This window comes from Streptosporangium sp. NPDC002544, from assembly GCF_040295965.1.
Lineage (GTDB): Bacteria > Actinomycetota > Actinomycetes > Streptosporangiales > Streptosporangiaceae > Streptosporangium.
On record NZ_JBEOWJ010000029.1, the window covers coordinates 57672 to 115342 of the forward strand.

A 57671-nucleotide genomic window follows, 5' to 3' on the forward strand; every position below is an offset into this window, starting at 1 on the left:
ATCCGGGGGAGGACGTCGAGGATCTCGCGCACGCCGGGCTCTGGGGACTGGTCCGCACGGCACAGACCGAGTTCCCCGGCCGCGTCGTCCTGCTCGACCTCGACTCGCACCCCGGGTCACGAGCGGCCATCGCGGCGGCACTGGCCACGGGTGAGAGCCAGCTCGCGGTGCGCCGCGGCGAGATCCTCGTCCCCCGGCTCGCCCGGCCGGCGGCGGACGACGCCCTCGATCTTCCCGACGAGGCCTGGCGGCTGGACGCCACCGGCTCGGGCACGCTGGCCGACCTCGCGCCGCTGCCCGCTCCCGAGGCGGAGCGCCCGCTGGCAGCGGGAGAGGTCAGGGTCGCGCTCAGGGCTGCCGGGCTCAACTTCCGCGACGTGCTCATCACTCTCGGCATGTATCCCGGCGACGCCAGGATCGGCGCCGAGGGCGCGGGCGTCGTCGTGGAGACCGGGCCCGGTGTGACCGGTCTGGTGCCCGGCGACCGCGTCATGGGCCTGGTCCAGGGGACCGTCGGCCCCCTCGCGGTCACCGACCGGCGCTACCTGACGCGGATCCCCGCCGGATGGTCGTTCGCGCAGGCCGCCACCGTGCCGGTGGCCTTCCTCACCGCCTACCACGGTCTCGCCGACCTGGCGGGCATCCGCCCCGGCGAGCGGCTGCTCGTCCACGCGGCCACCGGCGGCGTCGGCATGGCCGCCGTCCAGCTCGCCCGGTACTGGAAGGTCGACGTGTACGGCACCGCCGCGCCTGCCAAGTGGGACACCCTGCGCGAACAGGGACTTGACGACGGCCACATCGCCTCCACCCGCACCCTCGACTTCGAGGCCGCGTTCCCCGCCGTCGACGTCGTTCTCAACTCCCTCGCCCACGAGTTCACCGACGCGTCCCTGCGACTGCTGGCGGACGGCGGCCGGTTCGTCGAGCTGGGCAAGACCGACCAGCGCGACCCCGTCCAGGTCGCGACGGCCCACCCGGGCGTCACCTACGAGGCGTTCGACCTGTTCGAGGTGGACCCCGGCCGGATCGCCGAGATCCTCGACGTGCTCGCCGACCTGTTCGACAGCGGCGCCATCTCGCCCCTGCCGGTCACCGCCTGGGACGTCCGGCACGCCCACCACGCCCTGCGCCATCTCAGCCAGGCACGGCACACCGGCAAGCTGGCCGTGACCCTGCCCGCTCGCCTCGACCCGGCGGGCACCGTCCTCGTCACCGGCGGCACCGGAACGCTGGGCGCCCGCACCGCGCGCCATCTGGTCACCAGGCACGGGGTCCGCCACCTGCTGCTCGCCGGACGCGGCGGCCCGGACGCGCCGGGCGCCGCGCGACTGCACGCGGAACTCACCGCGCTGGGCGCAGAGGTGCGGATCGCCGCGGTCGACGTCGCCGATCGCACCGGCCTGGCCGCGCTGATCGACTCCGTACCGGCGGGACACCCGCTGACAGCCGTCGTGCACGCCGCCGGCACACTCGACGACGGGGTCCTCGGCTCGCTCACCGCCGACCAGGTAGGCGGGGTGCTCCGGCCCAAGGCCGACGCCGCCTGGTACCTGCACGAGCTGACCCGCGATCTCGACCTGTCCGCCTTCGTGTTGTTCTCCTCCACGGCGGGCATCCTGGGCAACGCGGGCCAGGCCGGCTACGCCGCCGCGAACGCCTTCCTCGACGCCCTCGCCCACCACCGCCGCGCGCACGGCCTGCCGGCCACGTCACTCGCCTGGGGGCACTGGGCGGAGAGCAGCGGCATGACCCGCGACCTCAGCCGGGCGGACCTGGCCCGGCTGGCCCGCGCGGGCCTGCCCGCCATGCCGACCGGGTACGCGCTCGCCCTGCTCGACGCCGCGCTGGCCATGCCGGACCCGGTCGTGGTGACGGCCAGGCTGGCCCCCGAGGCGACCGGTTCCCCGCTGCTGCGAGGACTGGCCCGGAAACGGCCCCGGCGGATCGCCGTACCGGCGGCGGGGACGGCCTCCCTCGCCGAGGAACTGGCCGGCCGGCCGGAGACCGACCGACTGCGCAGGCTCCTGGCACTCGTACGGTCCACCGCGGCCGCCGTGCTCGGCCACCCGGACCCCGAGGCCATCGCCCCCGACCGGGGGTTCCTCGACGCCGAGTTCGACTCGCTCAGCAGCATCGAGCTCCGCAACCAGCTCGACAAGGTCACCGGGCTGAGACTGCCCACCACCCTCGTCTTCGACCATCCCACGCCGGTCGCGCTCGCCGCGTACCTGCGGACCCGGCTTGTCCCGGCTGAGACGCCCGAGACGCCCGGCCCGGAGTCCGAGCTGGACCGAATCGAGGCGGCCCTCGCCGGCGGGGCCATCGACTCCGGCACGCGAGAGCGGGTCCTGGTCCGGCTGAACGACCTGCTGACCAGGTGGGGTGGGCCGAGACCCGCTCCGGAAGACGATCTCGGGCGCATCGACGCGGCCACGAACGACGAGATCTTCGAGCTCATCGACAACGAACTTCGCCTCTCGTGAAGGGCACCCCTCCCATGGCTGATGAAGAGAAGCTCCGTACCTATCTCAACCGGGTGACCCTGCAGCTCCAGCAGACCCGGCGGCGCCTGCACGAGGTCGAGTCCGCCGGCAGGGAGCCGGTCGCGATCGTGGGAATGGCCTGCCGCTTCCCCGGCGGGGTCACCTCGCCGGAGGACCTGTGGCGGCTGGTGACCGCGGAGCAGGACGTGATCGGGCCCTTCCCCACCGACCGCGGCTGGGATCTCGACGGCCTCTACCACCCCGACCCGGACCGCAGCGGCACGTCCTACGTACGCGAGGGTGGATTCCTGTACGACGCCGCCGAGTTCGACGCGGAGTTCTTCGGGATCTCGCCGCGCGAGGCGCTGGCGACCGATCCGCAGCAGCGGCTGCTCCTGGAGACCGCCTGGGAGGCGCTGGAGGACGTCGCCGTCGACCCACTCGCCCTGCGTGGCAGCGACACCGGCGTGTTCGTCGGCGCCATCGCCCAGGAGTACGGCCCCAGCCTTCACCACCGGCCGGTGTACAACACCGACGGCTACCTCCTCACCGGTAACACCACCAGCGTGGCGTCGGGCCGGATCGCCTACACGTTCGGGTTCGAGGGGCCCGCGGTCACGGTCGACACGGCCTGCTCGTCCTCACTCGTCGCCCTGCATCTCGCCGCTCAGGCGCTCCGGCTCGGCGAGTGCTCCTTCGCGCTCGCCGGAGGTGCCACGGTCCTCGCCGCACCCGGGATGTTCATCGAGTTCTCCCGCCAGCGCGGGCTGTCACCCGACGCCAGGATCAAGGCGTTCGCCCGGGCGGCGGACGGCACCGCCTGGGCCGAAGGCGTCGGGCTGCTGGCGCTCGAACGCCTCTCGGACGCCCGCCGCAACGGTCACCGGATCCTGGCCGTGTTACGTGGCAGCGCGGTCAACCAGGACGGTCGCAGCAGCCAGCTCACCGCTCCGAATGGTCCGTCGCAGCAGCGGGTGATCCGGCAGGCGCTGGCGGGTGCGGGGTTGTCGGTCTCCGAGGTGGATGTGGTGGAGGCGCATGGGACGGGGACCAGGTTGGGTGATCCGATCGAGGCGCATGCGTTGCTGGCGACGTATGGGCAGGGGCGGTCTGCGGGTCGGCCGTTGTGGTTGGGGTCGGTGAAGTCGAATATCGGGCATTCGCAGGCGGCGGCGGGGGTGGCCGGGGTCATCAAGGTGGTTCAGGCGATTCGTCATGGGGTGTTGCCGAAGACGTTGCATGTGGATGAGCCGTCGCCGCATGTGGACTGGTCGGCTGGAGCGGTCGAGTTGCTCACCGAGGCGCGGGCCTGGCCGCGGACGGAGGGACCGCGTCGGGCGGGGGTGTCGGCGTTCGGGGTGAGTGGCACCAATGCTCACGTGATCATCGAGCAGGCTCCGGATGATCCCGCCTCGGCCGTCCCCGTCCTGGCCGGCTCGTGGGAGGGCGAGGCCACTTCGAATGAGGCGTCTGTCGATGGTCCCGCCTTGGCTGCCTCTGTCCCGGCCGGCTTGCGGGAAGGTGAGGCCGCCCTTGGCCGGGGGGCTCAGGACGCGGTGTTGGCTGGGGCCGGTGGGGTGGTGCCGTGGGTGGTGTCGGGGCGGTCGGTGGCCGGGTTGCGGGGGCAGGCGGCGCGGTTGGCCGGGTTCGTGGGGGCCGATGCTCGGCTGAGTGCCGGGGATGTGGGCTATTCGCTTGCTCGTGGCCGGGCGGTGTTGGAGGAGCGGGCGGTGGTGGTGGCCGCCGGGCGGGAGGAGTTGCTTTCGGGGTTGGGGTCGTTGGTGGCGGGGGAGTCGTCGGCGTGTGTGGTTCAGGGCCGGGCTGGGGGTGGGCTGGCGTATTTGTTCACTGGTCAGGGCAGTCAGCGTGCGGGGATGGGCCGGGAGTTGTATGGGCGGTTCCCGGTGTTCGCGGCGGCTTTTGATGAGGTGGTCGCGGAGTTGGATCGTCATCTGGGCGGGGTGTCGGTGCGGGAGGCGGTGTTCGGTGCGGAGGGGTTGCTGGATCGGACGGTGTTCACCCAGTCGGGGTTGTTCGCGTTGCAGGTGGCGTTGTTTCGGTTGTTGGAGTCGTGGGGGGTGGCTCCCGACTTTGTGGTGGGGCATTCGGTTGGGGAGTTGTCGGCTGCTCATGTGGCGGGGGTGTGGTCGCTGGCCGATGCGGCCAAGGTGGTGGCGGCGCGGGGCAGGTTGATGCAGGCGTTGCCCTCTGGTGGGGCGATGGCCGCGATCGAGGCCACTGAGCGGGAGGTGCTCGACGCTCTGGCAGGGGTGAGCGGGGCAGCTGTTTCGGGAACGGCCGGTGGGGCGGCGGTCGAGGTGCTGGGCGCCCTGGGTGGTTTCGATCAGACGGGGCCGGACGAGACGCGGAGGAACACTCCGGGCGGCTTCGATCGGGCCGGTGCGCGCGGGGTGGGGATCGCGGCGGTGAACGGTCCTTCGTCGGTGGTGGTCTCCGGGGATGAGGATCTGGTGTCGGCGGTGGTGGCCGACTTCGCCGGGCGGGGGCGGCGGAGCAGGCGGCTGACGGTCAGTCATGCGTTCCACTCCTCCCGGATGGAGCCGATGCTGGCGGAGTTTCGGCGGGTGCTGGAGGAGGTGAGGTTCGCCGAGCCGCGGATCGCGGTGGTGTCGACGTTGACCGGGCGGGCGGTGACCGGTGGTGAGCTGGGTGATCCGGGCTACTGGGTGCGGCAGGTAAGAGAGCCGGTCCGGTTCGCCGACGCGGTGGGTGTGCTGGACGCGGCGGGGGTGACGACGTTCCTGGAGCTGGGTCCTGACGGGGTGTTGTCGGCGATGGTGCGGCAGGTGTTGTCGCTGGAGCGGGTGGTGGTTCCGGTGTTGCGGCGGGAGCGGTCGGAGGAGGTCTCGGTGGTGACCGCGTTGGGTCACGCGTTCGTGCATGGCAGTCCGATTGATTGGGAGGTGGTCTTTCCCGGTGCGGGCAAGGTGGACCTGCCCACCTACGCCTTCCAGCGACAGCGCTACTGGCTCGACGCCACCCGGCCGGACGGTGGTGAACAGTCAACGGACGCCCGGTTCTGGGAGCTGGTGGAGAGCGCGGATGCCGAGCGACTCGCGGACGCCCTCGGTCTCGGCGACGGGGACGCGCGCGGTTCCCTGAACACCGTGCTGCCCGCGATCACGTCGTGGTGGGACCGGAGGCGCGCCCGCTCTTCCACGGACTCCTGGCGCTACCGGGTGGTCTGGAGACAGGTCAGGTGGACTTCGGTGGATCGCCTGTCGGGAACGTGGCTCGTGCTCGTCCCCGAAGGGGAGGCGGCGGCGTGGGCGGAACCCGCCGAGCGCGCCCTGACCGGCAGCGGAGCGGACGTCGTCCGGATCGTCGTGACCGATGCGGATCGGGCGAAGCTCGCCGCCCAGCTGGGGTCGGTGGACCGGGTCGCGGGACTGCTTTCGCTCCTCTCCGCTGCCGAGAGCCCCGCTGTTGAGAGCCCTGCTGTTGAGAACGCGACAGAGGAAGCGGCGGATGCGCAGGTCACCGTCCCCTGGGCGTACGCGGCGAACATGGCGCTTCTCCAGGCGATGGACGACGCGGGCCTCGCCGCGCCGCTCTGGTGCGTGACCCGCAACGCGGTCTCCACCGGGCCCACGGACGAGGCGACGGATCCCGCACAGGCGCTCACCTGGGGACTGGGCGCGATCGCGGCGGTCGAGAGTCCCGCGCAGTGGGGCGGTCTGGCCGACCTTCCCACGACGGTGGACGACCTCCTCTGGGAACGTCTCGCGGGTGTGCTGAGCGCGGAGCCGGCCGGACGGGAGATCGAGGTGGCCGTGCGCAAGTCCGGCCTGTACGCGCGACGCCTGATCCACGCGCCCCTGACCGAGGGGGCCGGACCGTCGGCCAGGGGCGGGTGGAACCCGGAGGGCACCGTCCTCGTCACCGGTGGGACAGGCGCGCTCGGTGCGCACGTGGCGGCCTGGTTCGCCGGGCGAGGAGCCAGACACCTGCTTCTGGTCAGCAGGCGGGGGGAGGCGGCACCCGGCGCCGCCGAACTCGGGGCACGGCTCGCCGACCTGGGGACCCAGGTCACCTTCGCCGCGGCGGACGTCGGTGACCGGGACGACCTCGCCCGCGTACTCGCCTCGGTGCCGCCGGAGCATCCGCTGACCGCCGTGGTGCACACGGCCGCCACGCTGGACGACGGTCTGATCGCGGCGCTCACCCCCGACCGGCTGGACCACGCCCTGCGGGTCAAGGCCGTCGGCGCCCGGCATCTGCACGAGCTGACCCGCGATCTCGACCTGTCCGCCTTCGTGCTGTTCTCCTCGGTCGCCGGCATCTGCGGTGTCGCGGGTCAGGGCAACTACGCGCCGGGAAACGCCTACCTCGACGCGCTCGCCGCGCACCGCCGGGCAGCCGGTCTGCCGGCCACCTCGATCGCCTGGGGACAGTGGGCGGGCGGCGGCATCGTCACCTCCGAGGCGGCCCTGACCCTGGCCAGGAACGGCCTCCGCGGCCTCCCTCCCGAACTCGCCGTCACCGCGCTGGGCCAGGCGCTCGATCACGACGAACCCCACGTCGTCATCGCCGACATCGACTGGAAGATCATGTTCGAGCACCGGCCACATCCCCTGGTGAGCGAGCTTCCGAAGATCGTCCAGGCCCGCCTCCAGGCACCCGGGGCCGCTGCCGAGCCGACCGGGACGGACGTTTCCGAACTGGTACGGCAGCTCGCCGATCTGGCGGAGGCGGAGCAGCGCCGGACCCTGCTACGGCTGGTCCGCCTCCAGGTCGCGGCGGTGCAGAGCCACTCGTCCCCCGAGGCGGTCGAGGCCGACAGGAGGTTCCGGGACCAGGGATTCGACTCGCTGGCCGCGGTGGAGCTGCGCAACCGGCTCGGCGCAGCGACCGGGCTGCGGCTGCCTCCCTCGATCGTCTTCGACCATCCCACCCCGACGGCTCTGGCCGGCTACCTGCACGCGGAGCTCGTACCGCGCGCCGACGCGACGGCCACGACGATCACATCGATCCTGGCGGGGATCGAGGCGCTGGAAGCGACCCTCTCGAAGGCCTCGGTGAGCGATGCCGAGCGGGAGGTCGCCGCAGCCCGGCTGCGGAGGCTCACCGCGACATGGGGCGACGTGACGCCGCCTGCGGACGCCGTCACGGACGAGTTGTCGTCGGCGAGCGACGACGAACTCGTCGAGTTCATCAGCAGAACGCTTGGAATCTCCTGAACCGCGTGCTTGAGAGGGACAGACGTAAACCATGAGTGAGGACCAGATCAGGCATCTCCTCAAGCGGGTCACCGCCGAGTTGCACGAGACACGGCAGCGCCTCCAGCGTGTACGGGACGATCAGACCGAACCGATGGCGATTGTCGGGATGGCGTGCCGGTTCCCCGGCGGGGTGAGCTCGCCGGAGGACCTGTGGCGGCTGGTCGCCGAAGGAGTGGACGCGGTCGGGGAGTTCCCCGACGACCGGGGCTGGGATGTGGAGGGCCTGTACGACCCCGATCCCGACCGGCCCGGCAAGTCCTACACCCGCCACGGAGGGTTCCTGGACGGCGTCGCCGAGTTCGACGCGGAGTTCTTCGGGATCTCGCCGCGCGAGGCGCTGGCGGCCGATCCGCAGCAGCGGCTGCTCCTGGAGACCGCCTGGGAGGCGTTCGAGCGGGCCGGAATCGACGTGTCCACCCTGCGGGGCAGCAGGACCGGGGTCTTCGCCGGCATGAACGGTCAGGACTATGCCGCCCGGCTTCCCCAGGTGCCGGAGGCCGTCGACGGCTACCTCAGCATCGGCAACGCGGCGAGCGTGGCGTCGGGCCGGATCGCCTACACGTTCGGGTTCGAGGGGCCCGCGGTCACGGTCGACACGGCGTGCTCGTCCTCGCTGGTCGCCCTGCACCTGGCGGTGCAGTCGCTGCGCTCGGGCGAGTCCGACCTGGCCCTCGCGGGCGGGGTGACGGTGATGACGTCGCCGGTCGGCTTCGTGGAGTTCTCCCGGCAGCGCGGGCTGGCCCCCGACGGCCGGGTCAAGGCGTTCGCCCGGGGAGCGGATGGCACCGGCTGGGCCGAGGGGGTCGGGTTCCTGCTGGTGGAGCGGCTCTCGGACGCACGACGGCTGGGACACGAGGTCCTCGCGATCGTCCGGGGTTCGGCGGTGAACCAGGACGGCGCCTCGAACGGCTTGACGGCGCCGAATGGTCCGTCGCAGCAGCGGGTGATCCGGCAGGCGCTGGCGGGTGCGGGGTTGTCGGTCTCTGAGGTGGATGTGGTGGAGGCGCATGGGACGGGGACCAGGTTGGGTGATCCGATCGAGGCGCATGCGTTGCTGGCGACGTATGGGCAGGGGCGGTCTGCGGGTCGGCCGTTGTGGTTGGGGTCGGTGAAGTCGAATATCGGGCATTCGCAGGCGGCGGCGGGGGTGGCCGGGGTCATCAAGGTGGTTCAGGCGATTCGTCATGGGGTGTTGCCGAAGACGTTGCATGTGGATGAGCCGTCGCCGCATGTGGACTGGTCGGCTGGGGCGGTTGAGTTGCTGAGTGAGGCGCGGGTTTGGCCGGAGACGGGTGGGCCGCGTCGGGCGGGGGTGTCGGCGTTCGGGGTGAGTGGCACGAATGCTCACGTGATCATCGAGCAGGCTCCGGGTGATCCTGTCCTGGCTGGTTCCGGTGTGGTTGACCGGCTGGGAGGCGAGGTGGCCACGGATATCGGATCGGTCGAGGAGGTGGTTCCGGCCGGCTCGGGGGAGTTCGTGCCCGTGCTGAACGGTTCGGCTGCTGGAGAGGTGGTCGCGGCCGGTGGGGTGGTGCCGTGGGTGGTGTCGGGGCGGTCGGTGGCCGGGTTGCGGGGGCAGGCGGCGCGGTTGATCGGGCTGGTGGAGGCGGAGGGGGATCTCGATTCGGGGGATGTGGGCTATTCGCTTGCTCGTGGCCGGGCGGTGTTGGAGGAGCGGGCGGTGGTGGTGGCCGCTGGGCGGGAGGAGTTGCTTTCGGGGTTGGGGTCGTTGGTGGCGGGGGAGTCGTCGGCGGGGGTGGTTCAGGGCCGGGCAGGGGGTGGGCTGGCGTATTTGTTCACTGGTCAGGGCAGTCAGCGTGCGGGGATGGGCCGGGAGTTGTATGGGCGGTTCCCGGTGTTCGCGGCGGCTTTTGATGAGGTGGTCGCGGAGTTGGATCGTCATCTGGGCGGGGTGTCGGTGCGGGAGGCGGTGTTCGGTGCGGCGGGGTTGCTGGATCGGACGGTGTTCACCCAGTCGGGGTTGTTCGCGTTGCAGGTGGCGTTGTTTCGGTTGTTGGAGTCGTGGGGGGTGGCTCCCGACTTTGTGGTGGGGCATTCGGTTGGGGAGTTGTCGGCTGCTCATGTGGCGGGGGTGTGGTCGCTGGCCGATGCGGCCAAGGTGGTGGCGGCGCGGGGCAGGTTGATGCAGGCGTTGCCCTCTGGTGGGGCGATGGCCGCGATCGAGGCCACTGAGCAGGAGGTGCTCGACGCTCTGGCGGGGTTGGACGAGGCGGTTTCGGAGGCGGCCGGTGGGGTGGTGGCCGCGATCGAGGGGCTGGACACCCTGGCGGGGCCGGACGAGGTGGGGACGGAGGCTCCGAGCGGCTTCGGGGTGGGGGGCAGGGCCGCTGGCGGCTCGTTGGTGGTTTTGGGAGATGAGGGCCTTCCAGGCGGCTCTTCTCGGATCTGGTCGGGCAGGGTGGGGGTCGCGGCCGTGAACGGTCCCTCCTCGGTGGTGGTCTCCGGGGACGAGGATCTGGTGTCGGCGGTGGTGGCCGACTTCGCCGGGCGGGGGCGGCGAACCCGCCGTCTGACGGTCAGCCACGCGTTCCACTCCTCCCGGATGGAGCCGATGCTGGCGGAGTTTCGGCGGGTGCTGGAGGAGGTGACGTTCGCCGAGCCGAGGTTCGCGGTGGTGTCGACGTTGACCGGGCAGGTGGCGACCGGCCGGGAGTTGGGTGATCCGGGCTATTGGACGCGGCAGGTAAGAGAGCCGGTCCGGTTCGCCGACGCGGTGACCGCCCTCGATGCGGCGGGGGTGACGACGTTCCTGGAGCTGGGCCCCGATGGGGTGTTGTCGGCGATGGCACGGCAGTCGCTGCCGGAGCGCACCGACGCCGAGCCACATGTGCTGGCCCCCCTGCTGCGCAAGGACCGGCCCGAGGAGGTGAGCGCGCTGCTGGCACTCGGGCAGGCCCACATCCATGGCCGCCCGATCGACTGGGAGGCGATCTTCCCCGGCGCGAGCAAGGTCGACCTGCCCACCTACGCCTTCCAGCGACAGCGCTACTGGCTCGACGCCTCGCCGGTGGGCGCGGCGGACGCCTCGGGGCTGGGATTCGGTGCGGCCGACCATCCGCTGCTCGGCGGCGCGATCGGGCTTGCGGATGCCGACGCCGTACTCCTGACCGGTCGTCTGTCGCTGCGGTCGCATCCCTGGCTCGCCGACCACGCGGTCGCGGGTACGGCCGTGGTTCCCGGCACCGCCTTCGTCGAACTCGCGATCAGAGCCGGTGACGAGGTCGGTGCGGAGGCGCTTGACGAGCTGGTGATCGAGACCCCTCTCCTGCTTCCGGAGAGCGGCGCGGTGCACATCCAGGTGTCGGCCGGTGCCCCGGACGGTGAGGGTGGCCGTGCCGTCGCCGTCCATTCCCGCCCCGAGGGCGCACCGGCAGGCGCCGAGTGGGTCAAGCACGCGGGCGGCCGTGTCGTCCCCGGCTCGGGGCAGAACCTGTTCAGTCTGGCCGCGTGGCCTCCCGCCGACGCCGTGGCGCTCGATGTCACGGACTTCTACGACACCCTGGCCGGAGCCGGTCTGAACTACGGTCCCGCGTTCCAGGGGGTGAAGGCGGCCTGGCGGCAGGGTGAGGTGCTCTTCGCGGAGGTGTCCCTCGCGGAGGGGGAGCGGGAGGACGCCGCCCGGTTCGGCGTGCATCCCGCCCTGCTCGACGCCGCTCTGCACGTCGCGGCGCATGACACCCTGCCGACCACCCCGGCCGGCGGCAACCGGCTGCCCTTCGCCTGGCGGGGCGTCCGCCTGCACGCCTCCGGCGCGTCCGAGGTCCGGGTGCGGCTCGCGCCGACCGGTCCGCAGGATTGGACGGTCCAGGTGGCGGATACCACGGGAGCGCCCGTCGCATCCGTCGAGGGGCTGCGTTCCCGCCTGATCGAGGCGGGCCGGCTGCGCGAGGCGCGATCGGTGTCGCGCGACTCGCTCTTCCAGATCGGCTGGGTCGAGCCGCCCACCATCGATCCCGCCGACGCGGATGTCACCGACGTCGTCGTCATCTCCGGCGATGCCGGCCCGGATCCGTCGGCGGGCGTGGTGCCCGCCGTCCACGAGGTGACGAACCGGGTACTGGCCGAGCTACGGCGATGGCTGGGGGAGGAGCGCGCCGGTTCCGCCCGCGCGGTCGTGGTCACCAGGAACGCGGTGGCCTCCTCCGAGGAGGAGACCGTTGATCCGCGTGCGGCCGCCGTGTGGGGACTCGTGCGCTCGGCCCAGTCGGAGCAGCCGGGGCGGATCGTCCTGGTCGACGGTGACCGCGACCTCAGCGCGGAGACCGTTCGCCGGCTGGCCGCCGGTGAGCCGCAGCTGGCGGTACGGGGAGATCGGATCCTGGTGCCGCGCCTGGTCCGGGCGACGGGCGGTCCGGCCATCGGAGCCGCGCCCCTGAACCCGGAAGGGACCGTGCTGATCACCGGCGGGACAGGAGGGCTCGGTGGCCTGCTCGCCCGGCACGTCGTGACCGGGCACGGTGCCCGGCACCTGATCCTCGCCAGCCGCCGTGGCGATCAGGCTCCCGGTGCGGCCGAGCTACGGGCCGAGCTGGCCGGGCTCGGTGCCCGCGTCGACATCGTGGCGGGGGACGTGGCCGATCGGGCGTTCCTGGAGGAGGTTCTTACGGCGATTCCGGCGGAGCATCCGCTGACCGCCGTCGTGCACACCGCGGGTGTCGTCGACGACGGTGTGATCGCCTCGCTCACCGCCGAGCGCGTCGACGCGGTGCTCCGTCCCAAGGTCGACGCGGCCTGGCATCTCCACGACCTGACGAAGGAGCTCGATCTGGCGTGGTTCGTGCTGTACTCCTCGATCGCCGGGGTCCTGGGCAGTGCGGGACAGGCGAGCTACGCGGCGGCCGGCACCTTCCTCGACGCCCTCGCGGAGCACCGCCGCGGCGCGGGCCTGCCCGCGCTCTCCCTGGACTGGGGCCTGTGGGCACAGAGCACCGGCGTCACCGCGCACCTGACCGACGTCGACCGGGCACGGGCCGCGCGCGGCGGGGTCCGGCCGCTGCCCACCGCAGAGGGGCTGGAGCTGTTCGACGCCGCGCTGCGGCTCGGCCCCGCCGTTCTGGTCCCCGTCCTGCTCGACCTGCCCGCGGTGCGCGCCACGGGGGAGATCCCGCCGTTGCTGCGCGGTCTCGTCCGGCCCCCGCGCCGGCCCGCGCGGGAGGCCGCGGAACGGTCGTCGCTCGCACTGCGGCTGGCCGGACTCGCCACCGACCGGCGGAGCGAACTCCTGCTCGGCCTGGTACGTGCCGAGGTGGCGGCGGTACTCGGGGCCGGCGCCGAGACCGTGCCGGCCCGGCGGGCCTTCGGTGACCTCGGGCTGGACTCCCTGACGGCGGTCGAGCTGCGCAACCGGCTGAACGCGGTGACGGGGCTCCGGCTGCCCGCCACCCTGACCTTCGACCATCCCACGCCCGCCGCGCTGGTCGGCTACCTCCAGGCGGAACTCGGCGGGGAGACCGAGAACGGGCCCGCCGCCCCGGCCGTTTCCGCCCCGGTGAGCGACGACGCGATCGCGATCGTCGGAATGGCCTGCCGGCTGCCCGGCGGGGTGAGCTCGCCGGAGGAGCTGTGGCGGCTGGTCGCCTCGGGCGGCGACGCGATCTCGGAGTTCCCGTCCGACCGGGGCTGGGACCTGCGGGCGCTGTTCGACGCCGATCCCGCGCACCCCGGTACGTCGTACACGAAGCACGGCGGATTCCTGCACGAGGCGGCCGAGTTCGACGCGGAGTTCTTCGGGATCTCGCCGCGTGAGGCGCTGGCGACCGATCCGCAGCAGCGGTTGCTGCTGGAGACGGCATGGGAGGCCTTCGAGGGCGCGGGCATCGATCCGGCCACGCTGCGGGGCAGCAGGACCGGCGTCTTCGCCGGAGTGATGTACCACGACTACGCACCCCGCGTGGGGGAGGCGCCCGCCCCGCTGGAGGGTTACCTGGCCAACGGCAACGCGGGCAGCGTGGCGTCGGGCCGGATCGCCTACACGTTCGGGTTCGAGGGGCCCGCGGTCACGGTCGACACGGCGTGCTCGTCCTCGCTGGTCGCCCTGCACCTGGCGGTGCAGTCGCTGCGCTCGGGCGAGTCCGACCTGGCGCTGGCCGGCGGAGTCGCGGTCATGGCCTCACCCGCCGTGTTCGTCGAGTTCTCCCGGCAGCGCGGGCTGGCCCCCGACGGCCGATGCAAGGCGTACGCGGGGGCCGCCGACGGCACCGGCTGGGCCGAGGGCGTGACCCTGCTCCTCGTCGAGCGCCTCGCGGACGCCCGGCGGCTCGGCCACGAGGTGCTGGCCGTGGTACGTGGCACGGCGGTGAACCAGGACGGCGCCTCCAACGGGCTGACGGCGCCGAACGGCCCGTCGCAGCAGCGGGTCATCCGGCAGGCGCTCACCAACGCCGGGCTCGCGCCCTCGCAGGTGGACGCCGTCGAGGGCCACGGCACGGGTACCACGCTGGGCGACCCGATCGAGGCGCAGGCGCTCATCGCCACGTACGGCCAGGACAGGTCCGATGAGCGGCCGCTGTGGCTGGGCTCGCTGAAGTCGAACATCGGGCACACCCAGGCGGCGGCCGGAGCGGCCGGGATCATCAAGATGGTGCAGGCGATCCGCCACGGCGTCCTGCCCAGGACGCTCCACGTGGACGAGCCGTCGCCGCACGTGGACTGGTCGGCCGGAGCCGTGGAACTGCTCACCGAGGCGCGGTCCTGGCCGGAGACGGGCGCGCCGCGCCGGGCGGGGGTGTCGGCGTTCGGGGTCAGTGGCACCAACGCCCACGTGATCATCGAACAGGCTCCGCCGGTCGAGGCGACGCCCACCCGGGCGGAGCCGCGTGGCGGACCGCTCCCCTGGACGGTGTCGGGCAGGACCCTGGAGGCCCTGTACGGCCAGGCCGCCCGCCTGGCCGACTTCGTCGAGGCTTCCGATGACGCGGCCGAAATCGACCCCCGGGACCTCGGACTCTCCCTCGCCACCACGCGATCGGCCTTCGAGCATCGCGCCGTCGTCCTCGCCGAGGACACCGACAGGTTCGTGTCCGGCCTGCGCGCGCTGGCCGCCGGGACCTCCTCGCCCCGGGTGGTACGCGGTGTCGCGGATGTCGAGGGCGAGGGCAGGGTGGTGTTCGTCTTCCCCGGGCAGGGGTCCCAGTGGGCGGGGATGGCGGTCGGGCTGCTCGACTCCGCTCCGGTGTTCGCCCACCGGCTGGCGGCCTGTGGCCAGGCGCTCTCCCCGTACGTGGACTGGTCGCCCGCAGACGTCCTGCGTGGTGTGCCGGGCGCACCCGATCCGGACCGGGTGGACGTGGTCCAGCCGTTGCTGTGGGCGGTGATGGTGTCGCTGGCCGCCCTCTGGGAGTCCTATGGCGTCCGCCCCGCCGCCGTCGTCGGGCACAGCCAGGGCGAGATCGCCGCGGCGTGCGTGGCCGGAACCCTGTCGCTGGAGGATGCCGCACGAGTCGTCGCGCTCCGCAGCCGTGCCATCCTGGCCCTGGCCGGGAGCGGAGCCATGGCGTCGGTGGCGCTGCCACCGGGTGAGGTGGAGGCCAGGATCACCGGGCTGGCGGGTCGCGTCTCGGTGGCCGCCGTCAACGGTCCCTCGTCGGTGGTGATCTCCGGCGATCCGGACGCGGTGGCCGGGCTCGTCGACGACTACCGGGAGCAGGACGTACGGGCCCGGCTCATCCCGGTGGACTACGCCTCCCACTCCGCGCATGTCGAGCGGGTCCGCGCGGAGGTGGGCGAGGCCCTCGCGCCGATCCGGCCGCGTCCCGGTGACGTGCCGATCCTGTCCACGGTCACCGCCGACTGGATCGGCACGGCGCCGATGGACGCGGACTACTGGTACGCGAACCTCCGTGAGCGGGTCCGGTTCGAGGAGGCCACCCATGCGCTGGCCGAGCGGGGATACGACGTGTTCATCGAGGTCAGCCCCCATCCGGTGCTGACCTCCGGCATCCAGGAGACCCTCGAAGGCACCGGCAGGCCGGGCGCGGTCGTGGCGGGATCGCTGCGCCGCGACCACGGCGGCCTCGACCGGTTCCGCACGTCTCTGGCGGAGGTGTACGTCCGAGGTGTCCCGGTGGACTGGCGGGCGGTGTACCCCGGCGCCCGCCGGGTACCGCTGCCGACCTACTCCTTCCGCCACCGCCGCTTCTGGCTCGACGCTGCGCCCGCCGGAGGCGGACCGCTTGAGGTGCCGACCGTGGCGGAACCCGTGACCCGGTCGATCGCCACGCTGGCCGGAGCCGAGCTGGACGAGGCGCTGGTCGAGCTGGTCCGCGCCGAGTCGGCAGTCGTCCTGGGGCACGACGGCGCGAGCGCCATCGACCTCGGACGGGCCTTCCGGGAGCTTGGCCTGGACTCATTGACCGCCGTCGACCTGCGCAACCGGCTCGGCGCGGCCACCGGCCTGCGGTTGCCGGCCACGCTGGTCTTCGACTACCCCACGCCCGCCGCGATCGTCGGCTATCTCAGGAACGAACTGTCGTCGTCCGGGGAAGCCGTCCGGTTCCCCTCCGCCTCGGCCTCACTCGACTACCTGGAGGCGGTGTTCTCCTCCGGTGCCGAGAACGACCCCGAGTACGCGGAGCTCCTGACCCGGATGCGGGTCCTGCTCGACCGGTGGGGGACGGTCGCGCCACCGGTGGGCGCGGGCATCGACCTGGACTCCGCGACCGACGAGGAGCTGTTCCGGCTCCTCGACCACGACATCGACTCCCTTTGACGCTGAGGAGCGCATCCACCATGGCCGACGAGAAGCTTCGCGAATACCTGAAACGAGCGATCGCCGATGTCCACAGTCTGCGGGGGCGGCTGCACGAGGTCGAGTCCGCGGGCAGGGAGCCGATCGCGATCGTGGGAATGTCCTGCCGGTTCCCCGGCGACGTGAACTCGCCGGAGGACCTGTGGGATCTGGTCGCCGCGGGCCGGGACGCGGTGTCACGGTTCCCCGCGGACCGGGGCTGGGACCTGGACGGCCTGTTCGACCCCGATCCCGACCATCCCGGCACGTCGTACACCCGGTACGGCGGCTTTCTGAGTGACGTCGCGGGCTTCGACGCGGAGTTCTTCGGGATCTCGCCACGGGAGGCGCTGGCGATCGACCCGCAGCAGCGGTTGCTCCTGGAGAGCGCCTGGGAGGTGTTCGAGCAGGCCGGCATCGATCCGGCTCCGCTCCGAGGCAGCCGTACGGCGGTGTTCGCGGGGCTCGCGGGCGGTGACTACGCCGCCGGTTCCAGAACGCCCGAGGAACTGGAAGGCCACCTGGGCATCGGCACGCTGCGCAGTGTGGCGTCGGGCCGGATCGCCTACACGTTCGGGTTCGAGGGGCCCGCGGTCACGGTCGACACGGCGTGCTCGTCCTCGCTGGTCGCCCTGCACCTGGCGGTGCAGTCGCTGCGCTCGGGCGAGTCCGACCTGGCGCTGGCCGGGGGCGTCTCGGTGATGGCGTCGCCGCAGGGGTTCGTGGAGTTCTCGCGCCAGCGTGGCCTGTCGGTGGACGGCCGTTGCAAGGCGTTCGCCGGGGCGGCCGACGGCACCGGCTGGGCCGAAGGTGTCGGGTTCCTGCTGGTGGAGCGCCTGTCGGACGCGCACCGGCTCGGCCACAAGGTGCTGGCGGTGGTCCGGGGTTCGGCGGTGAACCAGGACGGCGCCTCGAACGGGCTGACGGCGCCGAACGGTCCGGCGCAGCAGCGGGTGATCCGGCAGGCACTCGCCGGGGCACGACTCTCCCCGGCGGACGTGGACCTGGTCGAGGCGCACGGCACCGGCACCAGGCTGGGTGACCCGATCGAGGCACAGGCGATCATCGCGACGTACGGTCAGGGGCGGCCCGCCGGTCGGCCGCTCTGGCTGGGCTCGCTCAAGTCGAACATCGGTCACGCGCAGGCGGCGGCGGGCGTCGGCGGCGTGATCAAACTCGTCCAGTCGATCCGTCATGGGGTGTTGCCGAAGACGTTGCATGTGGATGAGCCGTCGCCGCATGTGGACTGGTCGGCTGGGGCGGTTGAGTTGCTGAGTGAGGCGCGGGTTTGGCCGGAGACGGGTGGGCCGCGTCGGGCGGGGGTGTCGGCGTTCGGGGTGAGTGGCACGAATGCTCACGTGATCATCGAGCAGGCTCCGGATGATCCTGCCCTGGCTGGTTCCGGTGTGGTCGACCGGCTGAAAAACGAGGAGGCCACGGATATAGGACCGGCCGAGGAGGTGGTTCCGGCCGGCTCGGGGGAGTTCGTGCCCGTGCTGAACGGTTCGGCTGCTGGAGAGGTGGTCGCGGCTGGGCGGGTGGTGCCGTGGGTGGTGTCGGGGCGGTCGGTGGCCGGGTTGCGGGGGCAGGCGGCGCGGTTGATCGGGCTCGTGGGGGCGGAGGGGGATCTCGATCCGGGGGATGTGGGGTATTCGCTGGCCCGTCGTCGGGGGGTGTTGGAGGAGCGGGCGGTGGTGGTGGCCGCTGACGTGGCGGGTTTCGTCGCGGGGTTGGAGGCGTTGGCGGCGGGGGAGTCGTCGGCGCGGGTGGTTCAGGGCCGGGCGGGGGGCGCTCTGGCTTATCTGTTCACCGGTCAGGGTTCTCAGCGTGCGGGGATGGGCCGGGAGTTGTATGGGCGGTTCCCGGTGTTCGCGGCGGCTTTTGATGAGGTGGTCGCGGAGTTGGATCGTCATCTTCCTGGGGTGTCGGTGCGGGAGGCGGTGTTCGGTGCGGTGGGGGTGCTGGATCGGACGGTGTTTGCTCAGTCGGGGTTGTTCGCGTTGCAGGTGGCGTTGTTTCGGTTGTTGGAGTCGTGGGGGGTGGCTCCTGACTTTGTGGTGGGGCATTCGGTTGGGGAGTTGTCGGCTGCTTATGTGGCGGGGGTGTGGTCGCTGGCGGATGCGGCCAGGGTGGTGGCGGCGCGGGGCCGGTTGATGCAGGCGTTGCCCTCTGGTGGGGCGATGGCCGCGATCGAGGCCACTGAGCGGGAGGTGCTCGACGCTCTGGCAGGGCTGGACAGGGCGAATATCCCGGATGTTCCGGGGGCGGCCGGTGGGGCGGTGGTCATGGGGGCTCCGGCGGAGCCGGGCGAGGTGCGGACGGACACTTCGAGCGGCTTCGGGGTGGGGGCTACGGCCGTCGGCGGCCCGTTGGTGGTCTCTGGAGATGAGGACCTTCCGGGCGGCTCCCATCGGATCTGGTCGGGCAGGGTGGGGATCGCGGCCGTCAACGGGCCCTCCTCGGTGGTGATCTCCGGGGATGAGGATCTGGTGTCGGCCGTGGTGGCCGACTTCACCGGGCGGGGACGGCGGAGCAGGCGGCTGACGGTCAGTCATGCGTTCCACTCCTCCCGGATGGAGCCGATGCTGGCGGAGTTTCGGCGGGTGCTGGAGGAGGTGAGGTTCGCCGAGCCGCGGATCGCGGTGGTGTCGACGTTGACCGGGCGGGCGGTGACCGGTGGTGAGCTGGGTGATCCGGGCTACTGGGTGCGGCAGGTAAGAGAGCCGGTCCGGTTCGCCGACGCGGTGGGTGTGCTGGACGCGGCGGGGGTGACGACGTTCCTGGAGCTGGGGCCTGACGGGGTGTTGTCGGCGATGGTGCGGCAGGTGTTGTCGCCGGAGCGGGTGGTGGTTCCGGTGTTGCGGCGGGAGCGGTCGGAGGAGGTCTCGGTGGTGACCGCGTTGGGTCACGCGTTCGTGCATGGCAGTCCGATTGATTGGGAGGTGGTCTTTCCCGGTGCGGGCAAGGTGGACCTGCCCACCTACGCCTTCCAGCACCGGCGCTACTGGCTCGAATCCGCGCCGCAGGGAGTGGCAGACGCCTCGGGTCTGGGGCTGGCCCCGGCGAACCATCCGCTGCTGGGCGCCGCCGTGGCGTTCGCCGACGTCGACGCGACCCTGCTCTCCGGGCGGCTCTCGCTGCGGACCCATCCCTGGCTGGCCGACCACGCGGTCATGGGCACCGTCATCGTGCCGGGCACCGCCCTGGTGGAGCTCGCCGTCAGGGCCGGTGACGAGGTCGGTCTCGACACCCTGGACGAGCTGGTGATCGAGGCCCCCCTCGTGCTCCCCGAACGCGGGGCGGTGCACGTCCAGGTCGCCGTCGGCGGGCTCGACCACGCGGGCCGTCGCTCCGTCGCGGTGTACTCGCGCCCCGCCGAGGCCCAAGAAGGAGCGGAGTGGACGCGGCACGCCGCGGGATTCCTCACGACGGCACCGAGGGAGGAGCCGGTATCGCTGGAGGTGTGGCCGCCGGAGGGCGCGACCCCCGTCGAGATCGACGACGTCTACCCGGTACTCGCCGAGGCCGGTCTGTCGTACGGGCCCGCCTTCCAAGGACTGAGAGCGGCCTGGCGCGCGGCGGACGCGTTCTTCGCCGAGGTCGAGCTTCCCGAGCCGCGGCGGGCTGAGGCGGGACTCTTTGGAATCCACCCCGCCCTGCTCGACGCGGCGCTGCACATCGCGGCCCACCACGGGCTGCGCGACAGCCCACCCGGCCAGAACCGCCTGCCCTTCGCCTACAGCGGCGTACGGCTGCACGCCTCGGGGGCGGCGGCTCTGCGCGTCCGGCTGACGCTGCACGGCGAGGACGAGCTGTCCCTGCACGCCGCCGACGCCTCGGGCGCCCCGGTGGCGACCGTCGACTCCCTTCGGGCCCGGCTGATCTCGGCCGGACAGCTCCGGGCGGCCCGGCCCGCCGAACGCGACGCGCTGTTCCAGCTGACCTGGGCGGAGGTGGCCGTCGCGACCCCGTGGACCGGCCCGGAACCCGACGTCGTCCTCGTGCCGGGGACCGAGTTCGAGCCGGCCGATCTGCCGGCCGCCGTGCACGATCAGGTGAACCGGGTACTCGGGCTCCTGCACGAGTGGCTCTCTCCCGGACGGCCGGAGTCGTCACGGCTTGTCGTCGTGACCAGGAACGCGGTGGCCACCGCGGAGGAGGAGAGTCCCGACGTCGTGACGGCACCGGTCTGGGGGCTGGTCAGGTCCGCGCAGGCCGAGCATCCCGGCCGGATCGTCGTCGTCGATGTCGCGGACGCGTCACCCGACGCCGTCAGGGAGGCGGTCGCCGCCGCTCTCGGTTCCGGTGAGCCACAGGTGGCCGTCAGGAACGGCAGGGTGCTCGCCCCCCGGCTCGCCCGGATGGCGGCGCCGGACACCGAGGGGCGGCGGTGGAACCCCGAGGGGACCGTGCTGATCACCGGGGGCACGGGCGCCCTGGCGGGCCAGCTCGCCCGGCACCTGGTGGCCGTGCGCGGAGTCCGCCATCTGGTGCTCGTGGGCAGGCGGGGAGAGCAGGCCCCCGGGGTCGCCGAACTCAGCGAGGAACTGACCGGGCTCGGCGCGCGGGTCGCCGTCGTGGCGGCCGACGCCGCCGACCGGGACGCCCTCTCCGCGGTGCTGGCCGGCATCCCGGCGGCTCATCCGCTGACGGCGGTCGTGCACACCTCCGGCATCGTCGACGACGGCGTGATCACCTCGCTCACGCCGGACCGCGTCGACGACGTGCTGCGTCCCAAGGTCGACGCCGCCTGGAACCTGCACGAGCTGACCCGCGACCACGACCTGGCCGCCTTCGTCCTCTACTCCTCCGTCGCCGCGCTCCTCGGCGGGCCGGGACAGGGCGGCTACGCGGCGGCCAACACCTTCCTGGACGCACTGGCCGTACATCGCAGGGCTCTCGGACTGCCCGCGCTCTCGCTGGCGTGGGGTATGTGGGCGCGGCCGAGCGGCGTCACCGCGCACCTGACCGACGCCGACCGCGCCCGCGCCGCGCGCGCCGGGATCCGGGCCCTTGCCGACGCGGAGGGGCTGGCGCTGTTCGACGCCGCGCTCCGGCTCGACCACGCGTTCCTCGTCCCCGCCCCGCTCGACCTCACCGCGCTGCGGGCGGGCGGAGCGGAACCGCCCCCGCTGCTGCGCGATCTGGTCAGGCCGCTACGGCGAGCGGTCAGGACCTCCACGGCGACCGGCCCCGCGCTGGCCCACCGTCTGGCCAGGCTGCCCGAGGAACAGCACGCTCAAGCCGTGCTCGACGTGGTCACGGCGGAGGTGGCGGTGGTCCTGGGCACGTCGGCCGGGGCCGTCGCGCCGGATCGCCCGTTCAACGACCTCGGGCTGGACTCGCTCACCGCCGTCGAGCTGCGCAACCGGCTGGACGCGCTGACCGGTCTGCGGCTGCCCGCGACGGTCACCTTCGACCACCCCACGCCCGAGGCCCTCGTCGGCTACCTGCTGCCGGAGCTCGCGAGCGTTCCCACGCCCGACGTGCCCGCGGCGGAGACCTCGGCGGCAGGGCAGGGGCCGCTCTCCGATCTCTACCGCCAGTTGTGCGGCCGGGGCGAGTTCGCCGCCGCCGCCGAGCTGATCGGCGTGGTCTCCCACCTGCGGTCGAGCTTCGGCGCGGCGGAGGCCGCCCGGCACGCCATCTCGCCGATCCGGCTGGCCTCCGGCGACGCGCCGGTCACGCTGGTCTGCTTTCCGGCGGTCAGCGCCATCTCCGGCCCGCACGAGTACGCCCGTTTCGGCCACGCCATGCGCGGCGAGCGGGACGTCCACGTGGTGCCGTCACCCGGATACGCGCCGGACGACCTCCTGCCCGACAGCGAGGAGACGTTCGTCCAGATGCACGCCGACACGGTGGAGCGGCTGGTCGGCGACGGCCCGTTCGTGATCCTCGGCCGGTCCATGGGCGGCTGTATCGCGCATTCGGTGGCGGCCGAGCTGGAGAACCGCGGCATCCCGGCGGCCGGGCTCGTCCTGATCGACTCCTACCCGATCGAGAGCCCGACGCTGGAGGGCATGCGGGACTGGTGGCTGGCCGCGATGCTCACCGGGATGGTGGAGCGCATCGAGCGCTACCGGATGGTCTGGAGCGACGCGAGCCTCACCACCATGGGCGCGTACGGCCGGATCCTGGCCGACTGGCAGCCCAAGCCGATCGGCGCCAGGACCCTCGTCGTCCGAGCGGAGGAGCCGCTGCGCGGCACCGTCGTCGACCCCACCGGACGGCTCGACTGGCGGGCCTTCTGGCCGTTGCCGCACGAGACCGTCGATGTGCCCGGCGACCATTTCACAGTGCTCGAAGAGCACTCCGAGACGACGGTGGCGGCGGTCCGCTCCTGGATCGACGTGCTCGTCCCGTCCACACAGGAGAGGAACGCATGAGTGTTCAGGTAGCGGTCGTCACCGGTGCCGCGTCCGGCATCGGAAGGGCCACCGCGGAGCTGTTCGCCGACAGGGGCGTCCGGGTCGTCGCGGTCGACGTGGCGGGGGAGGGGCTGGAGAAGCTCTCCGCCCTCCACGGCGTCGTCCCACTCGTCGGGGACGTGTCCACCGAGGAGACCAACGCCGCCATGGTCGACCTCGCCGTCCGCGAGTTCGGGCGGTTGGACGCGGTGGTGCTCAACGCCGGGATCAGCGGCGCCGGGCCCCTGGAGTCGCCCGGGGCCATCGAACGGTTCGACCGGATCCTCGCCGTCAACGTGCGCGGCACGGCGCTGGGCATCCGGGCCTCGCTGCCGGCCCTGCGAACGGCGGGTGGGGGCTCGATCGTGGTGACCTCGTCGGTCTCGGGCCTGGGCGGTGATCCGCTCACCTGGGCGTACAACGCCTCCAAGGCGGCGGTGATCAACCTGGTGCGCGGCGCGGCGATCGACTACGCGGTGGAGAACATCAGGGTCAACGCCATCGCCCCCGGCGGGACGGTGACCGCGCTGACCGCGGGCGTGCTGTCTCACCCCACGCTCGGACCGGCGGTGACCGAGCGCATCCCGCAGCGGCGCTGGGCGGAGCCACGCGAGCAGGCCGAGGTCGTCTGGTTCCTGACCTCGCCCGCCGCGTCGTACGTCACCGGCGTCACCATCCCCGTCGACGGCGGCCTCAGCGCCAACAACGGCATCCTGCTCCCGCCCGCCTTCCCGGGCGACGCGCCCAGATAGGAGTCTCACGATGAGCACGGAAACGAACAAGGACGTGGCGCGGCGCCTCTACGAGGAGTTGATCACTCTGCGGCGCCCGGAGCTGCTTGAGGAGATCATCGCCGAGGACGCCGTCGACGAGACGATCCCGCCGGGAGCCGGCCCCGGAGGCAGGGAGGACTTCCGCGACCACATCCGGGGGGTCTGGCAGACCGTCGAGAACGTCAAGGCCACCGTCACGGACCTGATCGCGGAAGGCGACCGGGTGGTGGTCTTCTGGCGGATCGAGGGCGTCCACCGCGCTCCCCTGTTCGGCGTCCCCGCGAGCGGACGGCATTTCATTGGAAACAGCGTCAGCCGGATAACGTTCAAGGACGGGAAGATCGTGCGGTACAACGTTCTCCCGGACCGCCTCGGCATCATCCAGCAGATCTCCTGAACGGGCGCCGATAAATGGATGAATTATCACTGGAGGACGTTTCCGACATTCGCGGGACGCTCGCGTTGTTCTCCCATCTCTTCGACAACGGAGAGGTCGCCGACCTCGGCCGGGTGTTCACCGAGGACGCGGTGATCAAGCTGACCAGGGGAGCCGGGCGTTCCGTGCGCGGGTTGCCCGCCATCGGCGAGTTCGCGCTGAGCCTGAGGCCGCACGGGCCTGACCACCAGACCCTTGACACGCATGTCTTCGTGGACGGCGACGGTGTCGTCAGGGCGCGGAGCCGATACCTCGCGGTGCTTCCCGACGGGAGTGTGCACAACGGCGACTACCTCGACGTTCTGCGGCGCACCCCCCAGGGGTGGCGCATCGGGCTGCGGGTCTCCGTTCCCCGATATCCACTGGCCAATGGAATTTCCGGGTAGGGGTTACTAGGGGTGTTTCCGGTGCGAACCCCGGTTTAATCTTTCGGCAAAAGTCAATTCCGACTCCTTCTATTGCCAACCCGCCGGAGCGGTGAAATGCACGTGCTCAAAAAATTCGGGCTGTCGTCGCGAACCAGAATCGGGGTGATGGCCGGCGCCATGCTTCTGCTGGCCGCCTGCGGCTCGCCCGCCACCTCCTCCGGCGGCACGAGCGGTTCGGTGTCGGCCGCTCCCGTCAGGGGCGGGGCGCTGACCTTCGCGGCCGACACCGAGCCGGTCTCCTTCGACATCCACGTCAGCTCGCAGGACATCACCGGGGCGATCCTCCGCAACGTCTTCGACTCACTGATCGCAGAGGACTCCTCGGGCAGGTTCCACCCGTGGCTCGCCGAGTCCTGGGAGGTGGCTCCCGATCTCAAGAGCTACACCTTCCGCCTCCGCAAGGACGTCAAGTTCCACGACGGCACGCCCTTCGACGCGGAAGCGGTGAAGGTCAACTTCGATCGCATCGCCGACCCCGCGACCAAGTCACAGCTCGCCTCCAACCTCCTCGGTCCCTACACCGGGACCACGATCGTCGACCCGCACACGGTGAAGGTCGAGTTCTCCGCGCCCTTCGCACCGTTCCTGCAGGCCGCGAGCACGGCCTACCTCGGCTTCTACTCGCCGAAGACGATCGCGGCCAACGCGGCCACGCTCGGCTCCGGCGGGGCCGTCGGCGTCGGCACCGGACCGTTCGTGTTCACCGGCTACACCAAGGGCCAGGAGGCGGTCCTGACCAGGAACGCCGACTACGCCTGGGGCCCCGGCACCGGTGGCCACACAGGTCCCGCCTACCTCGACAAGCTGACCGTCCGGTTCCTGCCGGAGGCCTCGGTCCGGGTCGGTTCGCTGAACAGCCGCCAGATCGACGTCGCCGCGGCGATCCCGCCGGCCAACGCGAGGACCGTCGAGGCCAACGCCGACCTCTCGCTGCTCAAGGCCGACTATCCCGGTGGGAACTACAGCATCTACTTGAACGCTTCCAAGCCTCCCCTCAACGACGAGAAGGTCCGCAAGGCACTCCAGCGGGGGATCGACGTCGACACCAACGTCAAGGCGCTCTACTTCGGTCGGTTCGCCAGAGCGTGGAGCCCGCTGGCGCCGACCACCCCCGGCTACAACGCGGCGCTGGAGAACAGCTGGCCGTACGACCAGGTCCTGGCCGGCAAGCTGCTGGACGAGGCCGGCTGGACCGGCAGGGACGCCGACGGCTACCGGACGAAGGACGGCAAGCGCCTGGTCGTCGACTGGCCGCTGCTGCCCGCCCAGTACGTGCGCGACCAGCGCGACATCCTCGGGCAGGCGTTCCAGGCCGACCTCAAGAAGATCGGCGTCGAGGTCACCCGGCCCCAGGCCGACATCGGCACCTACCTCGAGCGGGTCTACGGCGGCAAGGCCGACCTGGCCGACTACAGCTGGTCGCGCTTCGAACCGGACGTGCTGTGGCTCCTGTTCAACGGCGCCAGCCGGCCCCAGAAGGGCGGGCAGAACGCCACGTTCCTCAACGACCCCGACCTGACCACGTGGACCGACCAGGGCCGGGCCACCCTTGACGAGACCGTCAGGAAGGACGTGTACGGCAAGACCCAGCAGCGTGCCGTCGACCTCGCGCTGGTGATCCCCGTCTACACCCAGTCGCAGGTGCTCGGCCTCGGCAAGCAGGTACGCGGGCTCACGCTCGATTCCAACGCCTGGCCGCTGTTCTACGACGTGTGGCTCGCCAAGACGGCGCAGTGAGGACTCTCGCCAAGCGGCTGGGGGCAGGGCTCGCGGTGCTGTACGGCGCCGCGACCCTCGCCTTCGTCGCCCTCCAGCTCATCCCGGGAGACCCCGTCGCGACCCTGCTGGGACCGGCCACCACGGCATCGGCCGAGGTCAGGCAGCACATCAGGGCCGAGTTCGGGTTCGACCGGCCGGTGCTCATCCAGTACCTCGGCTACCTGGGCAAGGTCGTCACCGGCGACCTGGGCTCCTCGTACCAGCTCCAGCGGCCGGTATGGCAGCTGATCGGCGACCAGCTCGGCGCCACCGTGCAGCTCGCCGCGGCCGCGATCACCCTCGCCGTTCTGATCGCGCTGGTGTCGGCGGTGGCGACGGCCGGACGGCGCCGCGGCGTGCGGGCCGCGGCGACGGCCTGGGAACTGGTGGCCGTCTCGCTGCCCTCGTACTGGCTGGGCATCCTGCTGCTGACCGCGTTCTCCTTCCAGCTCCGGCTCTTTCCCGTCATCGGCGCGCAGGACCTGGCGGCGCTGGTGCTGCCCGCGCTCACCCTGGCCCTGCCGATCGCCGGTGTCCTCGCGCAGGTGCTGCGCGAGGGGCTTGAGACCGCGCTGGCACAGCCGTTCGCGATCACCGCTCGGGCGCGGGGCCTGGGCCAGACCGCCGTCCGGCTACGTCATGCGCTCCGGCACGCGGCGGTGCCGCTCGCCACCCTCACGGGATGGCTCGTCGGGACGTTGCTCGGCGGCGCCGTCCTGGTGGAGACGGTCTTCGGCCGCTCGGGCATCGGCGCGCTCACGCTGCAGGCGGTGGGAAACAAGGACATGCCGGTGGTGATGGGCGTGGTGTTGCTGTCGGCCTTCGTGTTCGTCCTCATCTCCACGGTCGTCGACCTGCTGTACGCGCTCATCGATCCGCGGCTACGGGCCGGGTGATCGCGTGGCGCCGCTCTCCGTCCGTATCCCCGCCCGCTGGGGGCTCGCCGTCCGGCGCGGGCCGTCGGTGCTCGCCTGGGCCGTGCTCGTCCCGATCGCGCTGGCCGCCCTCGCGCCGGAACTGCTGGCCGCGTCCTCGCCGATCACCATCGATCCCGTCCATGCCCTGCTACCACCCGGCGCCGAGCACTGGTTCGGCACCGACCAGCTCGGCCGCGACCTGTTCACCCGGGTCGTCCACGGCGCCAGGCCGTCCCTGCTCCTGGGGTTGGGCTCGACCTGTCTCGCCGTCATCGGGGGAGCGGTGCTCGGCCTCGCCGCCGCGCTGGGCGGGCGCCTGGCCGACCAGGCGGTCATGCGGGTGGCCGACATCCTGCTCTCCCTGCCCCAGCTCCTGGTCGCCCTGCTGGTGATCACCGTCCTGGGCGGTGGGACCGCCAACGTGGTGCTGGCCATCGCCATCGCCTTCGTCCCCGGGTACGCGCGGGTCGTCCGCGCCGAGGCCCTGGTGGTGCGCAGGTCGGGGTACGTCGAGGCGGCCCGCGGGCTCGGGCTGCGGCGCTCGACGCTGATCGTGCGGCACATCCTGCCCAACGCCCTCGGCCCGCTGCTGGTGCTGGCAGGCGTCGGCTTCGGCACGGCGCTCATCGCCGGATCCGGGCTGAGCTTCCTCGGCTTCGGCACGAGACCGCCCGCACCGGAATGGGGAGCCATGCTGTCGGAGGGCCGTGACTTCCTGCAGACGGCCTGGTGGATCGGGCTGTTCCCCGGGGCGGCCATCACGGCCACGGTGATCGCCGTGAACGTGATCGGCCGCTCCGCCCAGAGCCGCTTCACCAGGAGGACGCGGTGATCGTGGTCGAAGGACTCGACGTCGTCTTCCATCTCGACGGCGAGCGGATCCACGCGGTGCGGGACGTGTCGTTCGCGGTCGCGCCCGGCGAGTGCCTGGCCATCGTCGGGGAGTCGGGCTCCGGCAAGAGCGTCACCGCGCGCACCCTCGTCGGCCTGGCCGGCGAGCGGGCCTCGGTCAGTGCCCGCCGGCTCACCTTCGAGGGCGACGACCTGACGACCCTGACCGAGTCGGGCTGGCGCGCGGTCCGGGGTCGCCGGATCGGCCTGGTGCTCCAGGACGCGCTGGTGTCGCTGGACCCGCTCAGGACTGTGGGAGCCGAGGTCGCCGAGACGCTGCGCACCCACCGGGTCGTGGACCGGGCGGGCATCGGCGAGCGGGTGCTGTCACTGCTGGCCGACGTCGGCATCCCCGACCCGGCCCGGCGGGCGCGCCAGCACCCGCACGAGCTCTCCGGCGGTCTGCGGCAGCGGGCGCTCATCGCGTCCGTGATCGCCGCGGGACCGCGCCTGCTCGTGGCCGACGAGCCCACCACCGCGCTGGACGTCACCGTGCAGGCGCAGATCTTCGCGCTGCTGCGCGGGCTGACGGAGGGCGGCGCGGCCCTCCTGCTGATCAGCCACGACCTGGCCGTGGTGTCCAGGCTCGCCGACCGCATCGCCGTCATGTACGGCGGGCTGATCGTCGAGGAGGGCCCGGCCGCCCGGCTGCTCGCCGATCCCCGGCATCCGTACACCCAGGCGCTCATCGCCGCCGTGCCCGCCGCCCACGCCAAGGGCACGGCGCTGTCCGTCGCGGCGGCCGGGCGGCCCGCGCCGGGACCGGGCGGATGCCCATACGCCGCCCGCTGCGCGCACGCCGACCAGCAGTGCCGAGACAAGCTCCCGGATCCCGCCGAGGTCGAGGCGGGGCACCGGGTCCTGTGCTGGCATCCTGGATCGCGCATCCCCGAGCCTCCCCGGCTCACCACGGCACGGCGGGAACCCCTCCGAGAGGGGGCTGTAGTGCTGGCGGCCGAGGGCCTTTCCAAACGGTTCCGCACCCCCGACGGGGGCTGGCAGGACGCGGTCAGGGATGTGTCGTTCCAGCTCAGAGCGGGGGAAACGCTGGGTCTGGTCGGCGAGTCCGGATCGGGCAAGACGACCGCCGCCCGTATCGCGCTCGGCCTGCTGGAACCCGACGAGGGTGTCGTACGGCTCGGTGGCGAGCCGTGGAGCGGCGTGCCCGAGCGCGACCGCAGAACGAGGCGGCGCCGGATCCAGGCCATCTACCAGGATCCGCTCGGCTCGTTCGACCCCCGCTACCCGGTCGGGCGGATCGTCGGCGAGGCGGTGGCCCTGACCGGTGCCCGGCGCAGGGAACGCCGCGACCGGGTCGTCGAGCTGCTCGACCAGGTCGGGCTGCCGGCGGCCACGGCGGGACGCCACCCGCTCGAACTGTCCGGCGGCCAGCGGCAGCGGGTCGCCATCGCCCGGGCGCTGGCCCCGTCACCGGAGGTGATCGTCTGCGATGAGCCGGTGTCGGCGCTCGACGTCTCGATCCAGGCGCAGATCCTCGACCTGCTCGCCACACTGCAACGCGACCTGGCGGTGGCGATGCTGTTCATCTCGCACGACCTCGGCGTCATCCACCACGTCAGCGATCGGATCGCGGTGATGAAGGACGGGCGGATCGTCGAGACGGGAGACGTCGCGGACGTGTTCGCCCGCCCCTCCGAGCCGTACACCGCGGAACTGCTCGCCGCTGTCCCCACCCTCGCACCGGAACGGAGCCGACGATGACGATCATCACCGAGGTGGCGCCGGACCACCGGTCCCCATTGGTACGGCTGGCCCGGCTGCTGGACGAGGGGTCGACGGTCCCGGCGCACGAACCCGACGGCAGCGGCGTCACCGCGGTGCGCGGCCGGGTCGGCGGGTCTCCGGTGCTGGCGTACTGCACCGACGCCACCACGATGGGCGGCGCGCTGGGCATGGACGGCGCGTTGCGGATCGCCTCGGCGATCGACGAGGCTGTCGTCCGCCGGTGGCCGGTGGTCGGGCTCTGGCACTCCGGCGGTGCCCGCCTGGCCGACGGTGTGGAGTCCATGGACGGAGTGGGGCGCATGTTCCAGGCCATGATCCGCGCCTCGGGACGGGTTCCGCAGATCTCGGTGGTGCTGGGCCCGGCGGCGGGCGCGGCGGCCTACGGGCCGGCCCTCACCGACATCGTGATCATGTCGGAGGAGGGACGGGTGTTCGTCACCGGGCCCGACGTCGTCCACACCGTCACCGGCGAGCGGATCGACATGGCCGGGCTCGGCGGCCCGGAGGTGCACTCCCGCAAGTCGGGTGTCGTCCACGTGGTGACCGAGTCGGAGTCCGCGGCCTACCTGCGGGCCCGCCGCATCACCGGCCTGCTGGCGCGTCCCGGCGCGTTCGACCCGGGCCAGGCCGCCGGGGCCGACCCCGGCCTGGCCGGGCTGCTCCCCGACCAGCCGCGCCGCGCGTACGACGTGCGGCCACTGCTCCGGCGGATCCTCGACGGGGGCGGTGACGCGCTGGAGGAGCTCCAGCCGAAATGGGCGCCCAACATGGTGATCGGCCTCGGCAGGCTTGGTGGACGCGCCGTCGGCGTCGTCGCCAACAACCCGCTGCGCAAGGGCGGCTGCCTGGACTCCCTCAGTGCGGAGAAGGCCGCCCGGTTCGTCCGTACCTGCGATGCCTTCGGGCTGCCTCTCCTCGTGATCGTCGATGTTCCCGGCTACCTTCCCGGGGTGGGACAGGAGTGGGAGGGAGTCGTACGGCGAGGTGCCAAGCTGCTGCACGCCTTCGGCGAGGCCGTGGTGCCCCGGGTCACCCTGGTCACCCGCAAGTCCTACGGGGGCGCCTACATCGCGATGAACTCCCGCTCCCTGGGGGCCGACGCCGTCTTCGCCTGGCCGGACGCGGAGGTCGCCGTGATGGCGGCCGAACCCGCGGTCAACGTGCTGCACCGCAAGAGGCTCGCCGCGGCCCCGGAGACCGAGCGGGAGGCGCTGCGCGGCGCGCTCGTCGAGGAGCACCGCCGGGTGGCCGGCGGCGTCGATCGCGCGCTCTCCCTCGGCGTGATCGACGAGGTCATCGACCCCGCCGACACCCGGCGGCGGCTGGTGGCGGCCTTCGCCGCCATCCCCGAGTCCCGTGGCCGGCATGGGAACATCCCGCTCTGACGCGCCGCCCCCTTTGACCGGTCGGCGGCCGGTGTCCTTCCGGCCGAAGCCGGACACCGGCCGCCGACCGGGGAAACCCCGGATGGCCGCCCGGGATTTCCCCGGACGGCCGACCGAGCGGATCGGCGGCGTCTAGAACGCCGTCACCATGCCGACGGCGCCGGAGGCGCGACGACCGGCGGACGGTCGTCGCAGGTGATGGTGTTCGGCAGTTCCCACGCTGCGAGCCAGGGGCCGGTGGTGCCGCCCCCGTCGTTGCCGCCGAGGTCCGTCAGCGAGAACTCCGAGCCGGTGGACGGGAAGTTGAACGCCCCGCAGTTGTTGACGCCGACCGCGCCGACGTTGCGGGCGTCCACGTTCTCGAAGGACGCCGAGCCCTTCACCCGGGCGCTGACCACGGAGGTACCGGTGCCGTCGACCCTGATGTCCTTGAAGTGGACGTTGGTGATCGAGTACAGGTCCTTCACCGGCCAGTCGCTGACCAGCATGATCGCGTTGTAGGTGTTGTCGAGGAAGTGGTTGCCGACCACCTGGATGTCGGCGTCGATGTTCTTCTCCAGCGCGTAGAACCAGATGGCTCCCAGGCCGATGTTCCAGTTCAGCTCGTAGGTACCGGCCCGGACCGTGGTGTTGTCCTTGACCCACAGGTGCCCGGCGAAGGCCTCGGCGCCGAAGCGGGAGCCGACCTGGATGGCGCTGCCCTCCCGGATCGGGTCGGCGACGAGGTTGTTCGAGATGGTGTTGTCGGTGCCGCCGTAGACGGCGATGCCGTTCGCGAGGACGGGCGTCTGCACGGTGTTGTGGTCGAAGGTGTTGCCGGCGTTGGAGGTCTTCTCCGACCACATCGCCAGGCCGTCGTCTCCGGAGTTGCGGATGAAGTTGTTCGACACGACCGAGTTCGTGACGCCGGTGTGGAAGTTGAGACCGTCGGCGATCTGGTCGACGATGACGTTGTTGGTGATCTTGAGGTTCGTCATCGGTCCGTCGAACCACAGGCCCACCTTGGTGTGGCGGATGTGGAGGCCGTTGATGGTCGAGTTGCTCATCGCCCCGCCGACGCCGTTCACCTGGTCGGTGTCGATGCGCTCGCGGACGTCGCCTTCGATCGCGAAGCCGGACAGGTGGACGTTGTCGCTGCCGCCGGCCGAGGCGTCCTTGCCGTAGAAGCCGACGCCGGTGTGCACCGAGCCGTCGGGGGCCGGCGCGGGCAGTGTGACCTCGCGGCCCTTGATGATCGTGTACCAGTTGCCCGCGCCCTCGATCGTCACGTCGTCGACGATGATGTGGCGGTTCACCTGGTAGGTGCCCGGCGGGATGTAGACCTTGAGGCGCTTGCTCTTGGCGAAGGCGATCGCCCTGTCGAACGCGTTGGCGGAGTCGCGCCGCCCGAGCGGGTCGGCGCCGAAGGCCAGCACGTTCGCCGCGACGAGCCTGACATGCGGAGCGCCGACGAGGTGCGAGTCGAGCAGGTCGATGACCGTCCAGGCGGCGTTGCTCCCGGCGGGAACCGTGAGCCGCACCCTGTCACCGGCGCGGTAGGTCCTGCCGAGCAGGAGGCGCTGCTCGTCGTAGAAGTGGCTCGGACGGAACGGCTTGGTGATCGCCGGAGTGGGCGTGGTGGCGGCGGGCACGCAGGCGCACTCGGTGATCCACCAGTCGGGGTGGAGCAGGTCGGCGTTCGGGTCGTTGGAGAACGGATACTGGTTGTACAGCCACGCGTACTGCGAGGTGAGGGTCATGGACTTCTTGGCCCCGCCGTTCACCGTGACGTTGAGCGGCGCGGTGATGCCGCCGCCGTTGGGGGCGTCCGGGATGCTGTAGCGCACGGTGATCGCGTTGGCCGCGCGCGGCAGGGTGAACTCGACGTGCTGCCCGGGCGTCAGCTTGACCGCTCTGCGACCCGACGCCTCCGACGGCAGCGTGTACGCGGTGCGGTCCGGGCCGATGACCGTGCCGTTCGTCGCGGCGTTCTCCGCCTCCTGCTCGGCGAAGTCGACGCTCGCGCCCCGGCCCGCGACGAGTGACGGGTCGAGGCCGGCGCGAGTCACCACGGGCGTCGAGGCTCCGTTCGCGTTCTTGTCGGCAAGGGCCGTGCCACCGAGCACGACGCTGAGACCGACGGTGACCGCGGTCACCGCTGCGACCGCCACCGTGGCCCTTCGCGGTGGCCTGCCGGACCACCTCGCCGCGGTTCCTGTGCTGATCAGTGACATCGCATGCTCGTTTCTCTCGGGGGGTGAACACCTCAGGACGCCCGGGGGAGCGACCGTCCTGAGGTGAGGCGACATTAGGACCCCCGAACCCCGCCCCACAAGGCTCGTGCGAAATAGTTTCGTAATCTTGTTCTCTAGCTGCACATGTCCATCAAGTTCTTGCGGCAGCTGTCCTGAGTTGTTGTGAAGTTCTCGCAACACACGACCGGCCGGAGGCGAGCCTGACGCCTGTCTGTCCGCACGGGGACATCCGACTTTCGTCAGGGGTGGTCGTGGCCGATCGTCGGATACCCCCGGGGCCGCCGGTTTCTAGGTTCTTCAGCATGAAACGCGACCTCATCGGCCTGGCAGTGGGATTCGGCCTGGCAGTGACCCTGGCAGTGCCCCTGACAGTGACCCTGGCCGCGGCTCCCGCCGCGCAGGCCGGACCACCCGCCGCCGAGCCGACCGCCGAGCCGACCCCGGCCGACATCGACGCCTACCTGGCCAGGACCATGGAGTCCACCGGGCTGCCCGGGATGTCCGTCGTCGTGACGCACGGCGGCAAGATCGTGCACGCCGCCGGATACGGGCGCGACTCGGCCGGCGAACCGGTCACCGAGAACACTCCGATGCGGGTCGCCTCGGTCAGCAAGTCGTTCACCGCCATGGCCGTCATGACACTGGTCGACGACGGCAGGATCTCCCTGGACGAGCCGGTCGCCGGGCGACTGCCGGAGTTCCGCATGGCCGATCGGCGCGCCGCGGGAATCACGGTACGGCAGCTGCTGAACCAGACGTCGGGCCTGTCCGACACCACCGTCGACATCGGCGCGACGGAGAGGTCCAGGTCGCTCGCCGACTACGTGTCCACGCTGAGCACCGGCACGCTGGCCGCCGACCCCGGTACGCGCTGGGAGTACTGCAACGTCAACTACGACGTGGCCGCCCGGCTGGTCGAGGTCGCCGGCGGACGAGACTTCGGCGACTACATGGAGCGGCACGTCTTCGGCCCGCTCGGCATGACCGGCAGCGCCGTCAGCGACCAGGCCGTCCAGCCGTCCGAGGGTTTCAACTCGCTGTACGGCGCCTGGGTGCCACGGCCCGAGCTGCCCGGCTTTCTCAACAACAGCGGTGGCGGCGGAGTCATCAGCACCGCGGCCGACATGGGCAGGTGGCTGATCAGCCAGACCGGCAACGGCGAACAGCTGGTGACGCCGGAGAGCCTTGCGACCATGCACACCCCGTCCCAGGTGCGTGACTACGGCATGGGCTGGGGTTCGGAGACCGTGAACGGCACCAGGCTGCTCGTGCACTCGGGCAACCTGTTCACCTACAACGCGGTGCAGGCGATCGCCCCGGACACCGGGTACGGCTTCGCGGTCATGACCAACAGCGCGGCCCTCCACGACGACACCTACGACGTGCTCACCGGCCTGGTCGCGATGAGCCGGGGCGGGACGCCAGAGGCGCCGGGCGGGGACCGGCAGGTGTTCGAGCTGGTCCTGGGCCTGATCGCGTTGACGGCGGTGGGTCTGGGGGTGCTGGGCGTGCTGCGGTCGCGCCGCTGGGCGAGCAGGCGGGCCGGAAGTCCCGGCTGGTGGATCGCGCTGCGCACGGTCCCGGTGCTGCTGCCGGTGCCGCTGCTCGCCGGGTATCCGGAGCTGATCTCCTTCCTGATGAGAGGCCGGACGGTCACCTGGGAGCAGCTCACCTACTTCGCCGCGCCGATGACGATCACCCTGGCGGTCGCGGCGACGGCGGGAGCCGTCACCACCGCGATGCGGCTGCTGAGGCTGCGATCGGTAGTGTCAACCGGGTGAGAAACGGTGTGATCCTGGTGTTGATCGCGGGGTTCACCCTGCTCAACGGGCTGAACCTCGACGGCATCCCGACCTGGCGGCAACTTCTCTTCGCGGTGCTGACCGTGACGGCCTACCTGCACGGACGCCACCTGCCGGTACGGCGGGACTGGCTGATCCTGGCCGTTGCCGCGATACCCGGCGCCGTCCACACCGTGCTGGACTTCTGGACCGGAGCCGGTGCGCTGATGGCCCTCGGCCTGTTCACGGTGCTGCCGTGGCTGGCCGGCCGGTTCCGGCGGCAGCAGGCCGAGCTGGTGAAGGCGGGCCGGGAGCGGGTCGCCCGGCTCCAGCGAGAGCAGGAGCTCATCGCCGAACGCGTCACGCTTCGCGAGCGCGCCCGCATCGCCGCGGACATGCACGATTCACTCGGCCATGAACTGGCACTGATCGCGCTGCGCGCCGGAGCCCTGGAGCTGGCCGCCGACATGACCGAGCCGAACCGGGAGGCGGCGGCTCAGCTGCGGGCCTCCGCAGTCACCGCGACCGACCGGCTCCGCCACACCCTCGGAGTGCTGCGCGAGGGCGGCTCCATTCCGGTCGAGCCGCCGGACGAGTCCATCGAGGCACTGGTTGACCGCGCGCGTGGCGCCGGGATGGCGGTCGCCTTCCGCCAGGTCGGCGAGCGTGCGCTCCTGCCGCCGCCGACGGACCGGGCCGCGCACCGGGTGGTACAGGAATCGCTGACCAACGCCGCCCGCCACGCGCCCGGGGCGGACGTACTCGTCCTCCTGGAACGGGCCCACGAGACGGTCACCGTCACGGTGCGCAACTCCGCGGCCCCCGGCACGCCGACGCCGGCAGTCGGGGGGAGCGGGATAACAGGCATGCGCGAGCGGGTCCGGCTGCTTGGCGGCACGTTGTCGGCCGGCCCCCATGACGACGGGTTCACCGTGACGGCGCGGTTCCCGGCCAGGCCGGAGGGACACCGATGATCCGGGTGGTGCTGGCCGACGACGAGGCCATGATCCGGGCCGGGGTGAAGTCGATCCTGGCCACCGACGCGGGCATCGAGGTGGTCGCCGAAGCCGCCGACGGGCGCGAGGCGATCGAGTTGACGCGCGCGCACCGGCCGGACATCGCGATGCTGGACATCCGCATGCCCCGGCTCGACGGCCTGTCCGCCGCGGCCGAGCTGCGTGCCACCATGCCGCAGGTCGCGGTCATCATGCTGACCACGTTCGACGAGGACGAGTACGTCTCCAGAGCGCTCGACGAGGGCGCCGCCGGCTTCCTGCTCAAGGCCGCCGACCCCCGGGAGCTGATCATCGGGGTACGGGCGGTCGCCGACGGCGCGGCGTACCTGTCGCCGAGGATCGCGCGGAAGGTCATCGCGCAGCTGGGCGGCGGCAGGCTCTCCAGGGCGGGTACGGCACGCAGGCAGGTGGAGTCGCTGACCGCACGGGAGCGCGAGGTGCTCGCACTCGTCGGCCGGGGCATGTCCAACCAGGACATCGGCCGCGAGCTGTTCCTTTCGGAAGGCACCGTCAAATCCCACGTCAGCGCCATCCTGCTGCGGCTCGGTCTGAACAACCGGGTCCAGGCGGCGATCATCGCCTATGAGGCGGGTCTGGTGTCCGGGGACACCTGACCGAGCATCCCCGGCTGGACCACGGTGTCTCAGACGTTGCGCCGGTACTGGCCGCCCACCTCGAAGAGCGCGTCGGTGATCTGCTGCAGGCTGCAGACGCGGGCGGTGTCCATCAGCACGGCGAACATGTTCTCGCCGTCGTGGGCGGCCTCCTTGAGTGCGGCCAGTGCGACGTGCGCCTGCTCGCGGTGGCGTTCCTGGAAGGCGCCGACCCGCTCCAGCTGGGAGCGCTTCTCGTCCTCGGTGGCGCGGGCGAGTTCCACCGGCCCGGCGTTGCGGGCGTCGGCGTCGGGATTGCGGAAGGTGTTGACGCCGATGATCGGCAGGCTGCCGTCGTGTTTGCGCTGCTCGTAGAGCATCGACTCGTCCTGGATACGGCCACGCTGGTAGCCGGTCTCCATCGCGCCGAGCACGCCGCCGCGCTCGCTGATCCGGTCGAACTCCGCCAGCACGGCCTCCTCGACCAGGTCGGTGAGCTGGTCGATGATGTACGAGCCCTGCAACGGGTTCTCGTTCATCGCCAGGCCCCACTCGCGGTTGATGATGAGCTGGATGGCCAGGGCGCGGCGTACCGACTCGGAGGTGGGGGTGGTGACGGCCTCGTCGTAGGCGTTGGTGTGCAGGCTGTTGCAGTTGTCGTAGATCGCGATGAGGGCCTGCAGCGTGGTGCGGATGTCGTTGAAGTCCATCTCCTGGGCGTGCAGCGACCGGCCGGAGGTCTGGATGTGGTACTTGAGCTTCTGCGACCGCTCGTTCGCGCCGTAGCGCTCCCGCATCGCGACCGCCCAGATCCGCCGCGCGACCCGGCCGAGCACGCTGTACTCGGGATCCATGCCGTTGGAGAAGAAGAACGACAGGTTGGGCGCGAAGTCGTCGATGTTCATGCCCCGGGCCAGATAGGACTCCACGTAGGTGAAGCCGTTGGTCAGCGTGAAGGCGAGCTGGCTGATGGGGTTGGCCCCGGCCTCGGCGATGTGGTAGCCGGAGATCGACACCGAGTAGAAGTTGCGCACCCCGTTGTGGATGAACCACTCCTGGATGTCGCCCATCATCCGGAGCGAGAACTCGGTGGAGAAGATGCAGGTGTTCTGACCCTGGTCCTCCTTGAGGATGTCGGCCTGCACGGTGCCGCGCACGGTGGCCAGTGTCCGGGCGCGCAGCTTGGCCGCCTCTTCGGGCGAGGGCTCGCGGCCGTGCGAGTCGCGATGGCGATCGAGCGCCTGGTCGATGGCGGTGTTGAGGAAGAAGGCCAGGATTGTGGGGGCGGGGCCGTTGATGGTCATGGACACCGACGTGGCCGGTGCGGACAGGTCGAACCCGTCGTAGAGCGCCTTCATGTCGTCCAGGGTCGCGATCGACACGCCGGAGGTGCCGACCTTGCCGTAGACGTCGGGGCTCTGGCCGGGGTCGCGGCCGTACAGGGTGACCGAGTCGAACGCGGTGGACAGCCGGGTGGCCTCGCTGTCGGCCGACAGCAGTTTGAAGCGCCGGTTGGTGCGGAAGGCGTCCCCCTCGCCGGCGAACATCCGGGCCGGGTCCTCGCCCTCGCGCTTGAACGGGAAGACCCCGGCCGTGAACGGGAAACGGCCGGGCAGGTTCTCGCTCCGAAGGAAGCGCAGCAGTTCCCCGTGGTCGGTGTAGCGCGGCAGCGCCACCCGTGGAATCGTGCTGCCCGAGAGCGACTCGCGGGTGAGCCGGGTGCGTGACTCCCGGTCGCGGACCCGCACCACCTGCTCCTGGCCTGAGTACGCCTCGACGACCGCCGGCCAGCCGTCGATGAGCTCCGCGTTCGCCGGTGCGAGGTCGGCTCTGGCCGCCTCGGCCAGCTCGGCGACGGCCGCGGCGGGCGATCCGGTGAGCTCGGCCGCCACCTCGGTCAGCCGCTGCAGGCGCCGGGCGGCCTCGATCTGCCGGGCGGTCTCGGTGTGGTAGCCACGCACGGTCTCGGCGATCTCGGAGAGGTAGCGGATCCTGCCGGGTGGGACGATCTGGGCCGCGCCGGTGGACGCGCGGCCGCTCACCTCGGGCAGGACGCCGGGCTGGAGCGGCAGGCCGCCTTGGGCCAGCAGGCCGCTCAGCTCCTGGTACAGGGCGGTGACACCGTCGTCGTTGAAGGTGGCCGCGCTGGTACCGAACACCGGCATGTCCTCGGGCCGGGCGCCGAAAGCCTCCCGGTTGCGGATCAGTTGCCGTGACACGTCGCGCAGCGCGTCGGCCGCACCACGCCGTTCGAACTTGTTGATCGCCACCACGTCGGCGAAGTCCAGCATGTCGATCTTCTCAAGCTGGGACGCCGCGCCGAACTCGGGCGTCATCACATACAACGCGACGTCGACGAGAGGGACGATCGCGGCGTCGCCCTGGCCGATGCCCGGAGTCTCCAGGATCACCAGGTCGTATCCGGCGGCCTTGCACGCCTCGATCACCGCGCCGATGTTCTCGGGCAGCTCGCGGGCGCCCCGGGTGGCCAGGGACCGGAAGAAGACGCGGTCGCCGTCCAGGGTGTTCATCCGGATCCGGTCGCCCAGCAGCGCGCCGCCGCCACGGCGCCGGGTCGGATCCACCGCCAGCACGGCCACCCGGAGTTTGTCCTGCTGGTCGGTGCGGAACCGGCGTACCAGCTCGTCGGTGAGGGAGGACTTGCCAGACCCGCCGGTGCCGGTGATGCCGAGCACCGGCACCCGGCGACCGGCGGCCGCGTCCGCCAGTACCCGCCGGTCGGCCTCCGGCAGTGTCCCGCCCTGCAGGCAGGTGATCACGCGCGCCAGCGCCGTCCGCTCACCCGCCAGCACACTCTCGACCGGCGCCGGCCGCGCGGCGAGATCGACGTCCGACTCACGGATGAGCCGATTGATCATTCCCGGCAGGCCGAACCGCTGGCCGTCCTCGGGGGAGAAGATCCGCACCCCCGACTCGGCCAGCCGGGCGATCTCCTCCGGCACGATGACGCCACCGCCGCCGCCGAAGATCTGGACATGTCCCAGCCCTGCCTGCCCGAGCGCCGAGGCGAGATATTCGAAGTACTCGATGTGCCCGCCCTGGTAGGAGCTGACCGCCACTCCCTGGGCGTCCTCCTCCATGACCGCGTCGACCACTTCCCGCACCGAGCGGTTGTGGCCCAGGTGGATCACTTCGGCTCCCTGCGCCTGCAGGATCCGCCGCATGATGTTGATCGCCGCGTCATGCCCGTCGAACAGCGCGGCGGCGGTGACGAAACGCACCGGGTGGGTGGGAACGTGCAGCGAGCCGTTGGCGCGGGAGTGGTCGTCGGAGCGTGGCACCGGACTCTCCTGGAGGGTAATAAATCCTTGGACATCAAATATTTTGGCATTAAAGTACATAGGTGATCGGGATCCGGTCAAGTACCGTGAGCCGGTGCCTAGTTCACCCTCTTTCGACTCCATCGCCGAAGCTCACCGGCAGTGGAACGCCCGCTGGCCGGAGCATGCCGACCACATGGCCACCGTCACCTCCGTCATGCGGGTGCAGCAACTGCTGCTGAGCCGGATCGAGGAGACCCTCAAGCCGTACGGCCTGACCTTCGCCGCCTACGAGGCGCTGCAACTGCTGGCATTCGCGCGGGGGGCGCTGCCGATGGGAAAGATGGGGGAGCGGCTGATGGTGCACCCCGCCTCCGTGACCAACGTCGTCACCCGCCTGGAGCAGCGCGGGCTCGTGGAACGGCGCGTCTCCCCCGACGACCGGCGCGTGGTCCTGGCCAGGATCACCTCTGCCGGGCAGACCCTGGCATGGCAGGCGACCGAGGCGCTCAACGAGAGCTCGTTCGGCCTGGCCGACCTCACCCGCGCCCAGGCCGTCGAGACCACCGCCCACCTCCGTGACATCCGCGCCGCACTGGGCGACGTTCATCGGCCCGGCCAGGCCGGGCCGAGCCCGCGCGACCTCCCCGTGCACCCGTAGCCGGGGGCGCGCTCATCAGGGCCATCCTGGAGCGCGCGATGCCGACGCGTCCCTGGGGGAGCTCGGCCTCCCCGGCCCCGGCTCCGGCGGTTCAGCGGGTGGGGGGAACGAACTCGGGCTGGTCGAGCAGGCGCAGCCAGCTGCCGTCGGGCTGGCGCCGGACGACCTGTGCGCGGGCGCCGCTCCCGTCCTTCGGCGGGGTCGAGGTGAGGGCGATGTCGTCGCTGATCAGCGTCGGCAGCGGTTGTTCCTGCTCGAAGCGGGGACGGCCGGCCAGCACCTTCTCCCACAGCGCGCGGATCGCCTCCCGGCCCACCGTCTGGCCGCCGGGCGGGTAGGCCATCACCGCGCCCTCCTCGTAGAGCTCGGCCACTCCGGCCGCGTCACCGGCATTGGACCGTTCGACGAACAGGCGGGTGATGTCTTCGGGCCGCATGGCCTTCTCGTACTCCGGCATGGATTCCTCCTGATGTTGGATCTCGGTACCCACCAGCGTGGTCGCTCACCGATCAGAAGTCCAACAGATGAATCTGCTAGAAACTAGAAGTTTCAGCTATGGAAGTTGGCTCCGGCAGCACAGTCGTTTCAAGACCGTCAGCGGCCGAGGACACCCTTCCCGCTCTGCGTCTCGTCGGCATTGGGCTGCTACGAGGGTTCCGGACAGACAGCCCATCAGTGATGCACTAGATGTTCCCGGGCGTGGCGTCGATGAGATCCCCGCAGGCGAGCCGGTGGAGACGGCCCTGCTTCACCCTCGATACAGCCGGTCGGCTCCTGTGCGGCCGGTGTGAGGGGTGCGGGAAGTCCTGGGGATCATCCGGCACGCCCGCTTCTGTGCAAGTAGTTGCATGGCTAGAGTTATTGCATATTATTTGCAGGAGCAAGTCAGAGGAGAGAAGCGATGGGTGAGTACACCCTTCCCGATATGCCCTACGACTACGCGGCCCTGGAGCCCGCGATCACCGGGGAGATCCTGGAGTTGCACCACTCCAAGCACCACGCCGCCTACGTCAAGGGCGCCAACGACACCCTGGAGAAGCTGGCCGAGGCCCGCGACAAGAGCGAGTTCGGCGGGTTGGTCGGCCTGGAGAAGACCTTCGCCTTCAACCTGTCCGGGCACGTACTGCACTCGATCTTCTGGCAGAACCTCTCACCCGACGGCGGCGACCGCCCCGACGGGGAACTGGCCGCGGCCATCGACGAGCACTTCGGCTCTTTCGAGGCCTTCAAAAAGCAGCTCACCACCGCCACCGCGGGCGTGCAGGGCTCCGGCTGGGGCATCCTGGCCTGGGAACCGCTGGGTCGCCGCCTGGTCGTCGAGCAGGTCTACGACCACCACGGCAACGTCGGCATGAACACCACCCCGCTGCTGGTCTTCGACGCCTGGGAGCACGCCTACTACCTGCAGTACCGCAACGTGCGCCCCGACTACGTCGAGAAGTTGTGGACCCTGATCAACTGGAACGACGTCATCGCCCGCTTCACCGCGGCCAAGGGCGTCTGACCCCATGAGCGCGGCGCCCGCCCACCGGGCGGCCGGTGCGGCGGGCGCCGCGCGTCATGAGATCCGGCTCGTCCGCGCCGGCCAGGTACGGCCGTTCCTTCCAGCCGTGGCCGACGTGGGCGGGCAGGTGTTCACCCGGCCGCCGTGGTGTGAGCCGTACCCGTCGGCGCGCGGGGTCGCGGCCCGCCTGCTGGCCGACAGCCGCCGACCGGGGTTCGTCCTCGCCATCGCCGTGGACGGCGACGGCGACGACGAGGTGTGCGGCTTCGCCTACGGGGTGAGCTGCTCACGGCTGGCGACCCTGACCTGCGGGCAGCCCCACGACGACTTCACCCTCCGCGAACTGGGCGTGCTTCCGCACTGCCGCGGCCGTGGCCTCGGGGCCGTCCTCCACGACAGCGTCCTCGCCATGAAAGGTGATGGACCGGCGTGGCTCACCACCCACTCGGCCGCGACCACGGCGCTGGGCCTGTACCGCAGGCGGGGGTGGCGGTCGGTCATGCTGCACGAGCAGGCCGGCGCGACTCGCCTGATCATGCGCAGACCGCCGTCCTGGCCCGCCTCGCACCGCGAGGGCAGAACCTGATCAGGCCCGTAGCCGATCTCCGTCAACCGCTTCCGCAAGACCGGTTCTCAGTGCCGGCGGGGGTCGAGCCTCCCGGCGACGGCGAGCGGCAGGCCGTCGAGCCCGGAGCCGTCGGGTCCAAGGACTTCCAGCCCGGCGGCCAGAGCCGGGTCACGGCGGAGAGTCTCACCCACGACCGGGTCGGTCAGCAGGAGGAAGGACAGGTGCCGCAGGGCGTGGGCGACCACATTCTCGACCTGGAGGCGCTCGGGCGACGGTGTCGAGGGGGAGGAGCCTCTGGCGATCCGGAGATCCGCCGGTGCGACCGCCGGGAGGTGGGGTGCGGGATCGGGGCAGACGGCGTAGGTCAGCACGACCTGGCCTTCGGGCTGGTAGCGCCAGCTGGTGGAGTGCACCACCGTGGCCGTCGCCTCGGCGGTGAGGCCGCAGGCGCGGCGGACCGCCTGATCCGGGCTCTCGCCCTTGCCCAGCGACGTCACCTGGCGCCGGTAGTGCCATGTACCCGCCGAATCGGCCCGCAGCAACAGGATCTCCACCGATACCGGCACGAGGTGGTCGAGCCGCTCGTTCACATGATGTCCCGTCGTCCGGCGCACTGTTGCACTGATTATGCAACAGCATTTTTCCGGCAGTAATGGTCGTTGCCGCCGGAGCCTTTCTGTGCGTAGTTTGGCGCGGGGCGATAGAGAGGTGGGGGTCGATGCCGGGTCGGCCTGGGGTGCTGGTGCTCATGGGGTCGGGCGAGACGAGCCCGACGATGGTCGAGGTGCATCGCTCCGTCGTTCACCGGCTGGGTGCCGCGCCGCGGGCGGTGCTGCTCGACACCCCGTACGCGTTCCAGGAGAACGCCGCGGACATCTCCGCGCGGGCCCGGGGATACTTCGCCCGCAGCGTCGGCCTGGCGGTCGAGGTCGGTGGCGAGGTCGGCGGGGCCGACTGGGTGTTCTGCGGGCCGGGCAGTCCCACCTTCGCCCTCGACCGGTGGACGCGGACACCGGTGGGCGGCGACCTGCGTGCTCGCGTCCGGGCACGGGAGGGGGCGACGGTGCTGGCCTCCGCCGCGGCCTGCACGGCGGGCGTGGCGACGGTGCCGGTGTACGAGATCTACAAGGTGGGCGCCGAACCCCACTGGCGCCCGGGCCTGGACCTGCTGGGTAACCTCGATCTTCAGGTGGCGGTCATCCCGCACTACGACAACACCGAAGGCGGCACCCACGACACCCGCTACTGCTACCTCGGTGAGCGGCGGCTGGCCCGGATGGAACCCGAGCTGCCGCCGGGTGCCGCCGTCCTGGGCATCGACGAGCACACCGCGCTGATCGTCGACCTGGGCACCGAGGAGGTGCTGGTGGCCGGCCGGGGCCGCGTGACGATCCGACGGCCCGGTTCCCAGGCGGTCCTGCCCGCAGGCACCGGCACGGACCTGGACGAGATCCGCCGCCTGGCCCGGGGCGAGACGGCGGCGGCCGCCGTGACGCCGCAGGTCACCTCACCGGCTCCCCGCCAGATCACCCTGGAGGAGGTGACCCGCTCATGCGAGGAGCGTTTCGCCGCCGCGCTGGCCGAGCATGACGCCGACGGCGCGACCCGGGCCGTGCTCGACCTGGAAGCCGAGGTCACCCGCTGGGGCGCCGACACCGAGGAGGACGAGGGCGGGGTCGAACACGCCCGGGACAGCCTGCGGCTGTTGATCGCGAAGCTGGGCGCGATGGCACGGACCCCGAGCTCGCGAGGCGGGGTCGGCTGCCTGGTCGAAGCCGTGCTCGCGCTCCGCGGCGAGCTGCGCCGGCAGGAGCGCTACGACCTCGCGGACGCGCTGCGCGCCGCGCTGCTCAACGGCGGGGTGCTGGTCGAGGACACGCCGGGCGGTCCCCGCTGGACCTCCACCGCGACACGCTGACCGCCGTAGGGGGTGACCGTCATCGCCTCCCGCCATTCGTGGGACTCGGGTGCACCGGAGGAGTGGCCCTCACCACCCCGAAGGCCGCCGGCGTGATGCCCTAAGGGGCACCACGCGCTGCACGAGGAGATGATCGGGACGGTTCCCCGCCGGAGCCGGCCGAGCGCTCACGACACGCTCTCTCCGGTGCTCCGTCAGGCGGTGCTGTCGTCAGCCGGTTGCACGGGAGGAGGCGGAGGCCACGGAACCTCGGCGAGGAGAGGGAGAAGCGACTCCTCCTCGTAGTCGAGGTGCGCGTTCAGCTCCGCCGACATCCGGTCCAGCTCGGCGCGGAAACACCGAGGGTCGGCGACGCCGATGTCGGCCAGCAAGGCCACCAGCCGGCCTTGAATGTCCGCGACGGTGCGGTGTTCGTCGCGGAGCCGGTCGAAGGTGTCGGCCAGATGGGGGTGATAGCCCGCGATTCCGGGGAACAGGTGCGCGTCCTCGCTGCTGTGATGGAATTCCAAAGACTGGCAGAACGCCAGGCAGCGCTGCCGGATCTGCAGCCCGAGACCCGGTCCAGGTGGTTCGCCGGGACCATGATGGGCCGCCCGTGCGGCGAAGTGGGCGTCGACCTCCGCACTCACCTGACGCAACTGGGCACGCAGCCAGGTATGGACCTCCATCAGCTTGTCGGCGAGGCTGTGGACCTCGCGGGGACCCTCCCAGGCGTCGGGCTCGGCACGCTCCAGCACCACGACAGGCAGGGGCCGGGTGGTCCGGACCTGGTAGTCGCCGTATCCGGGCGCCATCCGCACGACATGTCCGAATAGTTCCTCGCGTCGCGCCCCTTCGGCGGGAACCGCGAGTGCTTCGAAGGTCTCGGTGCCGACCTCCACCCGTACCACGGGATGGGCGAGCAGGTTGTGGTACCAGCCGGGGTGAGACGGGGCACCGAGGTTGGATCCGACGATCAGCAGCGAATCGTCGTGGCGGACGTAGCCGAGGGGAGTGGTCCGCTCCGTCCCCGACTTCGCGCCGGTGGTCGTCAGCAGCAGGAGATCCCCGCCTTCGAAGGGGCCACCGACCTTCCCTCCGTTGGCGCGGAACTTCTCGATGATCGATTGGTCGAAAGACATGGGCATACGGTTTTCTGTCTCCGGAAAAGGTACGTGGATCCGCAGTGACTGCGGTGATGGTGGATGGCGGTGATCCGCGCGGCACGGAGCGACCGCCGCGCCTCCCGCCGTACGCGGACAGCGGACGACGTGCCGCCGCTGACGGCCCGACGCGGTGCGGAAGTCCAGGGCACGCATGGCGGTGCCCGGAACTCGAAGAGTGAGAGACGACGTGCGGCTGCGCTACGTCAGATACAGGGCGCTGAGTACGAACTCATGGCGGGTCCTCTGCATGAAGGGTGTTCGCCCGATCGCCGACCGGCCCACTGCTCTTTGGTCGGCGTCACACGACACCGGAGCCATTACACACACCCGGCGACCGCCTGTCAACGCCGAAGATCACGCACGTGCGTCGGGCCGGACTCGGCCGCTGTCACAGACGCCACTCTCACCGGCGGCCGTTTGCGAGAGACGTGTCCGGCCGTCCGCTGTCAAGGCGGTCGAGCGCGGCGGTCGTCCAGAGCGGCGCGGCGGCCTTGGTCGCGATCGTCAGCGCCTGCCGGTAATGGTCCGGGGCCTCGTCGTGGTGTCCGAGAGCGACGGCGAGATCGCCGAGGTTGAGCGCTACGGGGCCGAGGGTGAGCAGGCCGCTGCCCGCTCCGGCCAGTTCCCCCGAGGCGGATCGTAGTTGGGCGTAGGCACGGCTCCATCGCCGATCGGTCGCCGACACCGATGGCCGTCCGGGCGGCGAGGCAGGTGCGGACCTCGCAGAGCAGGTCGCGGGGTGAGTCGGGGAGGGTCTTCGCGGCCCCTTCGGCTTCGTCGCGGCGGCCCGCGGCGAGCAGGATCAGAGGGCGAGCCCAGGGCGCGTACGGGCCCCAGTCCGCCTCCTCGTCCGCCTCTGGTCGCTCGCCCCGCTGGATGCGCAGGCACAGCAGGGCGAGAGGGAGAATGCCCTGCTCCATCCCCGGCATGCCGCTGCCGGCGAGTGCGGTGCTCGCGGCGCGGTAGGCGGCCTCCGCCTCGACCAGATGGCCGGTGACGGCCAGCCGCAGAGCGGCGTACCACTGGGTGAACACGCCCGCGAGGGGGATGTCGTGCTGTTCGGCGAGACGGTCCGTGGCTGCGGCGTGCGCGTCGGCCGTGACGAAGTCGGCGAGCGCGGAGTGGGCCCGGATGAGGATGAGGTGTCCGAGCACCTCGAAGGTCACCAGGTGGTGCCGGGTGGCCAGATCGACCAGTTCATCGCCGATCCGGGCACGTCGCGGGGCCATTCCGGCCTGCTGGAAGGCCTGCATGAAGCGGCCGTTGAGGGCGAAGGCGAGCAGGGCCGGGTCTCCCAGCCGACGGGCGATCGCCTCCGCCTCCCGCGCCGCCTGACGTCCGCGGTCGGTGGGGGCGCCGCGCAGTTCCAGGGCGAGGGTGCTCAGCAGACGGCTGCGCTGTGCCGCCTGGCCCTCGGGCAGGGCGGTCAGAGTGCGTTCGATCGCATGGACGATCTGCCGGGCGAGGTCCTCGTCGTCGTTGCGGGTCCAGATCGCGGGCACGTCGAAGGCGCTGATCACCTCGGCGGTCAAGTGCGGGTCGCCGAGTTCCTCGGCTGTGGCGATCGCCTCCGCGCGGTACTGCCTGGCGCTTTCCAGGGAACCGGTCACGGCCAGTGCCCGCACCATGCCCATGACCGCCTCCAGCCGGCTGCGCACCTCGCCCTCCTCTGCCCGGTCGTGGGCGGCGAGGGCCTGCCGCCACAGTCGTGCGGCTTCGTGCGGGGCGAATCCTCGCTCGGCCTGCAGCGCCGCCGCGCGGGTGTAGCGGGCGGCTCGGGCGGCCGTAGGCCGGCTCTCGGCGTGGCCGAAGTGGTGGGCGAGCGAGGTGATGTCCCCCGGGTGCAGCTGCTCGATCGTCTCGGCGACGGCGGCGTGCCAGCGCGCCCGGCGTGGCCTGGAGATGTCGTCGTAAAGCGTGTCGCGCACCAGGGCGTGGGCGAACCGCAGCCGGCCCGGTTCCCGCTCGGTCAAAAAGCCCGCGAGCAGTGCGGACTCCAGGGCGTCGACCACGAGGTCCTCGTCTGCCGCCAGGGCGACCAGCACGTCCACGTCGATGTCCCGGCCGATCACGGCCGCCTGCCGCAGCACCGCCCGTGCCGGTTGCGGCAGCCGCGCCAGACGGTGGCGGATGACGTCCCGCACGCCCGCGGGAACGGCGTCGAGTGCCGCGGGTCCCTCGGCGTTGACCAGCCGCGCGAGCTCGCGGACGAAGAACGGGTTGCCGCCGCTGCGCCGGTGGATCACCCGCGCGGTCCGTGCGTCCACGTCCCGCTGGACGACGGCACGGACGAGCTCGCCCGTGGCCGCCTCGGACAGGCCGCCCACGTACACCCGGGCCGGTTCCACGCGGGCGAACCCGGTGAGCGCGTCGGTCAGGGCGGGGGAGATCTCGGTGGCCCGGTAGGTCCCGACGAGCAGTATCGGCCCGGCGACGGGTTCCGTCACCAGGGTGGCCAGCAGGTCCAGAGTCTCCTCTGCTGCCCGGTGCAGATCGTCGAAGACCACCAGCACCGGTGCTCGCCTCGCTACCGTGGCCAGGTAGGAGGCGGCCGCGTGGTGCATGCGAAACCGGGCCGCGGACGGTGTGGTCGCTGCGCCGTCCGGCACAAGGGCCAAGGCCGGGGCGGGCTCGGCCCCGGCGGCGGCCAGGCCCCCGACGATCTGTGTCCACGGCCAGGTGCCGGGCACCCCGTCATGCTCGGGGCTGCGGCCCCACGCCGTGGTCCAGCCCCGCGCCGTCAGCGTGCCCGTGAGCGCCTCGGCGAGCGCGGTCTTTCCCGCGCCGGCGTCGCCGGAGACCAGGGCCAGGGCGATCCTGCCCTGCCGCACGGCGGCCGCGGCGGCCTCTTCCAGGTGACCCAGCTCCTGCGCGTCCGACGAACGGCCGTCCGGCAGGATCAGGGGGCGCCAGGTACGACGCCGCCGCCTCCCGCGGTGACACCATGATGCCGGTACCGCCGCCGGCCCTGGCGGGGGCGGTGAGGTGGGGGGCTTGGGCGAGGATGTCGGACTCCAGCCCCCGCAGTCCGGGGCAGGGATCCACGCCCAGTTCCCCGACCAGCACCTCCCGGGCCTGGCGCAGGACGGCCAGGGCATCGCCCTGCCGGCCCGACCGGTACAGCGCCAGCGCCAGCAGCCTCCAGGCGTCCTCGCGCAACGAATGGCCCGCGGCGTGGGCCTCCAGGTCAGGCACCGCCTCGGCGGCCCGCCCCAGCTCCAGCAGCGCCTCCGCACGCCGCTCCACGGCCAGCAACCGCAGGCCGTCCAGGCGGGCGATCTCTCCGCGTGCCCACGTCTCCTCCGCGAACTCCGCGTACGCCGGACCCTGCCACAGGGCCAGCGCCGCCTCCAGGCCGACCAGCGCCTCCCCGGCTCGCCCCGCCGCCAGCAGCGAGCCGGCCTCACCCGCCACCGCCTCGAACCGCCAGGCGTCCACCGACCGCCGCTCCGCCCGTAGCGCGTAGCCGGGGGAGGCCGTCACCAGCAGCCGGGCGGGCTGCCGGGGAGGGCGGTCGGGCTCCAGAGCGCGGCGCAGCGCGGAGACGAACGTCTGGATCACCCCGACCGCCCCGTCCGGGGGCCGCTCCCACAGACCGTCGACGAGCCGGTCGACCGGGACGACCCTGCCCCTGGCGATCAGCAGCCGCGCCAGTACCGCTCGATGCCGGGGACCTTTCAACGGAAGCGGACCGTGCTCGTCCGAAGCCTCCAGGGGGCCAGCACACCGAAGGTCACCGCTCGTGCCGTCGCCTCGCTGGTCATGTCACCCGATGTTATCCGGGTGTCTCGGGTGGTCCCTTGTCGGCAGCGCCGTTCGGCCACCGCTCAGCCGCCGCTGACCGGCTGCTGAGCGATGGCGGGCAGGCTGGTCGCAGTCGCTCGACAAGAACAGACAGGCCTAGCGGAAAGGGTCCTCGCCGTGGAACCCAGGATCACCGGATTCGACTACCAGCGCGTCACCGTCACCGAAGGCGTGTCACTCAACGTCGCCGTCGGCGGCTCCGGCAGCCCCGTCGTGCTGCTGCACGGATTCCCCCAGACCCACCTGATGTGGCGGCACGTCGCCGCCGACCTGGCCTCCGATCACACCGTCATCTGCCCCGACCTGCGTGGCTATGGTGACAGCGACAAGCCGGCCGATACCGATGGGCACACCTACTCCAAGCGCACCATGGCCGCCGACATCGTCGCCCTCGCGCGCGCCTTCGGCCACGAGCGCTTCGCCCTGGCGGGCCACGACCGGGGCGCCCTGGTCGCTATCCGCCGGGCTGGACCACCCCGATACGATCACTCATCTCGCCTCGCTCGACGTCCTGCCGACGCTGGACATGTGGGACGTGATGCACGGCACCTCCGCCGCCGCCGCCCTGTGGGAGGCGTGGGCGCCCCATCAGGAACACGCCACCGTCTCCTGCGGCCACTTCATGGCCGAAGAGGCCCCCGCCGATGTCGTCAAGGCCCTGCGCGATCTTCTGGCCAGGTAGAACACCATCGCCTTGACCAGCTCGCCGTCCAGGATCGTCCCGGCGGCGTGGTGGTGGGCGCGGGCCGTGATGGAGTCCGCGCTGACCAGGTCAAGGCCGGTCTGCCCGCGGGCAGGGGCCTCGGCGATCAGGGCCTGCATCAGCTGCTCGAAGACACCGGCCGTGGCCCACGACCGGAACCGGTCGTAGACAGTGGACCCCACGGCCCGTGCTCGGCGGGCAGATCCCGCCACGGGCTGCCGGCACGGAAGCGCCACATCACCGCGTTGAACTGCTGCCGCAGGTCCGGGATCGGGCCTCCGGCGCACCGTGAGTCACGGCCCTTCCCGGTGTTCGGTCAAGACAGTCGGGGAGGGCCGCTTCGCTAGCTGGACATGCTCACGCTGATATCGCCCACCAAGGAGATCAAGGAGAACCTCATGACCTGCGGGCGTCCTCATCGGCGATGACGTGAAGGCCCTCCTATGGCCAAGAGAAATAACGCCTAACACCCGACCTGGTAGGGCCGCATCATCTCGTTGTCCTCATGCTCGAGAATATGACAGTGCCAGACGTATCGGCCGGGCAGGTCGAACTTCGCCTTCACCCGCGTGATCTCTCCGGGAAGCGCGATGACGGTGTCCTTGAAGCCCCGCTCCCATGGTTCCGGCGGTCGCGGGCTACCGTGGACCGGCTGTCGGTCGACGACCTGGAACTGCACCTCATGAATGTGGATCGGATGTGCATCCGCCGTGAAGTTGTACAGTTCCCAGACTTCGGTGGAGTTCAGGACCGGATTCTCGGTGATCGGGTCGTCCCACAGCAATGGGGTCGGCTTGCCGTTCTGCACTGTGCCGAGCTGAACCATAACGGGACTGACATTCGGGAAGTCGGCCGAGCCCTTCTCAGCGAGTGAGAGTTGCCGGTGCTTGATCGCCGGGCCGAGCGGGTGGAACCGGGGCAGGGTCAGCCGGTACGGCGGAGTGCTGGTGTCGTGGGAGACGAGCCGCACGACCTTGAACTTCATGACCTGGCCGGTGGTGGCGGGGTCGGCGAATGAGTTAGGTGGTCCAGGGAAAGGCGCGTCGGGCGCCTCATTGATCAGGAAAATCTCCATGCCCACCGGCAGGCCGGTGAAGTCCACGATCACGTCGGCTCGCTCCGCCGGCGCCACCAGCAGTTGGTCGAGCTCGACCGGCGCGGGCAGGAAGCCGCCTTCTGCGCCGATCACCCAGATGGGCAACGCCTGCGTGGCAGGGCGTGGCGCCAACGGGTTCGACACCAGCTTGAAGATGAGGAAGCGTGAGTCGCATCCGTTGAGGATGCGGAAGCGGTATCGTCGCGGCTCCACCTCCTGTACTGGCCACGTTTTCCCGTTGACCACGATTGTGTCGCCGAAGAACTCTGGATTCCAGATCGGCGGTACGTCGCTGTTCGGCGCGAACGGGCCGGTAAACCCGTCAAACAAGGTTCGGCTTTTGGGGTAGAAGAGCGAACCGTCGTCGTTGAACGAACGGTCCTGGACAGCCAGGGGGATCTCGTAATAACGCTTGCCCGGCCGGTCACCGACCTGCGGCGCGGGGCCAGGTAAGCGGCCTTTCGGTAGGTCGCCGGGGCCCCCGCGGAGCAGGTAGAAGCCGGCCGGTCCGGCGTAGACGTTGACTCTGGTCATCCCCAGGGTGTGGTCGTGGTACCACTGCGTGTTGGCCGACTGGTTGTTGGCGTATTGGAAGACCACATTTCCGTGGCCCCAGCGGTTGCCGATCGGCGACTTCGTTTTGAAGACGTCGTAGAAAGAGCCCTCGTGTGCGAACCCTGCCGGAATATTGCGGGCTTGCGGCAGGTACCACGCCTCGGGATAGCCGTCGCTGAAGTCGAACGTATGGTTGCCGTGAACGTGAGTGATAATCGGCACCGGCCCCCGGTAAAGGTTCTGATCGGTGCCCTTCGAGTCGCGGCCCCGTATGCCGCCTGGCGGGTTCGCCCAGTGCAGGGTCTGGTCGACCGGCAGGAGGTGTGGCAGGAAGTCGCCCTTCCGGTTGACGAGGCCGTTGATCCACTTGACCCGAACCGGCCGTCGATAATGAGCGTTTATCGTGAAAGCCGGATAGTTGAACGTTCCTTGATGATTGACCGATCCGTAGCCCCATACGGTCGTCGCCGGGAGAGTCAGGGGTAGGATCTGCTGCTCGAACTGGCGTACGGCGATTTCGTAGTAGTCGAGTTTACTGTTTGCCGGGGTCGGCGGCATTGCTGGTGGTATGACCAGTCGGGTCACGTACTTGCTGATGGTGGCCGGGTCGAGCGTTCCTCTCGGCGAGGCCTGCGCCAAGGATGTGCCGCGGAACCGGAGGGGCGCCGCCGTGGCGGCTCCGGTAATCGCGGCGATCTGCAGAAAGTGCCGACGCATCAATTCGGACATTCTGCCCCCGGGGCGCCTAATTGGAGAAAATCGTATATTTGATCATTTTGTGCGATGTCGAAATATAGATATTTATGTCGCATTATGGGAAGGCGGGCATTATTCAAGCCATACTTTCCTGTATTGAGACTATATCGGAGGTGATGGAGATTGGGAAAATAGTACGTCTTGTGTTTGGCAAATGGCTCGTTGGTTGCGGTCAAGTAATTTAATGTCAGGCGGCGATGGCGGTCAGTGAGCCGCACTGGCGTGTCCAGCCGCCCCTGATCCGTGCCACAGCGACGGAACACACTCGATTCGGGAGGCAGCTCCTGAGCGAGATGGGCGGGGCGCCCCGCCGTACTCTTGCGGCGGTCCTGGCCGAGTCCCTCTTGCTGGTGGACCGCATCGAGTTCTTCGACGTGCGGCAGCCGGTCGAGGCCGGCGCCAAGTTTGTCGAGGCTCTGCAAGCGGCCGGGGCCGCTGACGACCAGCTGCTCGGTGCCGCCATCCTGGGGCACGCCGCGTTCCTGCTCGGCTGGGCGACGGCATTGCCATGCCGTTGACTGAACGGATCCGTCGGCCCGGCGCCTCGACTCCGACCAGAGCACGGGTAGACCGTCACCGTAGGGAGAGCCGTCTGGGCGTTCAAACGAAATAGGGCGGTCCCGTCAACAGTTCCTCCATTGGTCACAAGGGATATGCGGCGTCCTTCCGGCGCCTCGCGGACCAGGTTCATTGTTAAACCAAGGTTTAGGTCAAGCTAGATTGGCCGTATGTCGGATTCCGAAGTGATCGTCACGGAGTTGACCATCGGAGAGTTGTCCGAGCGCAGCGGCGTGCCCGCCTCCGCCTTGCGCTTCTACGAGCGCAAGGGCCTCATCGCCAGCCGCCGTACCACCGGCAACCAGCGTCGCTACCACCGCAGCACGCTGCGCAGGCTGGCGTTCATCCGCGCCTCGCAAAGCGTCGGCATCCCCCTGTTGGTGATCGAAGGCGTCCTGGAGTACCTGCCGCACGACGTCTCGCCTACCCGGGAGCTGTGGCTGAAGGCGTCGGAGTGCTGGAGCGAGGCCATCAACGGCCGCATCGAGAAGCTGGAGCGCATGCGCGATCGGTTCACCGAGTGCATCGGCTGCGGTTGCCTGTCCTTCGACCAGTGCCTGCTGGTCAATCCCGGTGACAGGCTCGCCGGGCGAGGTGCGCGCCCCCTCCTCGACCCCTGATGCGGGAGCGGTCGTGCAGGTCCTGATCTCCTGCTCACCGACCCGGCTGAGGTCGGCGCCGAGGAAGGCCGCGCCGATCAGGTCCAGCGCGTCCTGCATGGTGGCCAACCGGGGCCCGGCCGGGCCGCAGATCAGCACCGGCATCCCGGACCGCTGCTGTATCACGTCAGGCATCGTCGACCTTTCGGGTGAGCGGGCCGTTGCGGCCGTCGGGCATGGTTTCGAGTGTCTATAGGGAGCAATAGGGAAGTTTGAGGAATTTCTGGAGAGCGTTGCCGTAACGCCCGACGTCTCATGCAGTTGCTCGTCCGGCCCGCACCCCCAACGCCCGGCGGTGGGGCCGGCGTGGGGATCGAGGTCCACAGGCAGGTGAGCGGCACAGGGACGGCGACAGTCGTAGCCCTGGGCGCGGAGCCGGTCCAGGGATCACTCACCGTTGTCCTGATCGGGGCCCGCGGTCGCCGACCTGCCGCATGGGACCGCGGCGGCGGTGTACGGCCGAAGGTGACGATCCGTGCCGATGGGTTGCTCACCGCCATGACCGTGACGATGATCGTGTGGGTGGTACCTCAGCTATGGCACTACGCCGCCCCAGCGACAGATCGCTGATAAGGAGCACCCCCCATGGCCCTTGCCGGAACCCTCCTGCCCATCGCGTTGGCGATCATCATGTTCGGCCTCGGGCTGAGCCTGACGATCTCCGACTTCCGCCGTGTCGTCGTCTATCCGAAGGCCACCGTCGTGGCGCTCGGCTGCCAGATCCTGGTGCTGCCCGCGATCTGCTTCGGTCTGGTGGTCGTCTTCGACCTGCCGCCGGCGCTCGCCGTCGGCATGATGCTGCTGGCCGCCTCGCCCGGCGGCACGACGGCCAACCTCTACAGTCATCTGTTCGGCGGTGATGTCGCGCTCAACGTGACGCTGACCGCGATCAACTCGGTGCTGGCGGTCGTGACGCTGCCACTGGTGACCAACCTGTCACTGTCCTACTTCGAGGTCGGCTCGGGCACGCTCGGCCTGCAGTTCGACAAGAGCCTGCAGGTGATGGCGGTCGTGCTGGTTCCGGTCGCCATCGGCATGGCGGTCCGCGCCATGGCACGGAGCTTCGCCGAACGGATGAACACGCCCGTGAAGATCGCCTCAGCGGTCATCCTGGCGCTGGTGATCGCCGGCGCCCTGCTCCAGGAGCTCGACAACCTCAGCGGCTACATCCAGTCGGTGGGCCTGATCACGCTGGTGTTCAGCGTGATCAGCCTGACCGTCGGCTACTGGGCGCCGCGCCTGGCCGGGGTGGAGCGCGGCCAGGCCGTCGCCTCCTGCATGGAGATCGGGATCCACAACGCCACCTTGTCGATCGCGGTGGCGCTCTCCCTGTTGAACAGCTCCCAGATGGCCGTCCCGGCCGCCACGTATGGTGTGCTGATGTTCTTCACCGCGGCAGGAGCCGGGTTCCTGCTCAGGTCTCGCGCGGTGGAGCCGATGCCTTCGGACCGGTGATCGCCGCGATCGTCCCGGTGGCCACCGTCGCTTCGCCCGCCCATGCCTGGGCAGGTGAGGTGTACGTGGCCCCGGGGGGATCTGCCGATCGGGTGTGACCGGTCACGCCATGTCCCAGAGCAGGCGGTAGTAGGCGATGCGTTCCGGGTCTGGGTCGATCCCGTACGCGTCGTACATGATGCCGTCGTACCCCGGGCCGTGGTTCCACTCCGTGCTCCACGCGGCCACCGCGAGGTCCGCCCACCGGTCGGCCACCCCGAGCGAGCCCAGGTCGACGTGCGCGGCGAACATGCCGTCGTCGTGCAACAGGGTGTTGGGGGCGCACGCGTCCCCGTGGCAGACGACGAGGCGGTCGATCGCGGGCGGATCGCCGATTCGCGCCCGGGCTTCGGCGAGTTCCAGGTGCCGGTGCTCGGGGAACCAGTCGGCCGGTCCCTCCCCGCCGGTGATGCGCTCGTCGGCGCGGGCGAGCCGTCGATCGATGGCCCAGTCGAACGGGCACTGCTCCACGGGCAGGGCGTCGTGGAGCAGGCGCAGCCCTCGGCCGATCGCGGCCGCCGCGGCCGGTGGGTCGGCGATCCACCGGGGATCCACCGCCGAGCGGCCGGGGATCGCCGCCGTGACCAGCCACGTGCCGTCGGTGTCCGTGCCGTGTTCGATGACCCGCGGGACGGTCACCCAGCGCCGCGCCCAGGCCAGGCGCTCCGCCTCGCCGGGGAGATCGATCTCCGGGGTGCCGGCGGCGACCCATTTGACGTATCTGACGCCGTCACGCCCGTCTTCGAGGCGGAAGGTCAGGCCGCCGAGTTCGTTGCGCCACACCGGGGTGACGGTGTCGCCGCCGGCGAGCGCCACGACGACGTCGGGGACGGGCACGGGACCGATCGGGACCTCGGAGACGACGGGGTGGCTCATGAAGACAGGATCCTCCCAAGGAGGCGGCGCCGACGACAAATGGATTTCCGAGCCCGAAGCCGCGTCGCCGCGACGGCCGGGTGTTCAGCCGCGCTCGAACAGCCGCGTCACCCGCGGGAGGAACGCGACGAGGACGGTCGCGGACCGATGCGCTCGCCTTCTCCCGCGCCGTGGCTTCGGGATCGCAGGGCCCGGTCGGCTGTTCACGGCAGCGGTTCTCGCACGACGCCGGAACCGTGGCGCGAACCGGCGCCGCCTGACCCGGCCTGACGGTCCATCGGCCGCGAGCGAGGACGCCGACCAGGCTTCGCGACCAGCACGATCGGGTTGATCGCGGGAGAGGCGAGCAGGAACGCCGGCGCGGCGGCCGGGGTCACCCACCGGGCCATGAGTCCCGAGGCGACCGGGACGGACGCGCACTCACACCCCGGCAGCACCGCCCCCGCCACCCCGGCGACCGGCACGGCCACGGCCGGGTTGCCGGGCAGCGCCCTGGTCCAGAACGACGCCGGGACGAACGCGGTGATCGCCGCCGACAGCGCCACCCCGAAGACCAGAAACGGCAGCGCCTGCACACAGATCGCCACGAAGATCGTGGACCAGGTCTGCAGCGCGGGCGCCGTCAGATACGGCGCCAACGTGAATCGGCCCACCACCAGCAGCACGATGACGAGCGTGAACCCCACGGCAGAGCGCCGCTCGCCGAACCTGTACGCCCCCAGGAGTCAGGGGGGGAGCGGGCTGTCGTCATCGGTCCACACGCTCCGCTGACCGGTTCGAAGCTCAGACATGCGCCCTATCGTGTCAGGTCGTCCCAGTGCTCCCGTCGGAATCCTGATCTTTGAGCTTGGGCTTGCCGCCTGGGCTCGGGTCACGTCCAGGGGAAAGCTATGAGTCGTCCGAACGGCCGTGAGCGGTGCGGTCAGTCGTGCTGCTCCCCGCCGAGGCCGAGTTCTTGGGCGACGCCTTCCATGTTCTCGTAGGTGCGATCGGGCAGCGACCGGATGGCCGAGAGCACCTCGTCGGGTGCCGACTGGGCGCGCGCCCGCTCCAGTAAAGTCTCGCGATCGGCCGGAAACGCGTGCGTGCCGCTGATCCAGGTGGCCAGGTCGCTTCGGCTGTCCATCTCCTGCGCGCTCAACCCTTCGGGTGAGCCTGGCTGGTGCGCACGATCGGTGCCCAGTTTTTGCCTGTCGTTGGCGTTGTCCCGTTCCATCCGCTGTTCCCTTCGCGCGTTGTGACAGGGGGGCATACCC

33 protein-coding genes and 2 pseudogenes (1 of these 35 only partly in view) are annotated in these 57671 nt (G+C 71.0%); 23 read left to right on the top strand and 12 right to left on the bottom strand.

Annotated elements, in window-relative coordinates:
- From ABT061_RS34725 to ABT061_RS34780, 12 genes are all read left to right on the top strand, one after another.
- On the top strand, nucleotides 1–2483 hold the 3' end of the coding sequence (locus ABT061_RS34725; RefSeq protein WP_350926051.1) for a type I polyketide synthase. 6895 nt of this gene lie to the left of the window's left edge; 2483 of the gene's 9378 nt are visible here — the last part of the coding sequence; its start codon lies beyond the left edge, outside the window; it ends in the stop codon at nucleotides 2481–2483.
- Nucleotides 2484–2497: 14 nt separating this feature from the next.
- Nucleotides 2498–7684: a type I polyketide synthase gene (locus ABT061_RS34730; RefSeq protein WP_350926053.1), complete on the top strand. Its 5187-nt coding sequence runs from the start codon at nucleotides 2498–2500 to the stop codon at nucleotides 7682–7684.
- Nucleotides 7685–7715: 31 nt separating this feature from the next.
- On the top strand, nucleotides 7716–16454 hold the full coding sequence (locus ABT061_RS34735; RefSeq protein ID WP_350926055.1) for an SDR family NAD(P)-dependent oxidoreductase: 8739 nt from the start codon (nucleotides 7716–7718) through the stop codon (nucleotides 16452–16454).
- Nucleotides 16455–16474: 20 nt separating this feature from the next.
- Nucleotides 16475–22858, top strand: coding sequence for an SDR family NAD(P)-dependent oxidoreductase (locus ABT061_RS34740; RefSeq protein ID WP_350926057.1), 6384 nt, complete (start codon nucleotides 16475–16477; stop codon nucleotides 22856–22858).
- Nucleotides 22855–23631 carry an SDR family NAD(P)-dependent oxidoreductase gene (locus ABT061_RS34745; RefSeq protein ID WP_350926059.1) on the top strand — a complete coding sequence of 259 codons (777 nt, stop codon included), beginning with the start codon at nucleotides 22855–22857 and terminating at the stop codon, nucleotides 23629–23631. Before ABT061_RS34740 ends, ABT061_RS34745 begins: the two co-directional genes overlap by 4 nt.
- A gap of 10 nt (nucleotides 23632–23641) precedes the next feature.
- Nucleotides 23642–24049 (top strand): ester cyclase, encoded by a 408-nt coding sequence (locus ABT061_RS34750; protein ID WP_350926061.1) that lies wholly within the window; start codon nucleotides 23642–23644, stop codon nucleotides 24047–24049.
- A 14-nt stretch (nucleotides 24050–24063) separates the two neighbouring features.
- Nucleotides 24064–24474, top strand: coding sequence for a nuclear transport factor 2 family protein (locus tag ABT061_RS34755; RefSeq protein ID WP_350926063.1), 411 nt, complete (start codon nucleotides 24064–24066; stop codon nucleotides 24472–24474).
- 147 nt (nucleotides 24475–24621) lie between these two features.
- A complete protein-coding gene (locus ABT061_RS34760) occupies nucleotides 24622–26253 on the top strand; it encodes an ABC transporter substrate-binding protein (protein ID WP_350926065.1) in 1632 nt (543 codons plus the stop codon).
- Nucleotides 26250–27170, top strand: coding sequence for an ABC transporter permease (locus ABT061_RS34765; protein WP_350926067.1), 921 nt, complete (start codon nucleotides 26250–26252; stop codon nucleotides 27168–27170). Before ABT061_RS34760 ends, ABT061_RS34765 begins: the two co-directional genes overlap by 4 nt.
- A gap of 4 nt (nucleotides 27171–27174) precedes the next feature.
- Entirely contained in the window at nucleotides 27175–28023 is an 849-nt protein-coding gene (locus tag ABT061_RS34770; RefSeq protein WP_350926069.1) for an ABC transporter permease, read from the top strand.
- Nucleotides 28020–29804, top strand: a complete 1785-nt coding sequence (locus tag ABT061_RS34775) for a dipeptide ABC transporter ATP-binding protein (RefSeq protein WP_350926071.1) — start codon at nucleotides 28020–28022, stop codon at nucleotides 29802–29804. Before ABT061_RS34770 ends, ABT061_RS34775 begins: the two co-directional genes overlap by 4 nt.
- Nucleotides 29801–31213 (top strand): acyl-CoA carboxylase subunit beta, encoded by a 1413-nt coding sequence (locus tag ABT061_RS34780; RefSeq protein WP_350926073.1) that lies wholly within the window; start codon nucleotides 29801–29803, stop codon nucleotides 31211–31213. The genes ABT061_RS34775 and ABT061_RS34780 overlap by 4 nt, the downstream gene beginning before the upstream one ends.
- A 143-nt stretch (nucleotides 31214–31356) precedes the next feature.
- On the opposite strand, the gene ABT061_RS34785 is transcribed toward ABT061_RS34780, so the two are convergent.
- Nucleotides 31357–33363: a glycosyl hydrolase family 28-related protein gene (locus tag ABT061_RS34785; protein WP_350926075.1), complete on the bottom strand. Its 2007-nt coding sequence runs from the start codon at nucleotides 33361–33363 to the stop codon at nucleotides 31357–31359.
- 386 nt (nucleotides 33364–33749) lie between these two features.
- On the opposite strand from ABT061_RS34785, the gene ABT061_RS34790 reads away from it, so the two are divergent.
- The 3 genes from ABT061_RS34790 to ABT061_RS34800 are packed head-to-tail and all read left to right on the top strand — an operon-like array spanning nucleotide 33750 to nucleotide 36858.
- Nucleotides 33750–35228 (top strand): serine hydrolase domain-containing protein, encoded by a 1479-nt coding sequence (locus tag ABT061_RS34790; RefSeq protein WP_350926077.1) that lies wholly within the window; start codon nucleotides 33750–33752, stop codon nucleotides 35226–35228.
- Entirely contained in the window at nucleotides 35225–36202 is a 978-nt protein-coding gene (locus ABT061_RS34795) for a sensor histidine kinase (RefSeq protein ID WP_350926078.1), read from the top strand. The genes ABT061_RS34790 and ABT061_RS34795 overlap by 4 nt, the downstream gene beginning before the upstream one ends.
- A complete protein-coding gene (locus ABT061_RS34800) occupies nucleotides 36199–36858 on the top strand; it encodes a response regulator (protein ID WP_350926080.1) in 660 nt (219 codons plus the stop codon). The genes ABT061_RS34795 and ABT061_RS34800 overlap by 4 nt, the downstream gene beginning before the upstream one ends.
- A 29-nt stretch (nucleotides 36859–36887) precedes the next feature.
- Here the strand turns inward: ABT061_RS34800 and icmF are convergent, their stop codons facing one another.
- Nucleotides 36888–40139, bottom strand: a complete 3252-nt coding sequence (gene icmF, locus ABT061_RS34805) for a fused isobutyryl-CoA mutase/GTPase IcmF (RefSeq protein ID WP_350926082.1) — start codon at nucleotides 40137–40139, stop codon at nucleotides 36888–36890.
- 94 nt (nucleotides 40140–40233) lie between these two features.
- Here icmF and ABT061_RS34810 point away from each other — a divergent pair, with 94 nt between their 5' ends.
- Nucleotides 40234–40779 carry a MarR family transcriptional regulator gene (locus tag ABT061_RS34810; RefSeq protein WP_350926084.1) on the top strand — a complete coding sequence of 182 codons (546 nt, stop codon included), beginning with the start codon at nucleotides 40234–40236 and terminating at the stop codon, nucleotides 40777–40779.
- A gap of 91 nt (nucleotides 40780–40870) precedes the next feature.
- Here the strand turns inward: ABT061_RS34810 and ABT061_RS34815 are convergent, their stop codons facing one another.
- Nucleotides 40871–41236 carry a YybH family protein gene (locus ABT061_RS34815; protein ID WP_350926086.1) on the bottom strand — a complete coding sequence of 122 codons (366 nt, stop codon included), beginning with the start codon at nucleotides 41234–41236 and terminating at the stop codon, nucleotides 40871–40873.
- A 444-nt stretch (nucleotides 41237–41680) separates the two neighbouring features.
- Between ABT061_RS34815 and ABT061_RS34820 the strand changes: the two genes are divergently transcribed.
- Nucleotides 41681–42283: a superoxide dismutase gene (locus ABT061_RS34820; protein ID WP_350926088.1), complete on the top strand. Its 603-nt coding sequence runs from the start codon at nucleotides 41681–41683 to the stop codon at nucleotides 42281–42283.
- Between the two features lie 4 nt (nucleotides 42284–42287).
- Nucleotides 42288–42869, top strand: a complete 582-nt coding sequence (locus ABT061_RS34825; RefSeq protein WP_350926090.1) for a GNAT family N-acetyltransferase — start codon at nucleotides 42288–42290, stop codon at nucleotides 42867–42869.
- Nucleotides 42870–42916: 47 nt separating this feature from the next.
- Here the strand turns inward: ABT061_RS34825 and ABT061_RS34830 are convergent, their stop codons facing one another.
- A complete protein-coding gene (locus ABT061_RS34830; RefSeq protein ID WP_350926092.1) occupies nucleotides 42917–43441 on the bottom strand; it encodes a hypothetical protein in 525 nt (174 codons plus the stop codon).
- 128 nt (nucleotides 43442–43569) lie between these two features.
- Here ABT061_RS34830 and ABT061_RS34835 point away from each other — a divergent pair, with 128 nt between their 5' ends.
- Nucleotides 43570–44769 carry a hypothetical protein gene (locus tag ABT061_RS34835; RefSeq protein ID WP_350926094.1) on the top strand — a complete coding sequence of 400 codons (1200 nt, stop codon included), beginning with the start codon at nucleotides 43570–43572 and terminating at the stop codon, nucleotides 44767–44769.
- A 194-nt stretch (nucleotides 44770–44963) separates the two neighbouring features.
- Here ABT061_RS34835 and ABT061_RS34840 read toward each other — a convergent pair whose 3' ends face one another.
- The 3 genes from ABT061_RS34840 to ABT061_RS48430 all read right to left on the bottom strand — a co-directional run bounded on the left by ABT061_RS34840 (nucleotide 44964) and on the right by ABT061_RS48430 (nucleotide 49595).
- On the bottom strand, nucleotides 44964–45890 hold the full coding sequence (locus ABT061_RS34840) for a nitroreductase/quinone reductase family protein (protein ID WP_350926096.1): 927 nt from the start codon (nucleotides 45888–45890) through the stop codon (nucleotides 44964–44966).
- A 470-nt stretch (nucleotides 45891–46360) separates the two neighbouring features.
- Nucleotides 46361–48724 carry an ATP-binding protein gene (locus ABT061_RS34845; protein ID WP_502991550.1) on the bottom strand — a complete coding sequence of 788 codons (2364 nt, stop codon included), beginning with the start codon at nucleotides 48722–48724 and terminating at the stop codon, nucleotides 46361–46363.
- Entirely contained in the window at nucleotides 48609–49595 is a 987-nt protein-coding gene (locus tag ABT061_RS48430; protein WP_502991548.1) for an AfsR/SARP family transcriptional regulator, read from the bottom strand. Before ABT061_RS48430 ends, ABT061_RS34845 begins: the two co-directional genes overlap by 116 nt.
- A 369-nt stretch (nucleotides 49596–49964) precedes the next feature.
- Between ABT061_RS48430 and ABT061_RS34850 the strand changes: the two are divergent.
- Nucleotides 49965–50318: pseudogene (locus tag ABT061_RS34850) on the top strand (alpha/beta fold hydrolase); the annotation flags it as partial.
- Between the two features lie 260 nt (nucleotides 50319–50578).
- On the opposite strand, the pseudogene ABT061_RS48435 reads toward ABT061_RS34850, so the two are convergent.
- Nucleotides 50579–50692 (bottom strand): annotated as a pseudogene (locus ABT061_RS48435) (transposase); the annotation flags it as partial.
- A gap of 192 nt (nucleotides 50693–50884) precedes the next feature.
- A complete protein-coding gene (locus ABT061_RS34860; RefSeq protein WP_350926098.1) occupies nucleotides 50885–52801 on the bottom strand; it encodes a multicopper oxidase family protein in 1917 nt (638 codons plus the stop codon).
- Between the two features lie 377 nt (nucleotides 52802–53178).
- On the opposite strand from ABT061_RS34860, the gene ABT061_RS34865 reads away from it, so the two are divergent.
- The 3 genes from ABT061_RS34865 (at nucleotide 53179) to ABT061_RS34875 (ending at nucleotide 55500) form a co-directional block, all read left to right on the top strand.
- On the top strand, nucleotides 53179–53346 hold the full coding sequence (locus ABT061_RS34865; protein ID WP_350926100.1) for a hypothetical protein: 168 nt from the start codon (nucleotides 53179–53181) through the stop codon (nucleotides 53344–53346).
- A gap of 210 nt (nucleotides 53347–53556) precedes the next feature.
- Nucleotides 53557–54006 (top strand): redox-sensitive transcriptional activator SoxR, encoded by a 450-nt coding sequence (gene soxR, locus ABT061_RS34870; RefSeq protein ID WP_350926102.1) that lies wholly within the window; start codon nucleotides 53557–53559, stop codon nucleotides 54004–54006.
- A gap of 624 nt (nucleotides 54007–54630) precedes the next feature.
- Nucleotides 54631–55500: a bile acid:sodium symporter family protein gene (locus ABT061_RS34875; protein WP_350926104.1), complete on the top strand. Its 870-nt coding sequence runs from the start codon at nucleotides 54631–54633 to the stop codon at nucleotides 55498–55500.
- 102 nt (nucleotides 55501–55602) lie between these two features.
- On the opposite strand, the gene ABT061_RS34880 is transcribed toward ABT061_RS34875, so the two are convergent.
- From ABT061_RS34880 to ABT061_RS34890, 3 genes are all read right to left on the bottom strand, one after another.
- Nucleotides 55603–56415: an aminoglycoside 3'-phosphotransferase gene (locus ABT061_RS34880; RefSeq protein ID WP_350926106.1), complete on the bottom strand. Its 813-nt coding sequence runs from the start codon at nucleotides 56413–56415 to the stop codon at nucleotides 55603–55605.
- A 203-nt stretch (nucleotides 56416–56618) separates the two neighbouring features.
- Nucleotides 56619–57101, bottom strand: a complete 483-nt coding sequence (locus tag ABT061_RS34885) for a permease (protein WP_502991549.1) — start codon at nucleotides 57099–57101, stop codon at nucleotides 56619–56621.
- Nucleotides 57102–57337: 236 nt separating this feature from the next.
- The gene (locus tag ABT061_RS34890) at nucleotides 57338–57631 is read right to left on the bottom strand and encodes a DUF2795 domain-containing protein (protein WP_350926108.1); all 294 of its coding nucleotides are present in this window, start codon (nucleotides 57629–57631) and stop codon (nucleotides 57338–57340) included.
- Nucleotides 57632–57671 lie beyond the last annotated feature (40 nt).

Bases quoted from the DNA above. Each gene is read 5' to 3' on its own strand.
- ABT061_RS34730 (WP_350926053.1), top strand. From the start codon at position 2,498: ATGGCTGATGAAGAGAAGCTCCGTACCTATCTCAACCGGGTGACCCTG.
- ABT061_RS34735 (WP_350926055.1), top strand. From the start codon at position 7,716: ATGAGTGAGGACCAGATCAGGCATCTCCTCAAGCGGGTCACCGCCGAG.
- ABT061_RS34740 (WP_350926057.1), top strand. From the start codon at position 16,475: ATGGCCGACGAGAAGCTTCGCGAATACCTGAAACGAGCGATCGCCGAT.
- ABT061_RS34745 (WP_350926059.1), top strand. From the start codon at position 22,855: ATGAGTGTTCAGGTAGCGGTCGTCACCGGTGCCGCGTCCGGCATCGGA.
- ABT061_RS34750 (WP_350926061.1), top strand. From the start codon at position 23,642: ATGAGCACGGAAACGAACAAGGACGTGGCGCGGCGCCTCTACGAGGAG.
- ABT061_RS34755 (WP_350926063.1), top strand. From the start codon at position 24,064: ATGGATGAATTATCACTGGAGGACGTTTCCGACATTCGCGGGACGCTC.
- ABT061_RS34760 (WP_350926065.1), top strand. From the start codon at position 24,622: ATGGCCGGCGCCATGCTTCTGCTGGCCGCCTGCGGCTCGCCCGCCACC.
- ABT061_RS34780 (WP_350926073.1), top strand. From the start codon at position 29,801: ATGACGATCATCACCGAGGTGGCGCCGGACCACCGGTCCCCATTGGTA.
- ABT061_RS34790 (WP_350926077.1), top strand. From the start codon at position 33,750: ATGAAACGCGACCTCATCGGCCTGGCAGTGGGATTCGGCCTGGCAGTG.
- ABT061_RS34800 (WP_350926080.1), top strand. From the start codon at position 36,199: ATGATCCGGGTGGTGCTGGCCGACGACGAGGCCATGATCCGGGCCGGG.
- ABT061_RS34815 (WP_350926086.1), bottom strand. From the start codon at position 41,236: ATGCCGGAGTACGAGAAGGCCATGCGGCCCGAAGACATCACCCGCCTG.
- ABT061_RS34820 (WP_350926088.1), top strand. From the start codon at position 41,681: ATGGGTGAGTACACCCTTCCCGATATGCCCTACGACTACGCGGCCCTG.
- ABT061_RS34825 (WP_350926090.1), top strand. From the start codon at position 42,288: ATGAGCGCGGCGCCCGCCCACCGGGCGGCCGGTGCGGCGGGCGCCGCG.
- ABT061_RS34835 (WP_350926094.1), top strand. From the start codon at position 43,570: ATGCCGGGTCGGCCTGGGGTGCTGGTGCTCATGGGGTCGGGCGAGACG.
- ABT061_RS34840 (WP_350926096.1), bottom strand. From the start codon at position 45,890: ATGTCTTTCGACCAATCGATCATCGAGAAGTTCCGCGCCAACGGAGGG.
- ABT061_RS34860 (WP_350926098.1), bottom strand. From the start codon at position 52,801: ATGTCCGAATTGATGCGTCGGCACTTTCTGCAGATCGCCGCGATTACC.
- soxR (WP_350926102.1), top strand. From the start codon at position 53,557: ATGTCGGATTCCGAAGTGATCGTCACGGAGTTGACCATCGGAGAGTTG.
- ABT061_RS34875 (WP_350926104.1), top strand. From the start codon at position 54,631: ATGGCCCTTGCCGGAACCCTCCTGCCCATCGCGTTGGCGATCATCATG.
- ABT061_RS34880 (WP_350926106.1), bottom strand. From the start codon at position 56,415: ATGAGCCACCCCGTCGTCTCCGAGGTCCCGATCGGTCCCGTGCCCGTC.
- ABT061_RS34890 (WP_350926108.1), bottom strand. From the start codon at position 57,631: ATGGAACGGGACAACGCCAACGACAGGCAAAAACTGGGCACCGATCGT.